This window comes from Actinomadura violacea, assembly GCF_017573465.1.
GTDB lineage: Bacteria > Actinomycetota > Actinomycetes > Streptosporangiales > Streptosporangiaceae > Spirillospora > Spirillospora violacea.
This window is the reverse complement of record NZ_JAGEPF010000056.1, coordinates 1-48,781: the sequence shown is the minus strand read 5'-3', so window position 1 is coordinate 48,781 and position 48,781 is coordinate 1. Positions and strand designations below refer to the sequence as shown.

Below are 48,781 nucleotides of genomic sequence, written 5' to 3'. Positions count from 1 at the left end.
CCTCGCCCGCGCCGGCCTGGACCCCGGCGCGACCCGCCGCACCAGCCTCTACGCGTCTGCCAGCGGCACAGACCTTCCCGCGCTGACCGCCGCCTCGATGAACGTGATCAAGGTCCGCCACGACCTCCACGTCTTCCGCTTCCGCGACGCCGAGCACCTGGCCGACTACCTCACCACCGTCCCCAAATACCAACTCGGACACCTCGACGGCGCCGCATTAGCAGCCGCACTCAGGCGCCAATACGGCGACGGACCCACGACCACCACATCCACCATCACCTACGTCCTCGCCCAACGGCGGCCTTCATGACCAGCACATGGACCAAGACCTATACCGACGCTCGAACATGCCAGGGGGCCGCCGCGCACCACCGTTGGCTCACCGAGCAGATGGCCTCCCTCAGCACCCCTCTGCGGCTTCCCCGACTTCGCCGGAGTACGCCCCTCCAACTGTCGTTTGACTATGTCCAAGGCCGCGACGCTCACCCGGGCGACCTCCCCCTCATCGCCGAAGCCATGGGCCACTTCCACCAGGCGGTGCACCACAACACACTGCATCAAGCCAGCCTCGATAAGCCCTTCCGCACCAGCGCCGGCTTCTCCATTCCGGACTTCATCACCCCACGGCGAGAGCGAGTCCGCACCCTCCTCAAGAAAGGCAGCGTTCCCGCGCCCGCCCTGACAGCCGAACAAGCCGTCCAGGCCATCGAATCGGCCGCCGGCGCCCCCGCCGCCATCTACACCGATGCCAACCTCCGCAACCTCATGGTCGCCGGCACCCAGATCACCATGGTCGACTACGACTGCCTCACCCTCGCACCGTTCGGGTACGACCTTGCCAAGCTGGTCGTCAGCCTCGCCATGACCCACGGCCCTCTGCTGCCAGCGACGATCGCCGCCGCCCTCGCGGTCTACAACCACGCCCTCGCCGCTTCACCGACCCCATTGCCTGCCGTCGCATGGCAGAAGTTGATGCAGTGGACGGAAGTTCACCACATCCTCACCAGCCCATACCTCGGACGCCACGGCTACCGCCACGGCTGGCATCGGGGCTCACCGACGCATCAGGCCAATGAGATATGGACCGCGCTGTGACAGTTCCCGGGGAGACCTGGTGCGCCTGACGGTCAGTGGAGAGAATGCCGTCACAGTATGGAAGAAGCGTTGTAAGTGGGTATCTCCGCCTCCTGAGCTCGTGGCCTATGTCGATTCAACAAAGCCCGATTCGAGAAAGTGCATACGTCGCCTGGAAGCGCGTCTGCATCTGGTGTGCTAGTTTCGGGGCTTGACAATGTGGTGCGAGGTGTTCCTCGATGGTGGCCGGTTCGCCACGCTGATTCGCCGCTAATGGGAATGCGGCGACGGGGCGGCCGGTCAGGAGGATTCAAGGAATGGCGAGATTCAATCTCGAACCTGCGGCCTCGGTGATGGGTGCTTCCATGTCGTGGCGGCGTGTCTTTCCGGGACGGGCCGACCAGATCCCGCTGGCGCGGCAGTTCGCCATGTTCCTGTTCGCCGAGACCTCGATCGCCGCGGAGGTGGGCTTCGTGGTGACCGAGCTGGCCACCAACTCGGTGCGGCACACCCGCTCGGGCCAGCACGGTGGCCGGTTCACCGTCGAGCTGGTGCTTGGCGGACTCGCGTACGTCGGTGTCAGCGACCTCGGCGGTGGCGGCTACCCGACGGTGAGGCACGACCCGCTCAACGGGCCGGTCGAGAGTGAGGGCGGGCGGGGCCTGCGGGCGGTTTCCCAGATGGCCGCGATGCTCGGTGTTCACGGAAGCCCGATCGAGGGGCACACCGTCTGGGCGGACCTGATCTGCATCGACAAGCCGTACGAGGACCCGCCGCTGGCCACGTCGGTCGCGTAGGGCGGGACCAGCCTGTCCGTAGCAGGCTGGTCCCAACCTCAGGGTAGGGGCAGGCGCAGGCCCCGTCCGCAGCTTCACCAGGTGCGGGCGGGGCCTTGCCGCGTCTGGGAGCTGTTGTAGCCGGGGCGGCCGGGGGCGCGATCGGGGGAGTAACCGGGGGGTCGTCTATGGGCACCCCCGCCTCCGGATGGTGTTGACGCAGGTCAGCCCGTCTTCGGGCGGGGTGGCGACGCACCCGGATTCCTCCTTCAGAGGAAGAGGTAAGGAGTGTGGCCGCTCGCGGGGAAAGTAATCGTGCTTGCCTCCGAAAGGTTCTAAATATTCAAATCGCGTCACATGCCAAAGCGGCATAAGTGCCGGGCCGTGCTGGTTTCCGGCTGATGCGATGAAGAAGATGTGCCGCGCGGGGCCGCGCCTTCCCTGCATCTCAAAGCAAGGCCGGAACGCGCGAGTTCGATGGCATGGCTCATGAAGGTTCGCGCCGACCTCCCGTAGCGTTCCCTCAGACGCCGGCCCGGTCATTAAATTTTGGTTTACTGAGGTAAGCCTCTCCAGCCGTTCGGGCGACACAATTTGTCGGCGCTCCGTGTTGCATTCGCCGTGACGTCGAGAAATGGTCGTCATGGCGGACGGCGCCGGGCGGGAAATTCCCGCCGCACCGGCCGCCATTCGGGAGGCAGAAACAATGGCGAACACCAACACCACCGCGACCGCTGACACGGCCACCACCGCGACGGCGGACGGCACGGCGGACGGGCGCCCGGCCGGGGCGGCCGGGGCCGTGTGGGACGCGCTGAACGCCGCGCCGGACGGTGTGACGGTGTCGGCGCTGGCCGAGGCGTCCGGCACCAGCCGCGCGACCGTGACCAAAGCGCTGACGGCGCTCGAGGAGGCCGGGCGCGCCGTCCGGGCGCCCGGTGCGGGCACCGGGCGGGGCCGCACGCCGGACGTGTGGGCCCCGGTCGCCGTCACGGCGCCCACGGCCGACACCGGGGCCGATGACGTCACTCCGGCCGCTCCGACGGACGACACGGCCACCGACGCGCCGACGGCGCCGGACGCCGCCACCGGCACGGACACCGGCACGCGGGCGGGTGTCATCTCACCGGACACCCTGGCGACGGCGATGCAGGTCTTGGCGGAGGAGGCAGACCGGCGGGCGGCGGCGGCCGAGTCCCTGCGCAAGGCTCAGGAAGAGGAGGCCGAACGGCGCGCGCGGGTCGACGCCGAACTGCGCAAGGCCGAGCAGCGCGAAACCGCCCGCGTGATCCTCACCGACCTGCTGAGCACGGTCGCCACCACCCTGGCCGCGATCGCGGCGGACGACGACGAGCAGGTCACGCGCGGCATGGAGGACATCGCGCGCTACGCCGGTAGCGTCCGCCGGACCACCCGCACCACCGGCCGCACGGGCACGGGAACGCGGACGCCGCGCGCGACCGTTGACCGGGGCGCGCCGACGCCGCTGCGGCCCCTGGTCGCCCGGCACCTGAACGCGTTCCCCGAGCTGGAATTCACGCCCGGCGAGGTCGCGAAGGTGCTCGACCGGTCGTCCGGCGCCGTGGCCAATGCCCTCGACACCCTCGTCGCGCGCGGCGAGGCGGTCCTGACGTGTGAGCGCCCGCGCCGCTTCCAGGCGGTCACCACGGCCGCCACCGGCACGGACACCGGCGACACGGCGCGCGCGGACGCGTGACGCAGGGGCGGGGCGGACGGGTAGCGGCCCCGTCCGCCCCGTCATGACACGGGGTCTCACGACCCCACCCAACGCGATCAGGCAGTCATGACGAAGGAGACGCTACATGTCCGGTGACGCGACCGGCACGACCTCGCACGACACAGAACACGACCCCTACGACCAGGTGTTCGTCCTACTCGGATGGGCATGGGACGTCGCGCGCGCCGCAAGGGCGGCCGCGCGCTGCCCGGTCACGCACGCGAACGTGTCTCAGATCGGCGCGCTCGGCCCGCTCATCCGCATCGATCCCGACTACGCGCGAACGGTGGATCTGTCCCGTCCGCTGCTGGCCGTCCCGCTGCCCGATGTGGGGACGCCGATCGTGATCGACGGATGGCACCGGATCCACAAGGCCCAACAGACCGGCGTCACCGAACTGCCGCTCATCATCCTGAGCGCCGACGACGAGCGCGCGTGCCGCCTCATGGGCGGCGGCATCAAACGCCGCTGGTAAACCGACAGGACAGCGCACAGCGCGTCACGTGCGCTAAGGGGCCGGGTAGGCGGAACGCCACCCGGCCCCGTGCGCGGTGCGGGCCCCGTGCGCGGTGCGGGCCCCGTGCGCGGTGCGGGCCCCGTGCGCGGTGCGGGCCCCGTGCGCGGTGCGGGCCCCGTGCGCGGTGCGGGCCCCGTGCGCGGTGCGGGCCCCGTGCGCGGTGCGGGCCGAAGAGCAACGGGTAACGGGGCGGGGAACCTGGTGGTTTCCCGCCCCGTGTCCGGGTTTGTTCTCTTCTTGTTCAGCTGGCCGTGTCGGTGAGAGGGATGCGGTGGGGCTCAAGGTCTTCGCGTGCGGACGCGTCGGCGAGGTTGATCCAGAAGACGCCCAGGTCGTTTGGGCCGATGTAGTCGACGAGCTGGAACGTGCCGCCTTCGCGCCACGCCTGGGTGGTGAAGAGTGACGCGTGGAAGGCGTACGCCTTGGCGTTGGCGGCGTCGCGGGCGAGGCGTTCCTCGGCGATGGGGAATGGCACGGGGTGTGGGGTGTGGGGATAGAGGATGAGTGCGGCCCAGGTGAGGCTTCCGGACCAGGCCCGGTAGTCGGGCGTCAGGCCGGCTCGGAAGGGCAGGATGCCGATCTGTCCGAGGTGCAGGTCGAGGGTGACCTCGGCGTCGTCCGGGTTGATCAGGCTGGCCTGGGCCAGCGGTTCGACCAGCCGTGCGACTTCTCGGGCGAGGTTGTCGGGCGCGGTTGGTGTCTTCTTCTGGGTGTTGTGAGGGCGGTCGGTGTGCGCCATGGGTTGGTGTTCCTTTCGGCTGGGCGGTGCGGGGGCGGGGTGCCCCCCGTGTGCCGGTGGTCCGGTCCCGGGCGGAACCGGGGCGTCATTGACCGCCACCTCGTGCGTCAAGGGCAAGGTCGTCGTGTGCTCGCCGCTGTGTTCCCGGTGGGCGAACCTTCTCGGCGCGGCGGCGAGATCGTCAGGGCGACGGCCCTGCTCATGAGAAGGCCGGGTGGAAAGGTGGCGGCTGCCTCGCCCGGACTCGGGCTCTCTCGAGCCGCGTACTTGATCACGTGGGTATTTCAAGGTTGGTGGCCATCCCCAGGGAGGGCTGATCTCAATTGGAAGTGCTTGCCAGGCGGAGGAGGGGGCGGGTGGTGCCGATCCAGTCGGGGCGGTGGTAGGTCTCGACGCCGATGGCTGGGTGGCAGGTGGAGCAGCGGGCGGCGATCATTTGGCCGTGTCCGATGACGAGGCCGACGTGGCCTGGTGTGGTGGTGGAGGTGCCGGGGCCGGAGTTGAAGAAGACGAGGTCGCCGGGTTGGGCGTGGTCGTTGGGGACGTGGACGCCGTAGGGCCATTGGGCGAAGGTGGTGCGTGGGATGGTGAGGCCGGCTGCGGCGTAGGCGGCTTGGACGAGGCTGGAGCAGTCCCAGGCGTTGGGGCCGGCGGCGCCGAAGACGTAGGGCTTGCCGCGTTGCGCCATGGCGAAGGCGATGATCTTCGCGATGGTGGCGTTCGGTGCGGTGATCGCGGCGGCCTCGGCGCACTCGGCGGCCGGGGTCGGCGCGGGTGATGCGCTGGTGGTGGAACCGATCTTGTAGGCCTGGGCGCGGTTGAGGACGTTGTGGACGTAGGTGTTGCTGTGGTTGTAGGCGAACAGGGCGGCGCGCATCTTGGGTGGTGCGCCGTTGTGGCGGAGGTAGCTGGCGGCGGCGGGGATGGCGTCTGCGGGGTCGTAGCGGTTCTTCTTGCCGTCGTGGTTGCCGTCGACGCCGTACGTTTTCCAGGTGCCGGATAGGAACTGCATGGGGCCTGCGGCGCCCGCGCTGTTCTCGCCGGAGTGGATGCCGGCCCCGTGGGAGCGGCCGTGGTCGGACTCGATGGATCCGATGGCGGCGAGGATCTCCCAGGGGATGCGGTAGTCGGCTGCGGCTTTGCGGTAGAGGGCGAGGTAGGTGGCGGGGATTCCGGCGACCGGCGGGCCGTCGACCTGTGACTCGCAGGCATCGGGTTGGGGCGTCGAGCCCGTGACGGCACCGATGAGGACGGCCACCAGGACGACGAGGGCGACCAGGAGCGCGACTATCGGCAACCGGCGTCCTCCGTGCTGTCGGTACGGGCCTCGGATGCGGGCGCTGGTGTGGTCGCCAGTTCGGCCAGGCGGCGGCGGGGGCCGTCCTGTCCGGCCGGAAGCCACACGGGCCCGGCGGGGCTGCTGTCGGGGTCGTTGGCGGGTGTGTGGACGGCGGTGGCGACGGGGACCGGTGGTGTTCCCAGCAGGGCGCGGAGATTGGTTTCGCGGCGGGCGCTGGGGAGCCAGAACAGGACGGGTGTGGTGATGCCGGTTGCCTCGGCGAGGGCGTCGTAGCCGTTGATCTTGGCGGCGACCTTGGCGAGGGTGACGCTGCCGGTGTCGTGTTCGAGGAAGAAGTCGACCGCCGTCGGCTCCTGGTGTGGGGGGCCGGTCTCGGTCCATCGGCCGTAGGCGTCAGGGCGGACGAGGTCGCCCCACAGTTGGGTGCAGCGGCGCTCGGGCCACCACGTGTCGAGGTGGGCGCCGGAAGCGCGGCGGGCGTGGGTGTGGAGTTGGGTGAAGAACTCGTTGACGCCGACCTGGTGGGCCAGGTGGCGGGAGTGGCTGATCTGCAGGGCGGTGGCGCGGCGGTAGCCGAGTTCGGCCAGGGTGGTGTCGCGGTGCGCGGCAAGGCACTGCGCGCCGAGCGGGCCGAGGACCCAGTGGTAGGGCGCGGCTCCGACGGGAACCCAGGGTTGGAAGCGTTCGAGGGCCTTAAGACGGAACAGTTGCAGGAGGCGGTCGCGAGCCTTGCCGGGTGTGGTGAAGAAGATCGCCGCTATCTGGTGCGTGGTCAGGACGCGGTGTTCCCAGACGATATTCAGGATGGCGCGGTCGCGGTCGGTGAGGCGGCTGCGCAGCTCGAGGAACAAGTCGGGTGCGGCGCGTCGGGGTGTGGCGGGTGCTCGGCGGTGGCGGATGACCTGCTTCACTGCGGCTGGTCCTCCTGGGTGCTGAGGTGTTGGGCGCGCGGGTCGAGCGCCTCCGCCGTTGCGGTGGCGGGCTTGGTGGCGAGGGTGCGTGGTGTGAAGCGTTGGCGTGATGCGGCGCGGATGTGGTCGGCGCGGCCGGGGATCGGGTCGCGGAGTGGGCGGGTGCGGAAGGTGAAGGCCCCGGTGGGTTGGCCGGCGGTGACCAGGCGTGCGGCGGCTTGGTAGGCGCCGAGGTGGGCGAGGTCGTGTGCGGACAGGACGGGGCCGGCGTGGCGAGCGAGGTCGGTGGCGTCTTCGGGTGAGGCGGCGAAGTAGATCTTGTTGCGGGCGTCGGCGGAGACGGCGTCGCGCAGGTCCTTGGGCAACTGCGAGAGGTGTTGGTGGGCCAGGACGAGGGAGAGCCGGTAGCCGCGGGCTTCGGCGAGGATGTCGGAGACCGAGCCGGGCAGGTTGAGAAAGTTGTGGCACTCGTCGATATAGGCGGCCGAGTCCGGGCGTTCGTTCTCGGGTAGATCGGCGCGGCGGGTGATCCCTTGCCAGGTGTGCGCGAGCAGGAGGGATCCCAGGAGGCGGGCGGCGTCCTCGCCGAGGACGCCTTTGGGTAGGCGGGCCAGGACCAGGCCGCCGTGGTCGAGATGGCGGGCCAGGTCGACGGTGGAACCGGTGGCCGAGAGGGCTTGGTGGACGAACGGGCGGAGCAGGACGGCGCGGAGCTTGTTCATCACCGGACCGATCGCGGCCGCGCGGCCCGCGGGTGACAACTCGTCGTAGCCGGCCCAGAACCCTTGCAACAGGTCGTCTTTCAGATGGCTGACGACGCGGGCGCGGAAGGCGGTGTCGGTGAGCAGTTGCGGGATTTGGGCGAGGGTGGCGCGGGGGCCGTGGGCGTGCATGAGGCTCAGGCAGGCCGAGCGGAGCAGGTCGTCCAGGCGTGGGCCCCAGGAGGAGCGGAAGCAGCGGTGGAAGATGGAGACGACCGAGTCGACGGCGAACGCCGGGTCGGGGCCGGACAGGATGCCGACCGAGGGCGGTGGCGCCGGGTCGGAGGGGTCGAACACGACCGTCCGGCCTGCCATGCGGGCGGGCAGCCGGTCGAGGACGTCGGCGATGAGGTCGCCTTTGGGGTCGATGACCAGGGCGCCGCGGCCGTCGTGGGCGTCGGCCAGCACCAGGGAGGCGAGCAGGGTTGATTTGCCGACGCCGGTCTGGCCCAGGACGTGCAGGTGCTGGCGCCCGCCGACGACCGGGACCGCGACCGGGCGCCGGTGACCGGCGTCGGCGTCACCCAGCAGCCGTACGGGGCCGTTGACGGCGTCTGGACCGGCGGGGACGTCGGGTGATGGTGGCACCGGTCGGGCGCCCGCGCGGGTGATGGCGGGCGCGTCGGCGTCCAGGGGCAGGTGCGCGAGCGCGGCCAACTCCGCGGCGCCGAGCAGGTAGCCGCGTCCGAGTTGCCGATCGTCCAAGGCTGCAGCGGGGTGGTGGAGTCTGCGGCGGCGGAGGTGCTGGTGGCCGGAGGCGTAGAGCGCGGCGATTGAGGCGATGGCGTGAGCGCGTCCGCGCCGCCATTTTCTCGCGTGTTCGGTGTTGGACGATCCCACGGCGTACCGGATGTCGACTTCGAAGCGCGGTTGCGTCGCCTTGGCCAGGATCGCGCGGACCTGCTCGGCGCGCTCGGGGTGCGCACTGGCCTGGACGGTGCCAGATTGCGGGCCGCCGGTGCGGAGGCCGGGCGTGAGTAGGTCGAAGAAGAACCCCCGTGACGAGGCCGGGTTCCCGCCCTTGAGTTGCGAGGCGACGCGGTGAGCACGGGCGAGACGACGGCCGGTGACCGGGCGGGCAAGGATCTGGACGGCGGCGTACTGGTCTGCACAGAGCCCCGACATCGCGCCGAGGAGAGAGCGGATCGGGTCGGTGTGGTGGTCGGTCTTGAGCGGGTGTGAGTCCACTCGAGACAGCGCGAGACGGCCCCCGGCTGTTGCCGTGTCCAAGGGGATGGGAGGTGCGGCCGGTTGGGTTGTGGTGGTGGCGCCCGGCCAGGCGGCTCGGATCGTCTCCTCGACCATGCCGGGCGGTACCGTCCCGGGCACCCAGATCTGGAAGTGGACTCCGGAGGCGTCGGCGACGTATTCGAACGCAAGGTGCGGCTGGCCGAAGAGCCAACGCTTCCACGCGGGGGCGAGCAGGCCCGCCTGGTGGGCCCACCAGGCGGGCGCGCTGGCCGGGTCGACCTGCGGCGGCACCGACACCGTGATCACGCGCGCGTCGTGGCCGAACCGCCGGTTCTGCCAGTGCCGTACCAGCGCGGACACCGCCCGGTAGGCGACGGTGGCCGCTCCTGCGGTGACAGCGGTGGTCGGGCCGTAGTGTGCGACGAGCGCGGGGATCTGTCCGGCCTGGTCGAAGATGTGGGTCCAGTGTGGGACGTCGTTGAGTTCGGTCACAGCGGGTCGCCCTCTCCGTCGTGGTGGTCGAGCAGCTCGGCGGGGTTCGTTGTGATGACCTGGTGTTCTTCGGGTGAGGAGATGGCGGCGAAGGCTGCCCGATCGCCGGCATTTCCGCCGCACAAGAGGCCCTCGCCCCTTTCCGCGGACAGCAGATATGCGCGTTCGCCTTCGGAGAGGCCGAACGCGTCGCCGACGGCGGTGATGGCTTGGGGTGCTTGGCGGAGCAGGATCTGGGTCGCGGAGTTGGCGACGACGGCGCGGCCGAGGTCGGAGGCGAGTAGGTCGGCGGCGTCTTGGGTGACGACGGTGAGCCCGGCCCAGTGCTTGCGGGCGGACTTGGCGAGGCGGTAGAGGAAGCGGGCGCCTTCGGCTTGGTTCATCAGCATCCACGCCTCGTCGACGATGACGAGACGGGGGCGGCGGTCGGTGGGGTTGGCGACCTTGCGCCAGATCGCGTCCAGCGCCAGCAGTACCCCGACGGACTTGACCTCTTCGGGCAGGTCGCGCAGTGAGAATACGACCAGGTGCCCGTCGGGCCGGGTCGTGGTGGCTTGCGCGAACAGTTCCTTGTAGGACCCGGCGGCGTAGGGGGCGAGGTGGTCGGCGATCTCCACGCCGTCGGGGTGGGAGCTGATGGCGAGTTGTTCGACCAGGTCGGCCAGTAGCGGTGCGGGGCGTGTCCAGGTGGCGGGGTCGATGTTGATGCCTTTGGCGGCGTAGGCGGCCAAGATGGCGCGGTCGAGGACGGGTCGGGCGGACGGTTTCAGGGGTTCGCCGAGCATGGCGGCGACGAGGGTCTGGGTGAACAGGGCGCGGCGGATCAGGGTGTCGTCGCCCTGGCCTGTGGGCAGGTCGAACGGGTTGAACGCGACTCCCTTGGCGCCGAGCGCGAGGTGGGTGCCGCCGGTGGTCTCGGCCAAGGCCCGGTACTCGTCTTCGGGGTCGATCACCGACACCTCGACCCCGTGATACAGCAGGCGGAGGGCTTCGAGTTTGGTGAAGTAGCTTTTTCCCGCGCCTGAGCGGGCTAGGACGACGGAGTTGTGGTTGTCCTGGGCGAACCGGTCCCAGACGACCACTCCGGAGCTGGCGACGTTCACCCCGTAGAGCACGCCGGTGGATCCGGCGGGGGCGTTCAGGTCGGGTGAGGCGAACGGGAACGAGGCGGCCAACGCCTGGGTGTCGAAGGTCCGGCGCTGCCGGATCGCATCGACGCCGAGCGGCAGCGTGGTCGTCCATCCCTGCAAGGCGCGGAACGTGGTGGGCTGGGCATCGAGCAGCAGCGACCCGGCCAGGCCCCGCACCTGCTGAACCTCGGTGTCCAGTTCTTCGGCGTCGAGGGCGTGGACGGTGAGGTAGAGGCCGACTCGGAAGAGGCGGCCGTGCCCTCTGGCGAGTGAGGCGGCCAGCTCGGCGGCGTCGTCGGCGGCGGCCTCGACGTTGAAGTCGGCCAACCGGCCGGCCTCGGCGTTGGCGCGGGCGCTGGACTCCAGCCGCGCCAATTGTCGACGCAGGCGTTGCGCGGCCACTATCGGCGGGATCGGCTCGATGTGCAGGGCGACGTCGAGGCGGCCGGGGTAGGTGAGCAGCGGCTCCAGCCAGCCTGCACCGACCTCGCGCGGATATCCGGCGATCGCGAACGACGCGCAACAGCCCTCGGGCAGTTCCAAGGACGAGGCGTTGATGCGCAGCGCGGACGGCGCGAGCAGGTTACCCAGATCGGTGGTGGCTTCCTGGGCGTCGCCGCCTTGGGCGGAAGTCGGCGCGGCGCCGGCCATCAGCGAGAAGACCGCGCGAAGTGGTGAACGATGCGTTGTGGTCATCGGATCTCCACTTGGACGTTCTTGTGGCCGCCCGCGCGGACGATCGCGGTGAGGACCTTGGCGAAGTTGTCGCGGTCGAGACTGCTCAGCGCGGAGGTGGGGAACCGGCGGCCGGTCGCCAGGGCGATGGCGATGTCCAGGACGGCGGCCTCCCCGGACGAGCACGCCAGCCGTCCCGAATCGAAGGCGGTGGCGGCGGCGGTCCACCTCACCCACGCCAAGGCGGGCTCGACGCTGTCCAACGGAACGGGCCCGGTGTGGATGAAGCGTTCGAGGAAGTCGTCGCGGGTGAGCCAGGAGCGGTGTGCGATCAGCAGCTCGACCGCGGCGATTTCGCCGCAGAATCCTTGGGCGCCCATGCGGAGCCCGGCGACCAGGTCGGTCGGGTCGGTCGAATTGTGCTGGGGGCGGCGGTGGAATCGCGTCATGGCTGGGGCTCCTCGGTCGTGTCGTGGACGGTGATGGGCTGGTTGAGGTCGGCGGACGGGACGGGGCGTGTGTCGTTGGGCGAAAGCGCTTCGGAAAGCACGCGGACGCATTCGTCTGCGTCCAGGGCCTGGGCGCTGAGCCCGAAGCCGGTCAGGGTGCGGACGGTGTCGATGGCGCGGCGTGCGACGATCGCGGCGCCGGCCTCGCGTGCCCGCCCCCGGCCCCTTCGTCCGGCGCCTGGTGTGGCGGGCATGGGCTGGTCGCGCAGGATGATCAGCACCTCGCGTGTCAGCAGGTTGCGGGAGGCGCCCAGCTCGTCGAGGTAGGCGGCGTGGCCTTCGGCGGCTTGCCGCAATGCTGGATGCGGAAGGTCGGCGGCGGCCTCGGCTACCCGGTCGGTGAGTTCGGAGAGGTCGACGGGGCGTGCCTGGACGACGATCTGCGCTGGGGATTCCAGTGAGTTGAGCCACCGTCCGAAGAACCCCACGAGCGCGGCCTGTTCGGTGGCGGTGCGCAGCCCCAGGGAGATGGTTCCGGCTCGGACGAGTGCGGCGGTTGCGCCGCCGTCCAGGTCCATGACGCCGTCTTGGCGGATGGCGCGGACCGGGAACCGCAGTGGCCCGGGCAGTGTGCCGCGTACCCGGCACCATGCCGGAGGCGCCGAGACGCCTTCGGGTGCGGCGACCAGGGTTCGGCGGCGGCGCAGGTGGTCGAGGGCGGCGAGGGCGAACCGGTCCAGGCCCATGCCGTCGCGGCGGCCGAGTGCCATCGAGCATCCGGCCGCCACCAGCGGAAAGCAGAGCCCGGCGACGATGGGGACGGGCAGGATGGGCGCGACGGCCGTGAAGACCGTGACCGTCACCAGGGCGGTGGTGCCGAGGATGGCGAGTTGGCGGGCGGTGAGCCCGTACATGATCTTGTCGGGTTGCTCGATGTCGGCGGGGATGCGGGCCGACAGTGGCTCGTAGTCGTCGTTCAACGGTTTCTCCTGCCGTAGCGGCTTTGGCGCGGTGGATCGAGCCGCACGAAACGGCGCGGCGTCGGACGGCGCGGGTTCTCAGCGCGCCGATAGGGCCGGGTGGGCGTCGGTGCCGGGATGCGCGGGTGTGGCCGGGTGGGGCCGTCCTGCGGGGCGGGGCGGCGTGCTGTCCGGGCCTGTGGGGCCGCGCTGTGGTCAGGACGCGGCGATCTACCGGTGTGCGTGCGTCCGGCCGGGAACGGCGCGTTGCGGGGCCCGGTGCGTGGCGTGGGGTCGGGTGTGGGGCGGGGACGGTGCCTGCGGTCGGGACCGCGTCGTTCGTGGGGCCGGGCGCCGTGCGCGCTACCGCGATCGGGTTGCGGGCCGGGCCCGCCGCTCGGTCCGTTCGGGCTGTTGGGGCCGCCGCCGTGGGGACCGCCGTGCGGGCCGCCGTGGGGACGACGGTTCCGATGTCCCCCACCACCGGGGCCAGGGCGGCCGGTCCTCGTGCCGCCCGCAGCGGCATGCGGGGTCTTGGTGCCCCGCAGCACTCGTCCGGCCGCGTTGTTGACGGCGCCGAACACCTTGTAGACCAGCAGGGTTTTGACGAGTCGCTGGAGCGTGCGCGGCTGCGCGGACTGCCACACCGTCCGCGCGACCCACCGCGGAATGCGGATCAGCATGTACAGAAGCGCGATGACCAGCAGCAGGTCGATCAGTTCGGCCCGCTCGGTCGGGACACCGATGAAGAAGTGGTTGTTGTCGCCGTGCTGCGACAGCAGCAGTTGCAGTGCGGTGATGAACACGAACGACTGGCAGACCTGGATCGCCAACGTGCCGGAGATCCCGCGCCACCACAGCCGCGCCAAGCCGTCGGTGAGCGCGAGGGCGTGGAACATCAGCGCGACCGGTGCCAGGCCGACCAGGACCATGATGATCGCCAGGCGCATCACGTACCCGAACAGCAGGATCGTCGCCAGCACCACGATGATCAGCGAGACGATCGTGTAGAAGGCGCCGCCGGTGTTGATGGAGGCTTCGATGCCTTCGGCCAGCACTCGTCCGGCCTGATCCGGGTCGATCTTGTCGGTGCCGTTCATCAGGATCGCGGTAGCCAGCCCGTTGGCGAACTGGATGCCGTAGCCGATCCAGATCAGGCTGGTGTTCATCGCGAGGAAGGCGAGCACCATGCGCCTGATGGCCTGGCCGGGCGAGGTTTCGCCCGCGAAGGTCTGTCCGGCCATCAGCATCACGCCGGCGAGCGTCACCAGCAGCACGAAGCAGGTGTCGGCGATCGCCAGCGCGGTGCCCCAGATCTGCTCGGCCCGCTTCATCGGCCCCGACCCGATCTCGGGCGTGGAGAACTGCGTCGCGGCCAGCGTGCCCATCACCGGCTTCAGGGCCCCGCTGGCCAGTGCCTGGAACCAGCCGGTGATGGCCTGCTTGGTCTTGCACCCGACATCGATCCAGCCGCACTCGTCCTTGCCGTCCCCTCCGGTCGAGATCCCGTCACCGTCGCCGGTGTCGGTGCCACTCGGCGAGATGGACGGCGTCGTGGTCGGGACCACGGACGGCGTCGCAGGCGGGGTGGTGCTCGGCACCGGTGCGGGCGACGGCCTCGGCGGAGGCTCAGCCACGTCGGCGCGTGACGCCACGCTCAGCACGCAGACCCCGGTGAGTGCCATGACACCGAGCAGGACCAGCCAGCGCGAGCCCTTCACAGGGAAGGCGCGCACGTTCAGGACCCGACGATGTACTGGAGGATCTGCACTAGCACCGGCGCCAGAGCCGCGATTCCGTATCCGATCGCGGCGTTGCGCAGGGTGCGCTTTCCCGCCTCGGCCTCGCTGGGATCACCCCCGGCCAGCAGGTAGCGGACACCGCCGATCGTGGCGAACAGCGTGGCCAGCGCGACCAGCAGCCCGACGATGACGTTGCGGAGATTGCCGATCACCTGATCGAGCCGCGCGTTGCCGGCCAGCATGGCCGGTTCTGCACTGGCCTGCGCGACCGAGGTGACCGTGACCACGACCACCGAGTACGACAGCAGCAGACCGGCGCAACCGATCAGGACGGCGACGGCCAGACGCGCCCGGCTCACACGGAGCCGACAACGCGGCAAGCGGGACGGAACGAGATCGGACAAGGGGCGGATGCTCACCAGAGCCCTCCAAGCACGAGCACGATGCGGCGGAAGCAGCGGGCGCGGGAACGGCGCGCTGCGGGTGGTGAGGGAAACCGCGGGGCGAAGACGGGGCCGGGGCCGTGCGGGTGTCCTCCTTCAAGGGCACTCGGCGGATGGTCGGACGGTGGGGACCGGGTGAACATCCGGCCCGCGACCTTGTCCTCGCCCCTGCGGTTCCTCTCAACAAGGAAGGGACCCCTCAGGCCCCGGTTGTGGACATCAGGTACTCGATGTCGTCGCGCAGCCCGTTGTCCTTCACCGCCTCGACCAGCCGCATCTCGGCGCGGCGACGGCGCTTCATCAGTGCCTCGTAGGAGGTGCCCAGGCGTTCGGCCAGCTCCGCCGGGGGCACCTTGTCCAGCCGGGTCACCGCGATGATCTCGGCGTCGTGCGCCGTGATGACGCCCTGGCGCACCGCCGAGTCCAGCAGCATCTCCGGGTGCCCGCCGGCCGAGGCGGCCGACGGGTCCAGTTCGGCCATGGTGTACGGGTCGACCGGCACCGTCCGCACCTTGGGCCGGTAGGTGCGCACCACGTTCTGGGCCGACTGCGACAGCAGCCGCTGCGCGACCTTCGGCCGGTTCAGATCCGCGCGCAGCAGCGCGTGGAAGAACGCGGTCACCAGGTCCCCGGCGACCCGCGCGGTACCGACCTCGGAGTCGCTGTCCAGGTAGACGAGCCGGTCACGTACGACCGCCTTCAACCCCGGCAGTGCGACGCCCACGCATCCGATGATCCAGTCGGCGCCGTGGCGGCGGGCCCGCGTGACCAGGTCCCTCCACACATGGTCGCGGGTGTCGCAGGAGGTCGCCGGGTGCAGCAGGATCGCCCGCAGTTCCAGCAGATCGATCGGGCGGGCGGGCAGCCCGTGCCCGAGCGCGGCGCCGTCCACCGTCAACGGCGCCGGCCCCTGCACCAGCGCGGCGAAGCTGCGCTCTGCGGCGTTCAGCGCGTGCGCGGTCTCCAGCGCGGTGCGGCGGTCGCACCGGCGGTCGGCGTTGTCGGTGCGGCCGCGTGAACGCGACGCCTTGCCAAGGGCCGGGCCGCTGGTCGGTCGGACGGCGGCGGCGGTGATGAGGCTGGCGGTGTGCATGAAGACCCCCGAGAGATCGGTTCCGGATCGGACACCGACATCTCCACAGACGCCATGGACAGATCATGGACACTTCTCGGCCGTCCCTCGGCGTGGACACACAGCCGAGCCGGCACCCAATCTGTTCATGATCTGCTGAAAAGCGCTGTGACCTGCATGGACGCGATGCGCGGACCGTGAGTACAGGAGAGGCGGATTCGCCCGGTCAAAGATCGGCAAGTGCGCGAAATGCCTCTGACCTGCATGGACGCCAGGCCGGCGGGTGAACGGGGAAAGGAAGATCAAAACCCTTCGCCGCCCTCTTGCGGTACCCCTCCACCGCCCGGATCGCTCCCTTTTGTTCCTCGACCTCTCTGCGGCCTGTTCACACGCCGGCGAGTGTTCAGGGGCTTTCCCTTTTCCATCTACCGCGTTCACGGGAGACCGCCGGCCGATCCAGGCGGCGGTGCACCCCACCGGCTGCGACCCCGTCCAGCGGTTCGCCGAAGACGCCGGTTGTCCAAGGTCCGCACGCGACGGGTCTCTTACTTAGTGACAGGGGACCGGGCGACCATCACGGGTCACCCAGCATGACCGACACCGACCAGCCCAAGCCGACACCGGCGATTCCCGCGCGGCAGTTCCTGCCACTGACCGTCTGGCTCTGCCCCGACGACACCACCGACCAGCCCTTCCGCCACGACGGCCAACAGCGTCAAGGACCGGTGCACCGTGCCGCACGGGTCCGTACCTGCGACCGGCACCGCGCGAGCATCAGCACCGCGCTGGCCCGCCACCTCATCACCACCACGACCCAGGAGGGAGACCTGGTCGCCGAGGCGTTCACCGCCAACAACGCCACCCTCCATGCCGCCGCGCACCTCGACCGGCGGGCCATCGCCTGCGTCCCGCACTTCCCGCTCGCCCGCCACATCGGCACCCAACTCCGCGCCGTACTGCCGCTCGAACACCTCGAACGGGTGAAGATGCGTCCTTGCCGCGCCGACCAGATGCACCGCGGTATCGCCGACCACCTCGGCCAGGTCTCCCTGGTGATCGCGGCACCGCCGACGCCCGGCGCCACCGCGACGAGAACCGGTCAAGCCCGTGGCGGGTGCCCGGCCTGCCTGTCCGACGTGCTGACCGACAGCGCCTTCCAAGCCCGCTCGTTCCTGCCCGCCGCGTTCCGCCTGCTGCGGCCGGGCGGACATCTGGCGGTCGTCACCACCGCCCGCCACCACCGTGGACGGCTCGTCGACCCGGCACCGGCGATCATCCGGCAGGCCCGTACCGCCGGGTTCCGCTACAGCCAGCACGTCATCGCCGTCCGTGTCCCGGTCGAAGGAGACACCCTCCTCGTCCAGGCCGGCCCCGGCGACCTCGGGCAACTTCGCGACATCCGCTCTCGTGCCCTGCCGCCGGCCGCCCGTGTCCACGCCGACGTCTGCCTGCTGACTCGGCCCGGCAACGGCCAGGGAGGCGCCCGATGAACACGAACATGAACACCGGCATGAACACGGGCGTGAACATGAACACCGGCGTGAACAGCCGTGTGTTCACCTCCGTGCTGCTCACCGGCCAGCGGCCCTCGCGTCTCCAGCGCAAGGGCCGTTACACGCCCGAGTCGATGGCGCACCCGGCCAAGATGCTTCCCGCGATCGCCGCCCAGGTCATCGCCACCTACACCGAGCCCGGCGACCTGATTGTCGACCCGATGTGCGGCATCGGCACCACCCTGGTCGAAGCCGTCCACCAGGGACGCGACGCCGCCGGCATGGAGTACGAGGCGCGCTTCGCGGAGATGGCCGCCGGCAACCTCCGCCACGCTCGCACCCAAGGAGCGACCGGCACCGGGCAGGTCGTGCACGGCGACGCTCGCAACATCGCCACCGCTCTCGCCGAGCGGACGGACACTGCCGCACTCGTGGTGACCTCGCCTCCCTACGGAGCGACTACCCATGGGCAGGTGCGAACCGGTCGAGACAACGGCGGCAGAAAGATCGACAAGTCCCACAACCGCTACTCCACCGACCGCCGCAACCTCGCCCACCGTCCGACCGCCGAACTCGTCACCGGGTTCGGGCAGATCCTCGCTGGATGTGCAGCCCTCCTGCGCCCCGGCGGAGTCATCGCGGTCACCGTCCGCCCCTTCCGCGTCGCCGGCGAACTCGTCGACCTGCCGGGCCAGGTCATCACCACCGCCGAAGACAACGGCCTGATCCTGGTCGACAGGTTCGCCGCCCTGCTGTGCGGACTCCGTGACGGACGGATCGTCACCCGCGCCTCGTTCTTCCAGATGATCGAGGCCCGCCGCCTCCGCGACAACGGCATCCCGGCCCTCGCCACGGCCCATGAGGACCTGCTGGTGTTCCAGGCCCGAACCCGGACGGTGGCTTCACCGAACGAGGTAGCTGGGCTTGATCTTCACGGCGGAGGTGTGCCGTCGTACCCGAACCGGCCGACCGCCTACCCCACCGTCACCACCGCCCGGCGACAAGGGCATCCGTGAGCGGTCCGGACAAGCGCACCCGAGAAGAGAGTGAGGCGCCCGAGTTGGTCTGGCGGATGGTCATTGCCCCTCCGCCGGTCCAGAAGCAACTCACTCGGGCCCAGGCACTGGCGATCAAGGAGGTACTGCAATGGCGGACCAGACACGCAGCCCGATCCCGCTCGACGTCTTCACCCGAGGAACCCACAGCAGCCGATCCGCAGGACTGACCGGACCCGGCGGAGGATTTCGGCTGGACGGTCCGCTCAAGGTCGCGTTCGCGGGCCGGACCTCGACCGAAGACAAGCAGGACCCGACACTGTCGCTTCCGCGCCAACTCGCCAACAGCCAGACCGCCCTGCACACGTCCCTTCCGGGACGCGCGGTGATCGTCGCGCACTTCTACGACATCGAGTCCGGACGCAAGGACCTCGCCGCCCGCGGGTTCGGACGCGGGCACGAGCGGTTCAACATTCCGGTTCCGCGCGACGGCGGCATTCAAGACCTGCTGTCGGAAGCGGCCCAGGCCGATCGGCGGTTTGACGCGGTGATCTGCGAGTCGGTCGACCGGATCGCGCGGCGAACCTATGTCGGCACCCAGATCGAGAACACCCTGGAGAAGGTCGGCATCCCGCTGTGGGCGTCCGACGAACCGATCACCCTGAACGGGAAACGCTCCTCCCAGGTGCTCACGCGACGGGTGAAGCAGGGCGTGGCCGAGTGGTACGTCCTGGAGATGCTGGAGAAGGCCTGGGGCGGGTTCGAAGTCCACACCGAGCAAGGCTTCAACGTCGGACGGCCTCCGTACGGATATCTGGCGCACAAGCTCCCTCACCCGGTCGCCGCCCGCCGCGAGCAGGGCGCCACCAAGCATGTCCTGGTTCCCGATCCGGCGCGCGGCCCGGTCGTGCAGACAATTTTCGAGACCCGCGTCACTGAGCGTCTCGGCTATCAGGCCATCGCCGACCGGCTCAACTGCGATCTGGATCGGTACCCGCCGCCGGTCGCCACCGCGAAGCACCGCAGTGTGGGCAAGTGGACCTATTCCTCGGTCCGGGAGGTGCTGACCAATCCCAAGTACACCGGCTACATGGTGTGGAACCGCAAGGCCACCACCTCGGCCGGGGGCCGAAACAACCCTCCCGAGGCGTGGATCTGGTCCAGCGTACCCACCCATCCTGACCTGGTGAGCGTCGAAACCTTCACTGACGCCCAGAAGGTCGCCCGTGACCGGGAGGGTTCACGCAGCCGCCCGGGGCCCAACACCGCGCACACCGATACCCGTCGCTCCTACGCGCTCCGCTCCTACATGACCTGCGGACTGTGCGGGCGCCGGATGTTCGGTAAGGAAAGCCGGGGTCGGATCTACTACATCTGCCGTCCCGCTCGTGCCTACCGTCCGGAAGGGCACCCGGCGAGCATCTGGGTTCGGGAGGAGCCGCTCATGGCGGGCCTGACCGAGTTCTTCAACCGGGAGGTCTTCGGACCCCACCGCCGTGAACGCCTGCGCACTCTGCTCGCCCGGATCGATGACACCCATCTCCACGAACACCGGGAACGCCTGGTGACGGTCGAGCGACAGATCGCGGAGTTGAAGCGCCGCAAGGAACGCGTCCTCGACTCTTTGGAGGCCGCCGACGACCCCACGCCCGTCTTCGTCAACTCCATCAACGAACGCACCACACGCCTCGGCGCGGATCTGGAGGCCAAACAGACCACGCTGCGCGAACTACGGGACGCGACGCCGGTGGCGCCGTGTCCCGAGCTGCTGGACCACTGCCCGACCGGGACAGTCGACCTCGACCTGCTACCCGAGCCGACGCTGCGGCGCCTGTTGGACGCGTTCGCCGTCCAGATGCGGCATGACAAGCAGGGCAACCAGGTCGAGGTTCAGGTCACGATCACGCCCGAAACGGCGGACACGCAACTACGGGCCGCGAATGCGGCGATCATGGGGGACGGCGATGGGCCGGATGATGATCTTGCAGCCATGCGCGTGGTACCCCCTACGGGGAGGCCCACCGACCGGCTCGACCCGCCCCCGGCGCCCGCCTAACCATCCCGTCCCGCTTCACCACCCCATGACCGAGTTACTGTGTGGCTGGTACACCAGTGTGCGATGTCGGTTGGTCGTCTGACAGCTGAGGGCCGGGTCTGGTACATCTCTGCGAGTGGACACCTTCACGCCCAGCGAGAAGCCGTCGGAAGACGGCGAGAGTACCTCCGCCACGGACGATGGCGACACCGCCTCCGCTGCCGAGACGTCCATGGACGATGGGGACACCCCCTCCGCTACAGAGACCGTGAAGAGCCTGGTCAAGAGGAACAAGGCGAAGATTCTCCTCGGCGGCGCGCTGCTCACCGGGGTGATCAGCGTGGCCATCAGGTTCGTCGAGGCACAGGAAGCGACCAAAGCAGCCGCAGACTGCGACGCTTCCGAGCGGTTGCCCAAGCTCCCCGTGTTCGAGGCCCCGAAACGCAAATCTCCCGTGAGGCACACGGTAGCCCCGTCCAAGAGGACGCTGCCGGATGGGCGCATCGTCGAGGTTAGGCGCTACGAGCGGGGTGTTCCCACGGTCTAATGCCGAAGGCGCAGCTTGCGTGGAACAGCCGCCTGATCAGCGTCTTGATCCGTGCAAGCGATCACTGTGGCCGCCACACGTGTGTGCAGGATCGACCCCAAGAGCCGACCACCAACGGTAGCGTAGAGCGGCGAACTGAACGAGACGCGAGGCGTCGTCGGCATGGAGGAGAAGAACCACAGAATGACAACGCTCCTGAACCGGTTGGGGCACGCCTCCGGTGCAACAGCGCGTAACTGTGGCGGCCGGCGTCAGGAGGTTGCCCGATGACATCCTCGGTGCCTGGCCAGACCTCGGACCAGCATGACGAGTTGCTCACGCAGCTCCGTGATCTCGTTCCGAGCGCCTTCCGCGACGGCGAGCTTGATCGTGACGCCCTGCTTGCTGCGCTCGGCTTGGGCGACGGCAACGAACCGGCCTTCTCATTCACCTGGCCTGGTATCGAGCGAGCCCGGCAGGACGCTCGCGTGGCAACGACGGCAACCCTGGTGCCTGACGAGGATGCCTCGTTGGACTGGGCGATAGCACGCGATGTTCTGATCGAGGGCGACAACCTGCAGGTGCTCAAGCTTCTGAAGAACGGGTACTCACGGGCGGTCAAGTTGATCTACATTGACCCGCCGTACAACACTGGTGACACCTTCACCTACAACGACGACTTCGCTGTACCCGAGCGCCAGTACCTTGAGGAGACCGGTCAGGTCGACGAGCAGGGTAACGCGACCACGAGTCGGATCGAGACCGGCGGGCGCAAGCACGCGCCCTGGCTGACAACGATGTTTCCGCGCCTCGCGCTCGCTCGTCATTTGCTGCGCCGCGATGGAGTCATCCTAGTATCGATCGACAACAATGAAGTGCACCATCTACGCCTCCTGCTCGACGCCGTTTTCGGCGCTGAGAATTTCGTCGACATGATGACTTGGCGTGGGGCTCGAAAGGGTGACGCCAAACTGACCGGCGGCGGCCAAGACTACTTGCTCGTCTATGCGCGTGATCGCGCCTACCTGAGAGCCAATGACGTTCGGTGGCGGGAGCGCAAGGTGGGCTTGGAGTCAATCTACGCAAAGTTTGACGAGCTGTGCGCTGAACATGGCGACGACTACGAGGCCATGACGGTGGCGCTCCGTGACTGGTACAAGTCGCTCCCTGATGAGGACCCTTCGAAGGCCCACGCGCATTACAATACGATTGACGAACGAGGTGTCTTCTTCCCTGGAGATATCGCCAGTCCGAATCCGCGCCCGAACTTGATCTTCGATTGGAAGGGCTATGCGGTACCAAAGAATGGCTGGCGATATGAGTTCGCTGCAATGGAGCGTCTTGACGCTGAGGGGCGCCTATTGTATCCGAATTCGAAGGACAAGCGGATTCAGGTCAAGCGATATCTGACAGAGCATGAAGAATGGGCTCCTGCCTCTGTCTTCTATCGCGACCGACGTGCCGCGTCCGGGGCGCTCAACAAGATTATGGGAGCTAAGGTCTTTGATGACCCAAAGAGCACCGACGTGCTCGCTCGCCTGTTCCACGCCATCACAGACGATGGCGATCTAATCCTCGACTTCTTCGCTGGCTCCGGATCGACCGGTCACGCTGTGTGGGAGCAGAATCCGAAGGACGGTAAGACTCGGCAGTGGATCCTTGTTCAGGCGCCCGAGGCGCCTGATGCATCTGAGGCATCAGGCAAGAACGCGCTTGAGGCGGGATACGAGACGATCTTTGAGATTACGGCGGAACGACTACGACGTGTGGCCAAGGCGCTGCCGGAAGACACGCGCGAGACACCCGACCTCGGCTTCCGGATCTTCCGTGCGCGCCCGACGAACCTGATCGTCGAGAAGCCGATCGTGGCAACTCCTGAGCTTACGGGGCCAACGTACCTGGCACAGGTGCTTGACCACACGGAAGGTGCCCCGGTCGTTGATGGTGCGAATCCGATCAACGTGGCATGGGAGGTGGCCCTTAAAGCGACCGGGACGAGGCTGGATTCCCGGCTGGTTACGCATAATGTCGACGGTGTCACAGTATACGAATTCGTTCCGTCGAAAGATGACGATAAGGGTGGACGTCTCCTGGTGTCTCTCGAGGCATTCACTCTCGCCGCGGCGGACGCGCTGAACGTGAGCGGTGACGACACGCTGATCCTCCGTGGTGACAAGGTCGAGGACTCGGTCACGCTTACTCTTGCGCCGCGGCTGCAGTCAAAGTTGATTCTGCTGGAGCGGGTGCCTCGTGAAGTTTCGCTTTGATGACCAGCCGCATCAGTCGGCCGCCGTGTCCGCGGTGGTCGACCTGTTTGAGGGCGCGCTCGTGCCTCCGCGCGATGCGCTTGCCGGGCAGGCGCCTGGCGCGGAAGGGCATGCCGACTTCTGGCTCGAACGAGAGATCCTGGCGGACAACCTTGCCGCGGTAACCGCGCGAGAGTCGGTCACGGTACAGCGTGAGCTGCAGTTGCTGTCTGAGACGGATCTGCTGGGGATGGAACAATCGTTTCCGAACTTTTCCGTCGAGATGGAGACCGGCACCGGCAAGACGTATGTGTACATCTCTACGGCATTGCGTCTGGCGGAGCAGTACGGGCTACGCAAGTTCGTCATTCTCGTGCACTCGATTGCGATCCGTGCTGGTGTGGTGAAGACATTCGAGCAGACAGAGGAGCACTTTCGGGCAAAGTATTCGAACGTGCCGTACACCTGGGGTGTGCTCGGGGAGAACTCTGCGTTGAGTGACTTTGCCGAGCCGTCCAGCACGGTCCAGTTCTTGGTTGCTAGTGTGCAGTCGTTGGACAAGCCGGAGACCAACACTTTGTATGCCAGCGCCGAGCAGCCCCAGCTGTGGGGAGATGACTTGACCGGTGTTCAGCAAATCGCAAAGACCCGTCCGGTCGTTCTTATCGATGAGCCGCAGAACATGGCCACGCCGCTGCGTCGTCAGGCTATTGCGACGCTGAACCCGCTAGTGGCGTTGCGGTACAGCGCCACGCACAAGGAGCCCTTCAACTTGGTGCATAGGCTCGGCCCGAAGCAGGCATCCGAGGCTGGCCTGGTCAAGCGTGTCTCCGTGAAGGGCATTGTCGCCGGCGAGGACGGCAAGCCGTACGTGCGGCTGGACAAACTGCGCAGCGTTCGTAGGCGTCTCATGGGTGAGGCGGTCATCGACCATGCGACTGCTGACGGTGCGCGGCGCGGCACGGTGGTGCTGCAGAATGGGACAGATCTGTTCGAAGAGTCTGGCGGTCTTCCGCAGTACCGCGGCCTAGTTATCGAGAGCATGGAGCGCAAGCCTGATCGAATCGTGTTCGAAAATGGTCTGACAGTCAAGGTTGGCCAGGAGACCGGTGTGGATCACTTGGCGGTGTGGCGTGACCAGATCCGGCACACGATCCGTCAGCACCTGACGCGCCAACGACAGATCGACACGATGGGGCGCGACGTAAAGGTGTTGTCGCTGTTCTTTGTCGAGCATGTCGCTGACTATGCGGGTGCAGATGCGCCACTGCCGGGGATGTTCGATGAGCTGTATCGCGAGGAGTGGCTGCGCGCAGGCAATGCCATTGAGGATATGACGGAGCCGGGCGAGCTTCGCGTGGCCTATTTCCCGTCGACTAAGACGGGAATTTTGAAGGATACTGCGGGGCGTGCGACTGACGCCGAGTACGAGGCGCGGGCTTACCGGGAGATCATTGCGAACAAGGAACTAATTCTTGATCGCGCCAACCCGCGTGCATTTATCTTCTCTCACTCCGCTTTGAAAGAGGGGTGGGACAATCCGAATGTTTTTCAGGTCGGTTTCTTGCGCCACACCCGTTCCGAGTTGGAGCGGCGCCAGCAGATCGGCCGTGGGTTGCGTCTACCGGTCGACCAGACCGGCCGACGTATCATGGACCCTTCGATGAACCGGCTAACCCTGATCGTCGACGAGTCGTTCACTGAGTTCCGGGATGGCCTTAACGCCGAATACGTCGCCAGTGGCAGCGCTGATGGTGACGGCGAGCCTGGACCGGAACTCGAGAATGCCGATACTGAGGTGATTGTTCGTCGACGCCCGGCCCTCTTCAATAGTCCTGAGTTCGCTGAGCTCTGGAAGCGAATCCGCTACAAAGCTCGCTACCGCGTTTCAATCGCTCCGAACACGCTTGTTACCGCTGTCGCCGCATCCGAACATCTGGAGGATTTGGCGTTCATCGAGCGGCGGGCCAACGTGGTGCAGACCGCCGACCTGATATACGACGACACAGGGCAAGTCATCACAGCTGACGCAGCCGTGGCCGAGTCTCGAGGCGAACGCATTGTGATCGCCGGGCAGCAGCTCCCAGACGTCGTGCAGCTCATCGAGGACCAGCTGCAGTACGGCAAGTTCCCGCTCCAGCTCACCCGCCCCACTATCGCCAGCATCGTTCGAGCGATCCTGACCAACTCGCGCAAAGACTACGCTCAGCACGTTCTCGATGACCCTGATCGTTGGGCGCGCATTGTCGCTGGCGCCATCCGCATCGAGACCATCGGGCAGATGGTGCAGGGCATCACATACGAGCCGATGGATGAGGAGAGTTGGTGGGACGCCGAGGTGGTGTTCCTCGAGGTCGAGTCCAAGAATCCGCCTCAGCCAATGCCCGGCAACCCAGACCCCCAGAGCGGCGTAGCGCCCGCTCCGGACGATGGCGTAAACCTCTTCGATCACGTCGACTACGACAGCCACGTCGAACGCGCCTTCGCTGCGCAGCTGGAGAACGATCGGGAGCATGTCAAGCTCTTCGCTAAACTCCCGCGCCGATTCAAGGTTCGAACTCCCGTGGGCGAGTATTCGCCTGACTGGGCAATCGTCTATGACGAGGATGGCTTGCACCGACTCTACCTAGTCCGTGAAACGAAGGGCACTCGTAACTTGGCTGACCTTGAGTGGGACGAGGCTATGCGCATTCGCTTCGCCAGACGCCACTTCGCCGTAGGGCCCGAAGGGGCTATCAGTTACGAGCACACCACAGACACCCACGGTCTCTTGATAGGGGATACGGTTGACGACATCGCGCAGGGGTAAAGTGAGCCAGATAGGTCATCTGCTGAAGTAGTTTCGGACGGCTATTGCGCAGGCGGCTTGGCGAGTGGGGTCGTTGGGGGAAGCGGCGGCGGCACTCGGGGCCGACCGGGGCTGGCGTCCTATGGCCGTGAGTTGGCTTGCGGGTACGGCAATGGTTGTGGGCTTCGTGCCGGGGCTTCCCGGTTCGACGGCGTAGGTTCGGGGTGTTGCGGTGGGCCGGGTCGGGTGGCTGTGCTGGTGCCTTCGGTCTCCTGGGCCGGTGGCTGACGGTGTCACGGATAAGGCGGGGTGTGTGCGGCTCCACCCGTTGATGGCCTCGGCTGCGGGGGCTTGATCGCGTGGTTGCCATGTCGCGGCCTGTGAGGAGACGTCCTTTTGTGGGGGGCTCCGCCGAGTGTGAGGACGATGGGTGCTGCAAAGGAGAGCAACGCGCCGGCCACCACGGGAAGCAGCTATCTATAGCGTCGTTGGCGGTGTGGACGTCGGTGGCGAGGACCAAAGAGCCAGGCTCGAAGGGTTCGAGAGGTGAGCGCCCCCGAGAGGCTGAGGACGGCGCCTTGGGGGCATCAGGAGTGGCGAATCTGCCGCCGGTGATTTGTGGCACATACTAAGGGCGGCTCAGGAGAATTGTGGGTAGCGCTGCGGGTCCAACAGGCTCTGCGCATGTTCTCGGATGCGCGGGGCGAGGCGGGCGTGGATGGGGTCGCGGTCGGCGGCTTGCAGGAGGACTGCTGCGACCGTGAATTCGGCGAGTCGGCCTTCGAGCGTTGCCAGGGCCCCAGCGAAGGTGGCTCGGACATGGGCCGCCAGTTCTGGGACGAGGAGTGTGTAGGCGTAGAGGTGGGCGGCGTCGAATCCGTGGGGGGCGGGGCCGAAGCCTTCCCAGTCGAGGATGGTCAGTTCTGGGCTGGTGAGGTTGGCCCAGTGGAGGTCGCCGTGGGCGAGGGTCCAGCGGCGGACGGTGGTGTCGATGCCGACGTTGCCGAGGTAGCGCGGGATGGTGCGGTGTATGTAGTCCTGGGTGATGACGCGTGGGCGGTTGTGCGGGGCCGGGGTAGTCGCGACCGCACTGGTGGCTCGCTGCAGCCGGGCCCACCATGCGTCCGGCAGGGTGATGTGTTCGGTGAGGTCCGGGCTCGGGGAGCAGACGGGCGCCGCTATGTAGGTGCTGAGCTCGGCTCGGTAGGCGTACCCCTCGCGGGCCCAGTCTGTCGAGTTCAGTAGCCGGGGGCGAGGGAGCTCGGTTGGCAGGGTGGCGGCGGCTTCCTGAGTGCCGGTCCAGAGTTTCCCGCCTGCCTTGCCTTCTGGTGCCTCTAGGACGCGGAGCCAGGCGCTTCCATGGGAGGTCGTGACGGGTGCGCCGAGGGTCCTTCCACCGTGGCCCCATGCTTCGATGGTGCCGTCTGCGGGCGTAGTGCCGAGTTGGCGCGTCCCGTCGGCGAAGGCAGCGTGCATCCGTTCGCGGATGTCGGGGTCGTCAGGTTCGGAGAACACGGCAGATTTCCTGGAGATGTGTGGGCGGGATGGCTGGCCCCTGGAAGGCTCTCAATGCTTCATGCCAGTGTGCCGTAGTCGAGGCGGACAGCAGGGCGCCCGTGATCCCGGGCGTGGAGGCCACTACCGCGAGCGCTGCGGCGACGTGTGAGAAGCCTGCGTTGATGAACTCGGCCAGGTCGGGTGTGAGCAGGTTGGCGAGTTCGCCGCCGTTCAGAGGGGCGGATGCCCAGACCTCCAGACCGGCTTCGGCGGCCTCTGCGATGGGCCCGACGCCGTGGAGGGCTTTGGCAACGGACGTGAGTTCGATAAGGCTGACGGGTAGTTGGATCGCCTGCAGGTGGGTTCGTGTGCTTCCGGCTGCTCGTTGTGCCGCGGTGATGATGTCTTGGGTCGTGAATGCGCCGCTGGTGAAGCCGCTCCAGGTGGCGATGCCGTAGCCGGTGATGTCGTCTTGGTGTGCGGCTTCCTCGAAGGTCGTGAACGCTTGGGTGATCTGCTTGAGCAGTCGGTCTCGGTCGCCGTGAGCGTCGTGTTCTGGGTTGTGTAGGTACAGCAGGTCGAGGCGGTCGCGGCCTATCTCGGCGATGTTGGTTGTGATGCGGTGCCGAAGGTAGGCGGGGGCGATGCAGTGGCAGCGGGCGGCCTCCTTGGGCGTGATGAGGCCCGCCTGTTGAGCGGCCCGGGCTTGGCGCCGGGTCATGTGGCCGGCCTTGGTGGAGATGCGCACGCCAGGGTGTTTGAGCAGCAGGTCGGCCAATTGGTCGTGTGCGTTGCCATGGGCATAGACAGGGGCGGTGTCGATGACGGTGACTCCCGCCGCAATAGCGGCGCGGGCGGCGGTGGTCACGTCGCGGCATCGGTAGGTGCCCAGGCCGAGCTCCGCCATCATGCCTCCCCGACGGCGATGATCCCGCTGCGCAACAACTGGTCGAGCAACTCGACGGCCTGGTCGGTGGTGACGTTTGCCCCCCGGGCCAGAACGCCGAGAGTGGTCGACCGTCCGGAGACGAGCGCCTCCACGAGCGGGGCGGCCTGGCGGGTGAATGTCCAGCGTTGGCCGGCGGCTTCCAAGGTCACGGTCTGCTCGGCGCTGCGCAGGACGGCCCGGGGCGCTACGAGCCGGACGGGGAGGTCGGCGTCGTCCGGGAGACGCTCGTGCACCGCGTGCGGCAACGAGAAGCCGCCGCGCACCCCGTAGGCGGTATCGCGCGCGGTCAGGTAGGTATCGATCACCGCCGGGTCGTTGAGGCGTTCAGCCAAGAGCTTGCTCATCTCGTGGCGCCAGGCCCTCTGGGTGTCCTGGTCGGCCAGATGGGGGATGTCGGAACGGGCGGATGGTTGCGCGCGTAGGTCGTCCACCAGCCAGGACAGCAGGTCGACGCCGGTGTGCGTGGCCAGGCCGCAGGTCAGATGGAGCGAGGGTTGTCCGGTGGACGCGGCGGCCGCGTGCCACCAGCCGCGCGGGACGTGCAGGGCGTCCCCGGCCTGGAGGGTGAACTCGTCGATCGGGTGCTCGGGTGGTGTGTCGTCGAACTCGACGTCTCGATACAGCGGGGCGGGCCGGGTGGGGCCGTAGATCCGCCATCGTTTGGCGCCGGATACCTGGAGGACGATGACGTCGTGGTCGTCCCAGTGGATGCCGAAGCCTTCCTTCGCCGTCCACGACGCGTAGGCGTTGACCTGTACGCATGTACGAAGGTGGCGTTCGAGGGCATTCACCATCGCGCCGATCGGCGGGTGCATCTCCTCGATCGCGTCCAGGACCAGCGTCGCGCCGTCGCGGAGTTGCTGGGCGACGAGATGCGGCTGCGGTGCGTCCCAAGGGGGCATGCGCCGGTACGTCCGGCGCTGGCAGTACTCCGACGTCGGGATGGTCGCGCCGTCGGCAGACAGGCGCAGACGCGGCGGTTCCAGCCGGTGGGTGTCCAGGAGCCGGTTCATCGCCGGCCAGGCCAGCAGACCGGCGAACCGGTCCCGGGCGGCGGGCGAGGCGGGGTAGACGCGGTGGGTGCGGCCCAGGTCCTGGGCGAGGAACCGATCCCCGCCCAGGACCTCGACGATCAGGTCGATCATGATCGTGGTCAGCCGTCGTTGAGGTCGGACTTGCCGGAACCCCCGCCGTCGGACGGCTGGCTGGCACGGCCGCGCGCCGCGACGATCCTCTCCACCGCCACCACCAGGCCGCCGGTCTTCTCGCTGTCCACTGGAACTCTCCTTCCCGCCCCGCCCCTCGTCGGCGGTGCTGTCGGGCCTTAGCTTGTGGCGGCCGGCGCGGATCGAACAGTGACCGAGGCCGTGGGCTGTTCCCGTGGAAGGGGCCCACGGACGCGTCTCGCCGATCCCCGTTGCGCGCGGGCTGTGCGCCGATAACCTCTGACAGGGGGCTTTCGGCGAGTCAAGGACGAATAGCGACGTGACCAGGCGCAGAACCTTCGATCCCGGAGCGGTCCCCGTGGGATTCTGGTGTCGCGAGGACGTTGCGCAGGCCCTTACCAGCCGGGACGTCGGTCAACTGTTCCGGCTGTTCCTGGGGCAGTTCGCCGACTGCACCCAGACCCAGTTGGCGTTACTCACCCAGCATGATCGTTCCGACATCTCTAACTGGGTGCGCGGTGCCCGTCAGGGGCGAGTGTCCGACATCGAGGTACTCACCCGTATCGCCGACGGCCTGCAGATCCCCGATCAGGCGCGTCTTCTGCTCGGCCTCGCCCCGGCCGGTTCTTTCCCGCTGAATCCGACGCCAGCCGTACCCCGTCAACGTGCGGCCGGGCGTGACGCCGATGATGCGGCGACGGCGTCGACACCGGTGCGCGTGGCCATCTGCGGCAGCAGAGCCCCCGACACCGACGCCAGCGTGATTGACGCCGCCGTCCGGTGCCTGGCCCGCCTGGTCATGAGCCGGAACTACAAGGTCAGCCATGGCCCGGTCGGCGTGGGCATCGAGGTCATGACCTACATTGCCGACCAGTACCGTCCTCCCGACATCGCCCTGGCCATCGGGCTGTTCGGTCACCGCAACGTCATCCAGGACGCGGAGTTCGTCATCGTCATCGGTGGCGGGGCTGGCACACAGGCGGAGGTCGACCTCGCTCTGTCGATGGGCAAGCCGATCATCGCCCTACCGGCCAGCGGAGGCACCGCCCGCCGCTTCTACCACCAGGCGGCCCGCGACCATCGGCTCCGCGTCTCGCTGGATGATGAACAGTTCGCCGCCCTCAACGCCTGCGCCGACCCGGGCGAGGACTTCGTCCGTATCGTCGAGCATCTGATCAACAACGACCTTGGAGCACCGAATGACTGAACGCCCCTACGTGCTGCTGTCTTGCGCGGCCTCGGTCGACGGCTACATCGACGACACCACTGACGACCGGCTCCTGCTGTCCAACGACGAGGACTTCGACCGCGTCGACGACGTCCGGGCGGGCTGTGACGCCATCCTCGTCGGCGCCAACACCATCCGCCGAGACAACCCGCGCCTGCTCGTCCGGACCGAGGAGCGCCGCAAGGCCCGCATTGCGCGTGGCTTGCCCGAGAGCCCCATCAAGGTCACCTTCACCGCCCGCGGTGACCTCGATCCCGACGCCAAGTTCTTTGCAGCCGGCGACGTCGAGAAGATCGTGTACTGCTCAAGCGCCGCGCTCGACAAGTGCCGTGACCGTCTCGGCGACGTCGCCACCGTCGTGGACGCCGGTGACTCCGTCGACCTCAACACCGTGCTCGCCGACCTCGCCGGCCGAGGTGTGCAGCGGTTGATGGTCGAAGGCGGCGGCACCGTCCACACCCAGTTCCTCACCGCCGGACTAGCCGACGAGCTTCAGCTCGTGATCGCCCCGTTCTTCGTCGGCGACTCCGACGCTCCCCGCTTCGTCCGAACGGGCGAGTTCCCGCACCACCCCGGCAACCGGATGACGCTCGACGAGGTCCGCCCCATCGGCGACGTCATCCTCGCCCGCTACCTCCTCACCCGCTCCTGACCGCCAAGGCTGTCGAGACGATCCAGAGCGGCACTGTCCCATGCAGTCCGGCCGCAAGGCGACCTCGTCGGGAAGCGGCAGGACCAACCCGCCCGAGGCGTGGGTCTGGTCGAGTGAATCCACCCACCCGGTCCTGGTATCGATCGAGGTCTTCACTAGCGCGGCCAACAAGGGGCGCCAGATCATGCCGCAGCGCCCAGAGAGCATCGTCAGGTGCCGATCGGCATCCTCGCCCTCCATAGAGAGATCGCCGCCTGGACGATCGAGGAGGTGAGGGCGACCGGTGACGCCGAATTCGGCCTGCGCTCTGGCCGGGGACCTTGGGGAACGCCTGAACCCACTCGTTGTGCGGTCACGGCTACCCGGAGGACGACGAGGACGTGGGGCGGCGGTTGACATTCCAAGGGCCGACCTTCTTGCAGATCCGCGTGATCTCGTCGTTGGCCTTGATGGCGCGGTCGCCCTCGTCCATCGACTTCTGCAGGTCCTCGGCGGTCAGGGTGACACCCTTCCTGCGCGCGACGAGGTCCCAGTGGTCGGCCACGATGCCCAGCTGCTCGTCCAGGCGCTTATCGTCCACAGCCGGCTGCAATGCTCGCACTTGGGCGGCGAAGGTGGCCTCGTCGAAGTCGACCGTGATCGGCTTGTTGATCAGCGCGTTGATCTTGGCGCAGTCGGAGGCGAGCTGCTTCTCTCCGCCGGTCGAGCAGGCGGCCAGCGACAGCACTAGGACAAGCAGATATGCGTACTTCACCCCGGGGATGATCGCAGACGGAGGCGGGCGGCGATAGACCAGCTGCCCTGGGGAGTGCTGGGGCGGGATCCGGCGGACGGGCGGTGGCCGCGAGCCGCGTGCAGACGGCTTCGGACATCACGGCGTCGACGACCGCACGCTCTGGATGTCGCGGATGTGGCATTCAGGACAGCGGGGACGTGCCTCGCCAACGACGCATACGCGCCAAGCTTCCCGTACGCATGGACGGTGCCTTGTGTTATGACCGCGGCTTCGTGGCGCGTTATCTGCTGAAGTAGCTGTGGAGGGCCGAGATGCAGGCGGCCTGACGGGTGCGATCGTGCGGGAAGCGGCGGTGGCACTCGCGACCGACCCAGGCCGGCGGCTTACGGCTGTGGGCTGCCTTGTGATGCCGGGGCCGGGGCCGGGGCCGGGGCCGGGGTCGGGCGTGGGGTTGGCGGTGGGTTCCGTGCCGGGGTTTCCCCGTTTCTCGTCGCAGATTTGCGGCGTTGCGGCGGGTCGACGTTGGGGTCTGTGCCGTGAAGGCGCTGGGGGACGGATCGAGCCGTGGGCGCCGCCGGGCCTCGTGGCTCAGTTCTTGGTGGCGCGGCGGGGAGGGCGCCGGGCGTGCGGGGTCTGCCGATGAACTCGGCTGCGGGCGCTTGATCGCGCCGGTTGCGATGTCGTCGCTGGTGGGTGACGGCGTCGTGTGAGACTGCCCGGCGAGAGTCAAGGCGAGGGCTGCCGCAGAGGAGGCCAGTACGCCGGTGACCACGGAAACCAGCCATCTGCGGCGGTGCTGGCGCTGGTGACGTCGCCGGCGAGGGGCAACGCGCCAAGGCTCGTGCGGTTCCAGGGGCGGGCCTGCTTCAGGGGCTGGGGACGGCATGCCTTGTGGCTACCAGGAGCGGCGGATTGGCCGCCGTGTGACTCGCCGTCCGTGGTTGTGGTTTGACTCTGGCGCCTTCCAGGTCTGGCGGCGTGACGCACGTTGAGAAGTTCAGTATTCGACCCGGAGTGCTCCTCTGGTCAAGTTCTGTGATTTGCGCGTTGCGCCCGGATAGCCTGGTGTGCGCTCGCTTGAACTCAATCGCTTGCATGAGCAGATTTACCGCCTTTCGGTTGTGGATAGATCTACCTTCCTTGGTTTTGTGTTGGGAAGACGAGTCGCTTCGCCTGCTCTACGATCACTCAACGTCCCAATCGCGGCACCTGTGGCGCGAAGCATTTGATCGAGCATGTGAGGGTGGAGACTTGGCGAGTATTGGTCGGCGGGTAGCTGTTGGGATCCACTGGCTAAGCCTCGCTGGTGCCGCCTTGGCCCTCTCCGCATGTAGTAGTACGCCGGAGGCGGTCGCCTTGCCTTCGGCGCCTGGCAGTGCGCCCTTGCCTTCGTCGTCCACGGCGGGGGACGAGAAGGCCGCGGCTGCGGCTTATGCGAATTTCGTCGCGATGCTGGAGCGGGCGGATTCTCTGCCCGCGGAATCTCGTAGGAAGCAACTCGCGACCGTTATGGCCGATCCTCAACTCTCGCGGGTGCTCCAACGCATCGACACGATGAAGAGCCATCACATCGCGACTTACGGTCACATCATCGTCGACGTGAAGAGCGTTCAACTGACCGCGAGTGGCGCCACAGTCTATGACTGTCAGGATTCCCGCAACTCGGGGCTTATGAACTCGCAGACGGGTAAGAAGCTCAACCGCGGTGTGCGGCAGGGGAACATAAAGGCCCTGCTGGTCAAGGCCGCTGACGGGCAGTGGCGGGTCAGCAAATCCATCACGATCGGTGAAGGGTGCTGACGGGTGCACGTTGCTTCACCCGTGCTCGGAGTCGGTCTGCTCGTGTCCTGCGCGGTCGCTGCGCCTCCGCCGCTGGATCCGATGCCACCGAACGCCAACTCGTTCAGCTACTACTACGGCGCCCAGGACGATGGGGCACCGGCGAGCGGTGGGCGAGCTCCTGCCGCTGCGCCGAAGGGCGGCCGCGCCAGCGTCTCGCAGGAGGCGAGGCCGCGTGATTGCCAGGAGTTGAGCCAGTACGTGCAGGTGGTCTGCTCGCCGGTGCATGAGGGCGGCAAGGCGCCCAAGGTCTCGCCGGCGAAGTTGGCGTTGACCAAGTGGGCGAGTATGCCGATTCCGGCACCGGTGGTGCGGACGGCGCCGCCTCGCCGGAGCGACGGGCTGGTGGGGCTGCCGGAATGGTTCTGGGTGACCAACTGGCGTCCGCTGAACGATCGCGTCACGGCTCGCAGCGTGTGGGTCGAGGTCACCGCTCGACCGCAGAGCATGACGATCGCGCCGGGTCCTGGCGAGCCGGTCGTTCGATGCGTGGGTCCTGGCGCTGCCTATGACAAGGCGCGGCCGGCCGCGGCACAGCATACGGATTGCTCGTACACGTTCGGCCGGTCTTCGCTTCATCAGCCCGGTCATGCGTACCGGGTGCGAGTGACGGTGATGTGGGGCGGTACGTGGCGGGGTTCGGATGGGTCTGGTGGTGCGCTTCCACCGTTGAGCCGGTCGACGAGTTTCCGGTTGCGGGTGGCCGAGGCGCAGGCGCTTTACGGATGAGGAGCGATATGAAGACGAACGGCCGGATGGGGCTGGGGCCTACCGCTTCCACATCCGCGGCCATGGGCGGTGCTGGTCCGGCGCCGCTCAAACGGTTGCCGCGACAGCGGCGTCCGGGGAACGTCGCGGGGGCGGCCGTCCTGGTAATCGTGGCGGCGGCGGTCAGCGTGTTTCTGTACCGCTCCTCCGACGAGCGGGTGCCCGTGGTGATGATCGCGCGGGACGTCGCGGTGGGGCACAAGTTCACGCAAGCGGATCTCGATAGCGCCGAGGTCGCGGTGGGCCCCGGAGTGACTGTGATTCCGGGGCGCCAGTTGAAGCAGGTCGTCGGGCAGCGCGCCGCCGTCGCGTTGCGGAAGGGGATGCTGCTGAGCGCGTCGCAACTGACGGCGCAGCCGTACCCTCCGGATGGACAGACGCTGGTGGCCGCGCGCTTGAAGCCCGGTGCGATGCCGCCTGGGCTGGCGCCGGGCTGGAGGGTCCGGGTGGTGTTCACCTCCGGCGACCAGGGCGAGGGCGCTACGGCCGGTGCTTCGCAGGCCCGTGCCTCTGCGCTGCGGGATGTCGCCGCGGTGGTGGACGAGGCGGAGGGGCCGGACTCCGAGGGCGCGACGACGGTGTCGTTGATGGTGCCCGACGCCGACAGCAGCACGGTCGCGCGGCAGGCGGCCGCCGGGATGGTCGCTCTCGTCGTGACGGAGAGGCTGGGCTGAACATGGCGCTGTACTGCATGGTCTCGCCGGGCGGGGCGCCGGGTGCGACGACTACCGCGCTGGGGGTGGCGTTGACCTGGCCGAGCCCGGTGCTGCTGGCCGAATGCGATCCGATGGGACGACGTGTGCTCCCGGGCTACGCGGCCGACCGGCTCAGCGAGTCGGCGGGGCCGGGCTTGCTCGGTCTGTCGATGGTGGCCGAGTCCGGCCCGCACGCTCGGCTGCCGCTGGAGGACTACGTGGTGTCCGTCCCCGGTGAGAAGCCGTTGGAACTGCTGCACGGCGTTCGTGATCCCCGGCACGGGGTGCGTCTGGGGCCGCTGTGGGGTCGGTTGTCCGAGGCCCTGGTCGCGCGGCGCGGCGATGTGATCGCCGATCTCGGACGCATTGGCGGCCGGGACACACCGAATGACCTGCTGCGGGCGGCGGACACCGTGATCATGGTGTTGAGACCGACGCTCGCGCAGGTCGACGCGGTCAGGCCGCGCCTCGATGCCCTGACGGGGCTGGTGGGTGAACGTACGACCGTCGGCCTGTGCCTGGTCGCGGATGGTCCGTACGGCGCGGCGGAGGTCGAACGGGCCCTGGGCGCGCCGGTGCTGGCGGAGTTGCCGTGGGCGCCGGCCGATGCCCGCGTCCTTTCGGACGGGGCTCGTCCCCGGAGAACCTTCCGAACCTCGCTGCTGCTTCGGTCGTTCACCTGTCTTGGTCGGCGGCTCCGTGCGACCAGTTCTTCCGCGTCCACAAATAGTGGACGGGCGGACGAGGAGGTCCTATCGGGTGCCGTCGCAGCGGGTGGGGGTGACCGGTGAGCGCGCCCGGCTGGGCGTTCGCCGGGCCGGAGGGATCGCACCGGGCGACCGGCGCCACCCTGGAGGCGCCGTCGGCCGGGGCGGGCGACGCGGACCTGCCAGCGGCGGCCCGTGAGGTGTCGAGGCAGCTCGCGGACGTCCTGGTCGATGGCGTTGACCCAGAACGTGCCCGGCATCTGATCGACGCGCAGGTGCAGGCGTGGGCGCAAGGCCAGTTGGAGACGGGCCGCGTGACGTCGGCCGAAGTGTTGGGTGAGGTTGCGCGGCGGGTGTTCGATCGCCGGTTCGGGCTCGGGCCGTTGCAGCCGTACCTGGAGCGTTCCGATGTGGAGAACATCGTCGTCAACGGCTGTCGGCAGACCTGGGTCACCTTCACCGACGGCGCCAAGAAGCCGGGACCGCCGGTCGCGGACACCGACGAAGAGCTCATCGAATGGGTCCAGCTGTTGGCGCGGCGCGGGAACACCGGGCGGGAGTTCTCCCACGCGTCGCCGCTGCTGGACGTCGCGCTCGCCGATGGCGTGCGGCTCGCGGTGGTGGGCTGGGTGTCTCGGCATCCGCACCTGGCGATCCGCGTGCACCGACTGGTGGACGTCACGCTCCCGCAGCTCACCCGCCTGGGCACCCTGACCGAACCCCTGGAGCAGTTCCTGCGCGCCGCGATCCGGGCGCGCCGCAACATCATCGTCTGCGGGGAGGTCAACACCGGCAAGACCACCCTCGTTCGCGCGCTGGCCAACGAGATCCCACCCGAGGAGCGGATCATCACGTTGGAGAGCGACTTCGAGCTGTTCCTGGACGACCCGCGCCTGGCGCACCGGCACCACGACGTCGTCGCCATGGAGGCCCGCCAGGCGAACGCCGAAGGCGCCGGCGAGGTACGTCTGCAGGACCTGGTGCCGGCCTGCCTGCGGCTGAATCCCGATCGGGTGATCGTGGGCGAGGCGCGGCACGGGGAGCTGGCTCCGATGCTGGAGGTGATGTACTCCGGGGCGCGCGGTTCGATGTGCACGCTCCACGTTCACCGGCCGGAGCATGTGTTCAGCCGCGTCGTCCAGCTCGGTCGCCGCGCCGACCTCGGCCTGGGTGCCGATGACGTGCACCTGATGTTCGGGCTGGCCGAGCCGCTGATCGTCTACCTGCGGCGCGACCAGGCAAGCAACGAACGGTTCGTCTCGCACGTGATGGAGATCGGGCCACCGGCGGACTCGGTGGAACCGACCCGCAACCTGGTCTTCAGTCCCGGCGCCGATGGACGCGCCACTCCGGCGGGCGGACACATCAGTGCAGCCCTCCTCGATGACCTGGTGAAGCAGGGACTCGATCCCGAGTCGCTGCAGTCCGGTTCCGAGATGCGGGGCTGGCTGTGATGACCATGCTCGCCGCCCTCGTCGGCCTGTGCTTCGCCGGGGCCGTTCTCCTGCTCGTGTCCGGTCCGCGGGGAACCGATGACGCGGAACGCCGGGTGCGTCCGCCATCGCGGTTGCAGGCGTTCGTGCGCTCGCCTCAGTGGCCGGGGCGCCGTAACCGGTTGGTCGCCGGTGTTGTGGCGGCCCTGGCGGTGTTCCTGCTGTCGGGGTGGCCGGTCGCGGCCGTTGCCGCTGGGGCCGGGGTGTACGCGGTGCCGCCGATGCTGTCGGGACGTGGGCCGCAGCGCCGGATCGCGCGGCTGGACGCGTTGGCGCAGTGGTCGCGGCGGCTGGCGGAGATGATCGGCGCCAGCCGGGGCTTGGAGCAGGCGCTGGCCGACAGCGCCCGTATTGCGCCCGAGGCGATCCGCGGGCCGGTGACCGTGCTGGCCAGGAGACTGAACAATCACGCCAATCCCGAGCAGTCGCTGCGGGCGTTCGCCGACGAGCTGGACGACCCGATCGCCGATCTGATCGCCTGCGCGCTGGTGCTGGCCGCCCGCCGTCGCGGTCCGGGGACGCGCGAGGCGTTGCGGCTGCTGGCCGACGCCGTCGAGCAGGAGGTCATCGTCCGCCGGGATGTCGAGGCCGAACGAGCCGGTCTGCGCACGACGCTGATCGTCATCGTGGGCTCGGTCATGGCCCTGAGCGTGCTGTTCGCCTCGTCCCAGACACTCGCCGCCCCCTACGGCACCGCGCTCGGACAGACGGTGCTCGCCGTGGTCGCGGCCATCTACGGCGCCGGCCTGTGGTGGATGCGGCGCCTCGCCGTCCTGTCGACCGGCGCGAGATTCATGCACACCACCGACCCGACCTTCGCCATCCCAGGAGCCAAGCCGTGATCGTTCTCGCCGCCCTTAGCGGGGTCTTGTGCGCCGCTGGCATCCTCATGTTCATCCGTGGGGTGTGGCCGGCGCCTCCGCGCTTGGACGCCGCTATGGCCCGAATCCAGCCCACACTGCTCCCCGCGCCACCGGCCGACGACCTGAAGACCGGCGAACGCCTCGGCCGATGGCTGGCCGAGCGCGTCGCACGTCCGGCCGGAACGTTCGCCGTACCCCGAGCCGACTTGGCACTGCTGGGACGCCCGGTCGGGCGCTTCATGCTCAACAAGCTCGTCCTGTTCATTACCGGGCTGGTCGTTCCGCCGGTCGCTGTCGGCCTGGTGGCCCTGGCCGGGGGCCCGGCGTCGTGGACGTTCCCGGTCGTCGCGGGGTTCGTCCTGGCCGCGGTCCTGTGGCTGGTCCCGGACTGGAACGTGCGGTCCCAGGCTCGTCAGCGCCGCCGCGACTTCCGGTACGCCTTCACGTCCTATCTGCAACTCGTCGTCCTGGAACGCGAAGCCGGAGCCGCGCTCAACGCCGCGCTGGAGAACCCGGCCAAGATCACCGAGGGATGGCCGTTCCAGCGGGTCCATGAGGCGTTGACGCGAGCCCGAAACGGCCAGGAGCAGCCTTGGCGGGCCCTGTCCCGGCTCGGTGAGGAGATCGGCGTCCGCGACCTGGTCGACCTGGCTCACACCGCTGAGATCGCCGGGAGCGAGGGCGCCAAGATGCACGACGTCCTGGTCGCCAAGATCACCTCCATGCGCCACGAGGCCTCCGCCTCCGCGCGCGCCGAGGCCAACTCCCGCACCACCGCCATGTGGGTGCCGACCAGCCTGCTCATGCTCGGCTTCGTGATCCTGGTCGGCTTCCCCTTCTTCTCCAAACTCCTGGCGTCCGGCTGACCAACTGGACTCCCAGCACGCCAGGACTTCCACACACGACGCATCGGGGGATGATGAACACGCTCAACGCTGCGGTGATGCGCGCCGCGCTCGCCGTCCACGAACGAGGACAGCGACTCGCCGCCGAGGTGCGGAACCGTGGCGACCGGGGATCCGGAGTGGTCGAGACGATCATCATCGTCGCGGGTTTCGCCGGACTGGCGTTCGTGGTCTACATGGCCGTCTCGAGCAAGGTGCACGGCTGGATCGGCAAGATCCCCGGATCCACCGGCCCGTGAACCAGCGCAAGATCAACCGGCGACAGCGGGACAGAGGATCGGCCACCGTCGCGACAGCGATTACCTTTCCCGCCGTAGGGCTGCTGTTCCTCGCGCTCACACAGGCGGTGATGGTTTCCGTTGCCCGCGATGTCGCGCAGTCGGCCGCCGAGGAGGGCCTGCGCGTCGCCCGCGCTCGCCAAGGCACCTTCGCTGGCGGCCGCGCCGCCGCGGCGTCCTTCGCCCGCGACGAGCCCGTCCTGCAGGCACCCGCCGTCACCGTGTCGGGCGCCAACACCATCGCCGTGCGGGTAACCGGCAGCGCCCCGTCGCTGCTGCCGGGCGTCAACATCACCGTGTCCAGGACGGCTCGCGGCGCCCGCGAACGGTTCACGACTCCCTCAGCTGGACCGACGTGAGCGGGAGGAACAGCGCCGCGCCCGCTCGTCCGGACCGGACGCGGGACGCGGGAAACGCGGTGGTCGAGACCGCGATCCTCGCGCCCGTCTTCATCATCTTTCTGGCCGGGCTGCTCCTGGTGATGCGCGTCGTGCACGGCAGCGCGGTGGTCGCACAGGCCGCCGCCGACGCCGCACGCCAAGCGTCCATCGCCCGCACCACCGGCCAGGCCCGCACCGACGCGACCGCCAGCGCGATGCGCACCCTGCACGACCGGGGCCTGCACTGCACACCGTCCGTCCGGCTCGACCTGTCCGGCTTTCACCGGCCAGTCGGGCAGGCGACGACGGTGTCAGCGCGCGTGACATGTGTGATCAAGCTGAGCGACCTCGCGCTTACCTGGATGCCGGGCTCACGAACGGTTACCAAGACCCACCGGTCGCAAATCGACCCCTACAGGGCCACTCGGTGAGCGCCATCGCCTCGGCACGGTCACGCATTTGCGAATTCGCGCAGTCCGACCGCGGAAGCGTGAGCGTCTTCGCCGTCATCATCACCCTGGTCATCGTGGTGTTCTTCGGCGCCGTCGTCGACTTCGAGCAGGTCCTGGAAGCCCGGCAGGACGCCGGCACCGCCGCCCAAGAAGCCGCTCGCGCCGGAGCCGGACGCGTCGACCTCGACCGTGCCTACAAGCGTGGCCGGTTCATCGTGGACCGCCAGGCCGCGCTACGCGGTGCCCGCTCCTACCTGAGCGCCGGAGGCTACATCGGCACCGCGACCATCACCGGAACCCACACCATCCAGGTGCACGTCGCCATCGCCCGACCCGCGCGCTTCCTCTCCCTGATCGGGATCTCCACCCTGCACGCCGACGCAGACGCGACCGCCAACCTGACCACCGGAGTGGAAGGACCCCACCAGCCATGACCTACACCGGTACGAGCCGCCTCGCCGACTTCGTGCGCGGGCTCGGCGCCCTCATGGTCTTCGGCTTCCTGCTGGTCGGGTCCCCGGTCGCGATGTACAAGATGAACGGATCTCCCATCCCCGACAGAATCCCGTCCGGGGAGGAGATCCGCCTCGTCCTGATGCGGCAGGACACCGACCACAGCGTGTTCCTGGCAACGCTCTGGCTCATCGGCTGGGGAGCCTGGTGCGTGTTCGTACTCAGCGTCTGCGCCGACGTGATCAGCTTCCTGGTCGGACGAGAGACGCCTCTCCTCCCGCGCCCGGTCCGGCCGCTGCAGCAATTGACCCGCGAACTGATCACAACCGCTGCGCTCGCCTTCAGCGTCGCCGCGTCGCTCGCCACGTCTGCCTCCGCCGCGACGGACGTCCACGCCGCGACCGGCGTCCATGCGGCCGCCGACCCTCAACCCAACGCTCCCGGTCACCTGTCGTCGGGGCACGCCACACCGGAACCGGAGCCGACTGCATCCGAATGGACGCCACTGCTCGCCAACGAGGCACCGCCCGGCCCGGAGACTGGCGGTCATCCTTGGCAGACGCACACCGTCAAGCGAGGCGACACCCTGTGGAATCTCGCCCGCCGCATCTACGGTTCAGGCGCCCAGTACCCCAAGATCTTCAAGGCCAGCCAGGGCATCAAGCAGCCCCATGGAGCCCCCGCTCTCACCGACCCTGACGTCCTCCACCCCGGGCAACGTGTCCGGCTTCCACGGCTCGGAAGCCCGAAGAGCGCGTCTTCGCCGCCGCGAACGACACCGCATGCGGCCAGACCCTCGGCCCCGCCGAAGCACGGCAAGACGAGTGACGCCCGAACGCCGCCGACCCTGCGCTCATCATCCGTCGAGACGAGGCCCTCGGAGGTGCCGGCCCCGGTCGTGGCGCCGCCCGCCAGCCCAGCACCGTCGACACCGCACCACCAGGGCGATCACCAGGACGACCACCATTCACCGCAGGCGATCTCCCTATCGTCCGGCTCCTGGATCGGTATCGGTCTCGCCGCCGCGCTCAGTGTCGCCGTGGCCGCCACCCGCTTGCACAGGCGCCGCCGACGTCCGATCAACACCGACTCGAACTCGTGGGGACGCGCCACCGAGCCTCCGATCCCGGACTCCGTCCGCAAGGCCCGCCAAGCCCACATGTCCACCTACGCCGACCGTGACGTTCGTCTTCCGTCCGACCCCGAACTCGTCCGCGAAGACCTGGAGGCGGCGGAGCCCAACCACCTCGTCATAGGTGTGCGCGACGGGCACGCGGTCGCCGTGCCGCTGGCCGGCCTCAGCCTCGGCCTGTCGGGAGACGGTGCCCACGCGGCGGCCCGGGCCATCACCACCGAGCTCCTGGCCAAGGCGCACCGGTACCGCGCCGAGATCGTCATTCCGCGGGCCGACGCACAAGCGCTCTTCCCAGGGGAGGACATCACCGACCTGGCTGCGGCGCTCGATGCCTGCACCATCACGCCGTCCCTACCCGAGGCGACCAGCCACCTGGAAGCCGAACTCCTGCATCGCGGCCGACTGTTGGCGATGACTGACCTACCTGACGTGCCCTCCCTGCGCGCCGCCGACCCCGCCGAGCCCCTGCCTACCGTGATGCTGATCGCGTCGGTCCCCGAGCAGGATGCCGGCGCCGTGCACGTCCTCTCCACACTCGGCCACCGCCACAACATCGGCGTCCTGGTCCTCGGTGCCTGGCCGTCAGGCACCAGCGTGGAACTCTCCGGCGACGCGACCGTCACGAATGCTCACGGCCCCGATGCCGGACGGTTCACCGGCTCCCGCCTGTTCCAACTGACCACCGACGACGCCGCCGGCATGCTGCAGACCATCCGAACCGCCACCGGCACCGAGCCCGGCGTTCTAACTCCGCCACCGAACACGAATCCAGAGCCGGACCCGGAACCGCACGTCGTCCCGGCCGTCGTCCCGCCACCACGCCCGTCGGGAGAAACCGGTGGTCCACCCGCTCGCCTGGACGTTCTCGGACACGTTTGCCTGCGCACCCCAGACGGCCCCATCAACACCGGCCTACGCCGGAGCGCTCGCAGCCTGCTCGCCTACCTGTCCCTGCATCCGGATGGCGTCGCCCGCGACACAGCCACGGCCGAGCTTTGGCCGGACCTCAACCCCAAGAGCGCCGTCACGAGATTTAACAGCGCGGTCACGAATATCCGCAGCGTCCTTCGGGCCACGACCGGTGGTCAAACCATGTACATCATCCACAGCGACGGTCGTTACCGTGTGGACCCCGGCGCGGTCGGCGTCGACCTATGGGCACTGACCTCCGCCGTCGCCGATGCCCGGCAGGCCACCGACGACGCCGCTCGCATTAAGGCGCTGACGCTCGCCGTCGACCTTTACACGGGTGAGTTCGCCAGCGGCATCTCAGGAGCATGGGTCGAAGCCCACCGTGAGCACCTTCGCCGCGCCATCGGCAACGCCTGTACAGACCTCGCCCAGCTCCTCCAGGAGAACGATCCGCAACAAGCGTTGGCGGCGCTGGAGCAGGCCATCACCCACGACCCCTACGCCGAACCGCTCTATCAGCACATCATGCGACTGCAAGCCCGCCTGAACCGCCCGGACGCTGTCCAGCGTACCTACCGGTTCCTCGCTGTCCGCCTCGAGGAGATCGACGCCGAACCCAGCGACGAGAGCCGCAAGCTCGCCAACTTCCCCGCACAGACGTTGAAGCGGACGTGAAGTGGCCACTGACAGTCCCGTCCGGACCGACATCGACGAAGAACCCGTTCCTCTGGCCGACAAAAGGACGCTCAGTACGACGTCGCTCGGGCGCCCGGTACGCGATTCAGGCGCAGCCGCTTACACAAGCCGCCCCTCGGCCGCATCGGGGGCGATTGAAAACCGTGCTGAGAAGCCTCGGCCGTAGAACTCACAGTCTGGGTTCACGGTCGGGTAGCCAGCGAGGTGCTGCCACTCGCACTGATGCGGCGTACCGGGACGCTCTTCCTCCGGCATGGTCTGCTCGGTTCCGTTGAGCGGCCGCCTCTTTCCATGCCTGACCTGCGCACACTCTAGGATCCCTCCATGCTGCGCATGTTGCCCCTCGTGGTCACCTCTGTCCTGTTTGCTCTGACTGCCTGCGGTGGGGCCGAGCATCCGAAGAGTCCCTCTGCCGCATCCGCCAAGCCGACGGCCAGCTCCTCCAAAGATGGCATCGTGCTGATCAGGGACGCCGATGGGTCGACCACCACCTACCGTGAAGTCGTTGAGAACATCAAGCAGGGGAGCATCGAAGAAGCCGGTGAGCCTGCGGAGTGGCACAGCTTCTGCGAGCGAGTCATCTCAACCGGCCGCCTCGAAGGTGCACAGTTCCCGGCGGGAGAAGACCTGGCGATCGAAGCCTGCAAGAAGGGGCTGGAAGCCCGCCGCCAGCAGGAGAACAACGCCATCCAGCCTGCAGACACCCCCAAAGAACAGAAGTTCGTCCTGGTTGATACCACAACGGGCGCGACCACGACCTACACCCAACTGGTTCAGAAGATCGCTAAGGGGCAGCGCGTCACTGATGACGAGATCCCCGATGCCGGCGGGGACTGCCGGAGCCTACTGACCCATCTCATCACCTACGCGGACGTCGACTTCCCGAACGGCGACGAGCTTTTCATCGAGGCCTGCGAAGCAGGGGAAAAGATGAAGTAGTGGCTCCTTTCGCAACCGTGGCGCCTGCGAGGAGAGGCGGATACTAAATGCCAGATGCGCCTGCCCGTGTAAAATGCCTGGTCGGGCTTGACATGCCGATCCGAGCTGTTCCTTGATGGTCGCCGGTTCGCCGCGCTGATTCGCCGTCAATGGGACACGGCGGCGCGGCGGCCGGTCAGGAGGAATCAGGGAATGGTGAGATTCAACCTCGAACCCGCGGCCTCGGTGATGGGCGCGTCGATGTCATGGCGCCGCGTCTTCCCGGGGCGAGTGGACCAGATCCCGCTGGCGAGGCAGTTCGCGATGTTCCTGTTCGCCGAGACCTCGATTGCTGCGGAAGTGGGGTTCGTGGTGACGGAGCTGTCCACGAACGCGGTTCGGCACACCCGCTCGGGGCAGCAGGGCGGTCGGTTCACCGTCGAGCTGGTGCTCGGCGGCCTGGCCTACGTCGGTGTCAGTGACCTCGGCGGGGGCGGGTACCCGACGGTGCGGCATGACCCGCTGAACGGTCCGGTCGAGGCCGAGGGCGGGCGTGGGCTGCGGGCTGTTTCGCAGATGGCCGCGATGCTCGGCGTCCACGGGAGCCCGATCGAGGGTCACACGGTCTGGGCGGACCTGATCTGTCTCGACAAGCCGTACGATGACCCGCCGCTGGTCACACCCGCTGCCCCAGCCGCATAGGGCGAGACCAGCCTGGGGTTAGCAGGCTGGTCCCGCACCTTCAGGCTAGGACTGCGCTCGGGCCCTGTCTGCACCTTCGCCAGGTGCGGACAGGGCCTTTGCCTGTGCACCGGGCGACGGAGGGTGGGGCAGTCGGGGGGTTGGTCGGTGGGGCGATCGGGGGTGCGCCTATGGTCGCCCGGCTCGCATCGTCGCGTCTGCACAGGTCAGGGCGTGTTCAGGGTGGGGCGTCGGTGCGCCCGGATATCCCCCAGAGGGGGAGAGTGTAGGGGTGCGGCCGCTCGCACTGAAGCTCCACTTCTTTTCCTATGGGGCCTCCTCCTCCGCCTTTTATTATTCCCCCGAATATCCGTAAGGGTGTCAGTGTCATTGCCTGTGCATGCCGAGAGTGATGAGAGACGTGCGCGACGCACCGAGTCGACGCCCATCGGGCGGCTAGCGGGACGCACGAGTGTGGCGCAACGGCATGAGAAGGCTGTGTCGAGATTCGACAGAGGTCGCCAAAGCCGGCCCGGTCATTAAAATGTTGTTTACTGAGGTAAGCCTCTCCAGCCGTTCGGGCGACACAATTCGTCGGCGCTCCGTGTTGCATTAGCCGCGACGTCGAGAAATGGTCGTCATGGCGGACGACGCCGGGCGGGAAAGTCCCGCCGAACCGGCCGCCATTCAGGAGGCAGAAACAATGGCGAACACCAACACCACCGCGACCACTGACACGGCCACCACCGCCCCGGCGGATGGTACGGCGGACGGGCGTCCGGACGGGGCGGCCGGGGCGGTGTGGGACGCGCTGAACGCCGCGCCGGACGGTGCGACCGTGTCGGCGCTGGCCGTGGCGTCTGGCAGCAGCCGCGCGACGGTGACCAAGGCCCTGACGGCGTTCGCGGACGCCGGACGCGCGGTCCGGGCGCGCGGTGAGGGCACCGGCCGGGGCCGCACGCCGGACGTGTGGGCGCCAGTCGCCCCCACGGCCACCACGGGTGCGATGGACACCACCGGTGCCGGTGACACCGCCCCGGCGGCCCCGGCGGACGACACGGCCACCGACGCCGCGCCGTCGCCGGGCGCCGCCGGAACGGGCGTCATCTCACCGGACACCCTGGCCACGGCGATGCAGGTGCTGGCCGAGGAGGCGGACCGGCGGGCGGCGGCGGCCGAGTCGCTGCGCCTTGCGCAGGAGGAGGAGGCCGAACGGCGCGCGCGGGTCGACGCCGAACTGCGGAAGGCCGAGAAGCGCGAAACCGCCCGCGTGATCCTGACCGACCTTCTCAGCACGGTCACCACGACCCTCGCCGCGATCGCGGCCGACGACGACGAGCAGGTGACGCGCGGCATGGAGGACATCGCGCGGTACGCCGGTAGCGTCCGCCGGACCACGCGCACCACCACCGGCGCCCGGACGGGCACCGGGACGCGGACGCCGCGCGCGGCGGGTGACCGTGGCGCGCCGTCGCCGCTGCGGCCCCTGGTTGCCGGGCACCTGAACGCGTTCCCCGGCCTGGAATTCACGCCCGGTGAGATCGCCAAGGTGCTCGACCGGTCATCCGGCGCCGTCGCCAACGCCCTGGACACCCTCGTCGGGCGGGGTGAGGCGGTCCTGACGTGCGAGCGCCCGCGCCGATTCCGCGCGGCCAACCCCGCCACCGACCGCGCCACCGGGGATGGCAGCACCACCGGCACGGACGCCGGTAGCCCTGACGGGGACAGCACGAACGCCGCGTGACCCCGTAGGGCGGGGCGGACGGGTGGTAGCCCGTCCGCCCCGTCATGACCGGGCCCTATGGGCCACGTCCCCAGCCAATGAGGTTGTCATGACGAAGGAGACGCTACATGTCCGGTGACCAGGTCGACAGCACCTCGGGCGACACGGCGCACGACCCGTACGACCAGGTGTTCGTCCTGCTCGGGTGGGCATGGGACGTCGCGGCCGCCGCACGGGCGGCCGCCCGCTACCCCGTCACGGGCGCGAACGTTGCTGAGATCAGCGGGCTCGGTGCCATCATCCGGATCGACGCGGAACATGCGGCGACGGTGGATCTGTCCCGCCCGCTGCTGGCCGTGCCGATCCCGCACCCCGACCGGCCGATCGTGATCGACGGGTGGCACCGGATCCACAAGGCCCGGCAGACCGGCGTCACCGAACTGCCGATCATCATCTTGGACGAGGCCGACGAACGGGCCTGCCGACTCATGGGCGGCGGCATCGACCGGCGCGGGTAGACCGGCAGGCGAACCACACACCGCACCACGCATGAAGGGGCCCGGGTAGGCGGAACGCCACCCGGGCCCCGTGCGCGCCGTGGCCGGTGCGGCCCCGTGCGCGCCGTGGCCGGTGCGGCCCCGTGCGCGCCGTGGCCGGTGCGGCCCCGTGCGCGCCGTGGCCGGTGCGGCCCCGGTGCGCGCCGTGGCCGGTGCGGCCCCGTGCGCGCCGTGGCCGGTGCGCGTTGCTCGGCACGAGCACAATTAGAAAAAGCTTCTTGTGCGTTCAGCTAGAGCGACAGCTTGCGCATCGAATTTCATGCGGCGAAGGGATTCCAGCAGGATCGTTATTCCTTCGGATTGATCGACTGGCGCATCAGCTGCGGCACGCCTGGCCAGAGTTGATGCCATTGCTGGCATTGGCTTGAGCGCATGAAGTAGTTTGGCTACATCAGCCGGGGCGGAAAGGCTTGTCTTGCTTACAGCGCGGTCGGCTAGAGTTGCCGATTGCATGGGCAAGTTAAATTCTTGTAGAACTATCAAAAGGTCGGCGATAGGTGCCGGCTGCTCGACCGGGACGTTCCAAACTGCTCGTTTGGCCAAGATTATGGCTTGGGACGTAAGTTTTCGCTCTCGCATCACTTCGAGCAGGATGGCGACATCTGCTGGCTGATCCAGTGAGGTTTTAACAGCAGCACGATCAGCCAAAGCTGCAGCCTTTGCATGGGCGTGATCGGCAAGGAGTGCGAGAAGGATCGCTACCGATCCAGGGGGGCCAATGGGGGCGTCAGGAACTGAAGCACGCGCCATCAACATATTGCACTGGGTAGCCGCTCCGAGCGCTCGCATAATGTTCAGGAGTTCGGCGACTTCTGCGGGGTGGTCGAGTGGCGCATCGTTGGCGGCACGCGCGGCCAAGGCGACCTTTTGGTTGTCGAGTCGCAGATCGCTGAAGGCGTTCAGGAGTTCGGCGATTTCGGCGGGGTGGTCGAGTGGCGCATCGTTGGCGGCACGCGCGGCCAAGGCGACCTTTTGGTTGTCGAGTCGCAGATCGCTGAAGGCGTTCAGGAGTTCGGCGATTTCGGCGGGGTGGTCGAGTGGCGCAT

45 protein-coding genes are annotated in these 48,781 nt (G+C 68.4%); 29 read left to right on the top strand and 16 right to left on the bottom strand.

The features are described from left to right. From J4709_RS51515 to J4709_RS51495, 5 genes are all read left to right on the top strand, one after another. Positions 1 to 310, top strand: a 310-nt coding sequence (locus J4709_RS51515) for a hypothetical protein (RefSeq protein ID WP_208252862.1), incomplete at its 5' end; no start/stop codon positions are given. Further along, positions 307 to 1,095, top strand: coding sequence for a phosphotransferase (locus tag J4709_RS51510; protein WP_208252861.1), 789 nt, complete (start codon positions 307 to 309; stop codon positions 1,093 to 1,095). The genes J4709_RS51515 and J4709_RS51510, both read left to right, overlap by 4 nt. 344 nt (positions 1,096 to 1,439) lie before the next feature. Continuing rightward, positions 1,440 to 1,871, top strand: coding sequence for an ATP-binding protein (locus J4709_RS51505; RefSeq protein WP_208252860.1), 432 nt, complete (start codon positions 1,440 to 1,442; stop codon positions 1,869 to 1,871). A 685-nt stretch (positions 1,872 to 2,556) separates the two neighbouring features. Continuing rightward, the gene (locus tag J4709_RS51500; RefSeq protein ID WP_208252859.1) at positions 2,557 to 3,567 is read left to right on the top strand and encodes a helix-turn-helix domain-containing protein; all 1,011 of its coding nucleotides are present in this window, start codon (positions 2,557 to 2,559) and stop codon (positions 3,565 to 3,567) included. 106 nt (positions 3,568 to 3,673) lie between these two features. Continuing rightward, entirely contained in the window at positions 3,674 to 4,063 is a 390-nt protein-coding gene (locus J4709_RS51495; protein WP_208252858.1) for a ParB N-terminal domain-containing protein, read from the top strand. A gap of 283 nt (positions 4,064 to 4,346) precedes the next feature. Here the strand turns inward: J4709_RS51495 and J4709_RS51490 are convergent, their stop codons facing one another. The 10 genes from J4709_RS51490 to J4709_RS51445 form a co-directional block, all read right to left on the bottom strand. Beyond that, positions 4,347 to 4,844 carry a hypothetical protein gene (locus J4709_RS51490; RefSeq protein WP_208252857.1) on the bottom strand — a complete coding sequence of 166 codons (498 nt, stop codon included), beginning with the start codon at positions 4,842 to 4,844 and terminating at the stop codon, positions 4,347 to 4,349. A gap of 319 nt (positions 4,845 to 5,163) precedes the next feature. Continuing rightward, positions 5,164 to 6,141, bottom strand: coding sequence for a C40 family peptidase (locus tag J4709_RS51485; protein WP_232385379.1), 978 nt, complete (start codon positions 6,139 to 6,141; stop codon positions 5,164 to 5,166). After that, positions 6,132 to 7,055, bottom strand: a complete 924-nt coding sequence (locus tag J4709_RS51480) for a replication-relaxation family protein (RefSeq protein ID WP_208252856.1) — start codon at positions 7,053 to 7,055, stop codon at positions 6,132 to 6,134. The genes J4709_RS51485 and J4709_RS51480 overlap by 10 nt, the downstream gene beginning before the upstream one ends. Continuing rightward, complete coding sequence (locus J4709_RS51475) at positions 7,052 to 9,499, bottom strand: type IV secretory system conjugative DNA transfer family protein (RefSeq protein ID WP_208252855.1); 2,448 nt, start codon at positions 9,497 to 9,499, stop codon at positions 7,052 to 7,054. The genes J4709_RS51480 and J4709_RS51475 overlap by 4 nt, the downstream gene beginning before the upstream one ends. After that, on the bottom strand, positions 9,496 to 11,325 hold the full coding sequence (locus J4709_RS51470; RefSeq protein ID WP_232385378.1) for a VirB4 family type IV secretion system protein: 1,830 nt from the start codon (positions 11,323 to 11,325) through the stop codon (positions 9,496 to 9,498). Before J4709_RS51470 ends, J4709_RS51475 begins: the two co-directional genes overlap by 4 nt. Then, entirely contained in the window at positions 11,322 to 11,753 is a 432-nt protein-coding gene (locus tag J4709_RS51465) for a hypothetical protein (protein ID WP_208252854.1), read from the bottom strand. The genes J4709_RS51470 and J4709_RS51465 overlap by 4 nt, the downstream gene beginning before the upstream one ends. Further along, positions 11,750 to 12,733, bottom strand: a complete 984-nt coding sequence (locus J4709_RS51460; protein WP_208252853.1) for a PrgI family protein — start codon at positions 12,731 to 12,733, stop codon at positions 11,750 to 11,752. Before J4709_RS51460 ends, J4709_RS51465 begins: the two co-directional genes overlap by 4 nt. Next, complete coding sequence (locus tag J4709_RS51455) at positions 12,730 to 14,433, bottom strand: TrbL/VirB6 family protein (RefSeq protein WP_208252852.1); 1,704 nt, start codon at positions 14,431 to 14,433, stop codon at positions 12,730 to 12,732. The genes J4709_RS51460 and J4709_RS51455 overlap by 4 nt, the downstream gene beginning before the upstream one ends. 17 nt (positions 14,434 to 14,450) lie before the next feature. Beyond that, positions 14,451 to 14,873 (bottom strand): pilin, encoded by a 423-nt coding sequence (locus tag J4709_RS51450; protein WP_208252851.1) that lies wholly within the window; start codon positions 14,871 to 14,873, stop codon positions 14,451 to 14,453. Between the two features lie 223 nt (positions 14,874 to 15,096). Further along, complete coding sequence (locus J4709_RS51445; protein ID WP_208252850.1) at positions 15,097 to 15,990, bottom strand: hypothetical protein; 894 nt, start codon at positions 15,988 to 15,990, stop codon at positions 15,097 to 15,099. A gap of 569 nt (positions 15,991 to 16,559) precedes the next feature. Between J4709_RS51445 and J4709_RS51440 the strand changes: the two genes are divergently transcribed. The 6 genes from J4709_RS51440 to J4709_RS51415 all read left to right on the top strand — a co-directional run bounded on the left by J4709_RS51440 (position 16,560) and on the right by J4709_RS51415 (position 26,073). After that, the gene (locus J4709_RS51440) at positions 16,560 to 17,459 is read left to right on the top strand and encodes a DNA methyltransferase (protein ID WP_208252849.1); all 900 of its coding nucleotides are present in this window, start codon (positions 16,560 to 16,562) and stop codon (positions 17,457 to 17,459) included. After that, complete coding sequence (locus J4709_RS51435) at positions 17,456 to 18,478, top strand: TRM11 family SAM-dependent methyltransferase (protein WP_232385377.1); 1,023 nt, start codon at positions 17,456 to 17,458, stop codon at positions 18,476 to 18,478. Before J4709_RS51440 ends, J4709_RS51435 begins: the two co-directional genes overlap by 4 nt. Before the next feature lie 130 nt (positions 18,479 to 18,608). After that, positions 18,609 to 20,513 (top strand): recombinase family protein, encoded by a 1,905-nt coding sequence (locus J4709_RS51430; RefSeq protein WP_208252848.1) that lies wholly within the window; start codon positions 18,609 to 18,611, stop codon positions 20,511 to 20,513. 115 nt (positions 20,514 to 20,628) lie between these two features. Next, a complete protein-coding gene (locus tag J4709_RS51425; protein ID WP_208252847.1) occupies positions 20,629 to 21,039 on the top strand; it encodes a hypothetical protein in 411 nt (136 codons plus the stop codon). A 266-nt stretch (positions 21,040 to 21,305) separates the two neighbouring features. Next, complete coding sequence (locus J4709_RS51420) at positions 21,306 to 23,285, top strand: site-specific DNA-methyltransferase (RefSeq protein WP_208252846.1); 1,980 nt, start codon at positions 21,306 to 21,308, stop codon at positions 23,283 to 23,285. Next, positions 23,269 to 26,073: a restriction endonuclease gene (locus J4709_RS51415; RefSeq protein WP_208252845.1), complete on the top strand. Its 2,805-nt coding sequence runs from the start codon at positions 23,269 to 23,271 to the stop codon at positions 26,071 to 26,073. Before J4709_RS51420 ends, J4709_RS51415 begins: the two co-directional genes overlap by 17 nt. Positions 26,074 to 26,691: 618 nt before the next feature. Here the strand turns inward: J4709_RS51415 and J4709_RS51410 are convergent. Genes J4709_RS51410 through J4709_RS55320 form a run of 4 tightly spaced genes read right to left on the bottom strand, consistent with a single transcriptional unit; the run spans position 26,692 to position 29,774 of the window. Beyond that, positions 26,692 to 27,567 (bottom strand): phosphotransferase, encoded by an 876-nt coding sequence (locus tag J4709_RS51410; protein WP_208252844.1) that lies wholly within the window; start codon positions 27,565 to 27,567, stop codon positions 26,692 to 26,694. Then, on the bottom strand, positions 27,551 to 28,459 hold the full coding sequence (locus J4709_RS51405) for an aldo/keto reductase (protein ID WP_208252843.1): 909 nt from the start codon (positions 28,457 to 28,459) through the stop codon (positions 27,551 to 27,553). Before J4709_RS51405 ends, J4709_RS51410 begins: the two co-directional genes overlap by 17 nt. Further along, the gene (locus J4709_RS51400) at positions 28,456 to 29,643 is read right to left on the bottom strand and encodes a cupin domain-containing protein (RefSeq protein WP_232385376.1); all 1,188 of its coding nucleotides are present in this window, start codon (positions 29,641 to 29,643) and stop codon (positions 28,456 to 28,458) included. The genes J4709_RS51405 and J4709_RS51400 overlap by 4 nt, the downstream gene beginning before the upstream one ends. Positions 29,644 to 29,651: 8 nt before the next feature. Further along, positions 29,652 to 29,774, bottom strand: a complete 123-nt coding sequence (locus tag J4709_RS55320; protein ID WP_269757700.1) for a hypothetical protein — start codon at positions 29,772 to 29,774, stop codon at positions 29,652 to 29,654. A 209-nt stretch (positions 29,775 to 29,983) separates the two neighbouring features. Here J4709_RS55320 and J4709_RS56060 point away from each other — a divergent pair, with 209 nt between their 5' ends. Together J4709_RS56060 and J4709_RS51390 are read left to right on the top strand one after the other, a co-directional pair. Further along, positions 29,984 to 30,871 (top strand): SLOG cluster 4 domain-containing protein, encoded by an 888-nt coding sequence (locus tag J4709_RS56060; RefSeq protein ID WP_208252842.1) that lies wholly within the window; start codon positions 29,984 to 29,986, stop codon positions 30,869 to 30,871. After that, positions 30,864 to 31,544: a RibD family protein gene (locus J4709_RS51390; RefSeq protein WP_208252841.1), complete on the top strand. Its 681-nt coding sequence runs from the start codon at positions 30,864 to 30,866 to the stop codon at positions 31,542 to 31,544. Before J4709_RS56060 ends, J4709_RS51390 begins: the two co-directional genes overlap by 8 nt. 358 nt (positions 31,545 to 31,902) lie before the next feature. On the opposite strand, the gene J4709_RS51385 is transcribed toward J4709_RS51390, so the two are convergent. After that, the gene (locus J4709_RS51385; protein ID WP_208252840.1) at positions 31,903 to 32,298 is read right to left on the bottom strand and encodes a hypothetical protein; all 396 of its coding nucleotides are present in this window, start codon (positions 32,296 to 32,298) and stop codon (positions 31,903 to 31,905) included. A 1,296-nt stretch (positions 32,299 to 33,594) separates the two neighbouring features. Between J4709_RS51385 and J4709_RS51380 the strand changes: the two genes are divergently transcribed. From J4709_RS51380 to J4709_RS51305, 16 genes are all read left to right on the top strand, one after another. Then, positions 33,595 to 34,080 carry a hypothetical protein gene (locus J4709_RS51380; protein WP_208252839.1) on the top strand — a complete coding sequence of 162 codons (486 nt, stop codon included), beginning with the start codon at positions 33,595 to 33,597 and terminating at the stop codon, positions 34,078 to 34,080. An 81-nt stretch (positions 34,081 to 34,161) separates the two neighbouring features. Further along, on the top strand, positions 34,162 to 34,848 hold the full coding sequence (locus tag J4709_RS51375) for a hypothetical protein (RefSeq protein WP_208252838.1): 687 nt from the start codon (positions 34,162 to 34,164) through the stop codon (positions 34,846 to 34,848). An 8-nt stretch (positions 34,849 to 34,856) separates the two neighbouring features. Continuing rightward, positions 34,857 to 35,561 (top strand): SAF domain-containing protein, encoded by a 705-nt coding sequence (locus tag J4709_RS51370; RefSeq protein WP_208252837.1) that lies wholly within the window; start codon positions 34,857 to 34,859, stop codon positions 35,559 to 35,561. A 2-nt stretch (positions 35,562 to 35,563) separates the two neighbouring features. Then, positions 35,564 to 36,373, top strand: a complete 810-nt coding sequence (locus J4709_RS51365) for a hypothetical protein (protein ID WP_208252836.1) — start codon at positions 35,564 to 35,566, stop codon at positions 36,371 to 36,373. Further along, positions 36,370 to 37,743 (top strand): TadA family conjugal transfer-associated ATPase, encoded by a 1,374-nt coding sequence (locus tag J4709_RS51360; RefSeq protein ID WP_208252835.1) that lies wholly within the window; start codon positions 36,370 to 36,372, stop codon positions 37,741 to 37,743. Before J4709_RS51365 ends, J4709_RS51360 begins: the two co-directional genes overlap by 4 nt. Positions 37,744 to 37,904: 161 nt before the next feature. Then, positions 37,905 to 38,624, top strand: a complete 720-nt coding sequence (locus tag J4709_RS51355; protein WP_208252834.1) for a type II secretion system F family protein — start codon at positions 37,905 to 37,907, stop codon at positions 38,622 to 38,624. Positions 38,625 to 38,719: 95 nt separating this feature from the next. Continuing rightward, positions 38,720 to 39,511, top strand: a complete 792-nt coding sequence (locus J4709_RS51350; RefSeq protein ID WP_208252833.1) for a type II secretion system F family protein — start codon at positions 38,720 to 38,722, stop codon at positions 39,509 to 39,511. A gap of 50 nt (positions 39,512 to 39,561) precedes the next feature. After that, positions 39,562 to 39,789: a hypothetical protein gene (locus J4709_RS51345; RefSeq protein ID WP_208252832.1), complete on the top strand. Its 228-nt coding sequence runs from the start codon at positions 39,562 to 39,564 to the stop codon at positions 39,787 to 39,789. Continuing rightward, positions 39,786 to 40,187 carry a TadE/TadG family type IV pilus assembly protein gene (locus tag J4709_RS51340; protein ID WP_208252831.1) on the top strand — a complete coding sequence of 134 codons (402 nt, stop codon included), beginning with the start codon at positions 39,786 to 39,788 and terminating at the stop codon, positions 40,185 to 40,187. The genes J4709_RS51345 and J4709_RS51340 overlap by 4 nt, the downstream gene beginning before the upstream one ends. Before the next feature lie 59 nt (positions 40,188 to 40,246). Next, entirely contained in the window at positions 40,247 to 40,639 is a 393-nt protein-coding gene (locus tag J4709_RS51335; RefSeq protein ID WP_208252830.1) for a TadE/TadG family type IV pilus assembly protein, read from the top strand. Continuing rightward, entirely contained in the window at positions 40,636 to 41,094 is a 459-nt protein-coding gene (locus tag J4709_RS51330; protein ID WP_208252829.1) for a pilus assembly protein TadG-related protein, read from the top strand. The genes J4709_RS51335 and J4709_RS51330 overlap by 4 nt, the downstream gene beginning before the upstream one ends. Further along, entirely contained in the window at positions 41,091 to 43,835 is a 2,745-nt protein-coding gene (locus J4709_RS51325) for an AfsR/SARP family transcriptional regulator (protein ID WP_208252828.1), read from the top strand. Before J4709_RS51330 ends, J4709_RS51325 begins: the two co-directional genes overlap by 4 nt. A gap of 345 nt (positions 43,836 to 44,180) precedes the next feature. After that, positions 44,181 to 44,795: a hypothetical protein gene (locus J4709_RS51320; RefSeq protein WP_208252827.1), complete on the top strand. Its 615-nt coding sequence runs from the start codon at positions 44,181 to 44,183 to the stop codon at positions 44,793 to 44,795. Between the two features lie 192 nt (positions 44,796 to 44,987). Then, positions 44,988 to 45,476, top strand: a complete 489-nt coding sequence (locus J4709_RS51315) for an ATP-binding protein (RefSeq protein WP_232385374.1) — start codon at positions 44,988 to 44,990, stop codon at positions 45,474 to 45,476. Between the two features lie 682 nt (positions 45,477 to 46,158). After that, entirely contained in the window at positions 46,159 to 47,199 is a 1,041-nt protein-coding gene (locus tag J4709_RS51310) for a hypothetical protein (RefSeq protein WP_208252826.1), read from the top strand. A gap of 107 nt (positions 47,200 to 47,306) precedes the next feature. Continuing rightward, entirely contained in the window at positions 47,307 to 47,696 is a 390-nt protein-coding gene (locus tag J4709_RS51305) for a hypothetical protein (protein WP_208252825.1), read from the top strand. Positions 47,697 to 47,939: 243 nt separating this feature from the next. On the opposite strand, the gene J4709_RS51300 is transcribed toward J4709_RS51305, so the two are convergent. Beyond that, on the bottom strand, positions 47,940 to 48,781 hold an 842-nt coding region (locus tag J4709_RS51300; protein WP_208252824.1), incomplete at its 5' end, for a hypothetical protein.

Bases quoted from the DNA above. Each gene is read 5' to 3' on its own strand.
- J4709_RS51390 (WP_208252841.1), top strand. From the start codon at position 30,864: ATGACTGAACGCCCCTACGTGCTGCTGTCTTGCGCGGCCTCGGTCGAC.
- J4709_RS51365 (WP_208252836.1), top strand. From the start codon at position 35,564: ATGGCGCTGTACTGCATGGTCTCGCCGGGCGGGGCGCCGGGTGCGACG.
- J4709_RS51320 (WP_208252827.1), top strand. From the start codon at position 44,181: ATGCTGCGCATGTTGCCCCTCGTGGTCACCTCTGTCCTGTTTGCTCTG.
- J4709_RS51325 (WP_208252828.1), top strand. From the start codon at position 41,091: ATGACCTACACCGGTACGAGCCGCCTCGCCGACTTCGTGCGCGGGCTC.
- J4709_RS51315 (WP_232385374.1), top strand. From the start codon at position 44,988: ATGGTGAGATTCAACCTCGAACCCGCGGCCTCGGTGATGGGCGCGTCG.
- J4709_RS51445 (WP_208252850.1), bottom strand. From the start codon at position 15,990: ATGCACACCGCCAGCCTCATCACCGCCGCCGCCGTCCGACCGACCAGC.
- J4709_RS51435 (WP_232385377.1), top strand. From the start codon at position 17,456: ATGAACACGAACATGAACACCGGCATGAACACGGGCGTGAACATGAAC.
- J4709_RS51470 (WP_232385378.1), bottom strand. From the start codon at position 11,325: ATGACCACAACGCATCGTTCACCACTTCGCGCGGTCTTCTCGCTGATG.
- J4709_RS51405 (WP_208252843.1), bottom strand. From the start codon at position 28,459: ATGATGGCGGAGCTCGGCCTGGGCACCTACCGATGCCGCGACGTGACC.
- J4709_RS51400 (WP_232385376.1), bottom strand. From the start codon at position 29,643: ATGATCGACCTGATCGTCGAGGTCCTGGGCGGGGATCGGTTCCTCGCC.
- J4709_RS51490 (WP_208252857.1), bottom strand. From the start codon at position 4,844: ATGGCGCACACCGACCGCCCTCACAACACCCAGAAGAAGACACCAACC.
- J4709_RS51510 (WP_208252861.1), top strand. From the start codon at position 307: ATGACCAGCACATGGACCAAGACCTATACCGACGCTCGAACATGCCAG.
- J4709_RS51465 (WP_208252854.1), bottom strand. From the start codon at position 11,753: ATGACGCGATTCCACCGCCGCCCCCAGCACAATTCGACCGACCCGACC.
- J4709_RS51430 (WP_208252848.1), top strand. From the start codon at position 18,609: ATGGCGGACCAGACACGCAGCCCGATCCCGCTCGACGTCTTCACCCGA.
- J4709_RS51345 (WP_208252832.1), top strand. From the start codon at position 39,562: ATGATGAACACGCTCAACGCTGCGGTGATGCGCGCCGCGCTCGCCGTC.
- J4709_RS51440 (WP_208252849.1), top strand. From the start codon at position 16,560: ATGACCGACACCGACCAGCCCAAGCCGACACCGGCGATTCCCGCGCGG.
- J4709_RS51305 (WP_208252825.1), top strand. From the start codon at position 47,307: ATGTCCGGTGACCAGGTCGACAGCACCTCGGGCGACACGGCGCACGAC.
- J4709_RS51500 (WP_208252859.1), top strand. From the start codon at position 2,557: ATGGCGAACACCAACACCACCGCGACCGCTGACACGGCCACCACCGCG.
- J4709_RS51350 (WP_208252833.1), top strand. From the start codon at position 38,720: ATGGCCCGAATCCAGCCCACACTGCTCCCCGCGCCACCGGCCGACGAC.
- J4709_RS51505 (WP_208252860.1), top strand. From the start codon at position 1,440: ATGTCGTGGCGGCGTGTCTTTCCGGGACGGGCCGACCAGATCCCGCTG.
- J4709_RS51420 (WP_208252846.1), top strand. From the start codon at position 21,306: ATGACATCCTCGGTGCCTGGCCAGACCTCGGACCAGCATGACGAGTTG.
- J4709_RS51370 (WP_208252837.1), top strand. From the start codon at position 34,857: ATGAAGACGAACGGCCGGATGGGGCTGGGGCCTACCGCTTCCACATCC.
- J4709_RS51495 (WP_208252858.1), top strand. From the start codon at position 3,674: ATGTCCGGTGACGCGACCGGCACGACCTCGCACGACACAGAACACGAC.
- J4709_RS51310 (WP_208252826.1), top strand. From the start codon at position 46,159: ATGGCGAACACCAACACCACCGCGACCACTGACACGGCCACCACCGCC.
- J4709_RS51375 (WP_208252838.1), top strand. From the start codon at position 34,162: ATGCCACCGAACGCCAACTCGTTCAGCTACTACTACGGCGCCCAGGAC.